The 57,671-nt window shown below is 41.7% G+C and carries 45 protein-coding genes (1 of these 45 running past the window's edge); 24 read left to right on the top strand and 21 right to left on the bottom strand.

Going from position 1 to position 57,671, the window contains the following annotated elements:
* The 3 genes from F8S12_RS38075 to ssuD all read left to right on the top strand — a co-directional run.
* On the top strand, nucleotides 1-234 hold the final stretch of the coding sequence (locus tag F8S12_RS38075) for a glycosyltransferase family 4 protein (RefSeq protein WP_196521510.1). The gene continues 1,056 nt to the left of window position 1, outside the view; the window shows 234 of its 1,290 coding nt (coding positions 1,057-1,290); the start codon falls outside the window, past its left edge; the stop codon is at nucleotides 232-234.
* A gap of 527 nt (nucleotides 235-761) precedes the next feature.
* Entirely contained in the window at nucleotides 762-2,339 is a 1,578-nt protein-coding gene (locus F8S12_RS38070; RefSeq protein ID WP_196521509.1) for an efflux RND transporter periplasmic adaptor subunit, read from the top strand.
* Nucleotides 2,340-2,504: 165 nt separating this feature from the next.
* The gene (ssuD, locus tag F8S12_RS38065; RefSeq protein ID WP_196521508.1) at nucleotides 2,505-3,680 is read left to right on the top strand and encodes an FMNH2-dependent alkanesulfonate monooxygenase; all 1,176 of its coding nucleotides are present in this window, start codon (nucleotides 2,505-2,507) and stop codon (nucleotides 3,678-3,680) included.
* Between the two features lie 533 nt (nucleotides 3,681-4,213).
* Here the strand turns inward: ssuD and F8S12_RS38060 are convergent.
* Complete coding sequence (locus tag F8S12_RS38060; RefSeq protein ID WP_196521507.1) at nucleotides 4,214-4,417, bottom strand: hypothetical protein; 204 nt, start codon at nucleotides 4,415-4,417, stop codon at nucleotides 4,214-4,216.
* Nucleotides 4,418-4,819: 402 nt separating this feature from the next.
* Here F8S12_RS38060 and F8S12_RS38055 point away from each other — a divergent pair, with 402 nt between their 5' ends.
* The 4 genes from F8S12_RS38055 (at nucleotide 4,820) to F8S12_RS38040 (ending at nucleotide 8,285) form a co-directional block, all read left to right on the top strand.
* Nucleotides 4,820-5,965, top strand: a complete 1,146-nt coding sequence (locus tag F8S12_RS38055) for a sulfate ABC transporter substrate-binding protein (RefSeq protein WP_196521506.1) — start codon at nucleotides 4,820-4,822, stop codon at nucleotides 5,963-5,965.
* A gap of 174 nt (nucleotides 5,966-6,139) precedes the next feature.
* Nucleotides 6,140-7,000 (top strand): sulfate ABC transporter permease subunit CysT, encoded by an 861-nt coding sequence (gene cysT, locus F8S12_RS38050; RefSeq protein WP_196521505.1) that lies wholly within the window; start codon nucleotides 6,140-6,142, stop codon nucleotides 6,998-7,000.
* Nucleotides 6,987-7,865, top strand: a complete 879-nt coding sequence (gene cysW, locus F8S12_RS38045) for a sulfate ABC transporter permease subunit CysW (RefSeq protein WP_196521504.1) — start codon at nucleotides 6,987-6,989, stop codon at nucleotides 7,863-7,865. Before cysT ends, cysW begins: the two co-directional genes overlap by 14 nt.
* Before the next feature lie 153 nt (nucleotides 7,866-8,018).
* Nucleotides 8,019-8,285: an NIL domain-containing protein gene (locus F8S12_RS38040; RefSeq protein WP_196521503.1), complete on the top strand. Its 267-nt coding sequence runs from the start codon at nucleotides 8,019-8,021 to the stop codon at nucleotides 8,283-8,285.
* A gap of 179 nt (nucleotides 8,286-8,464) precedes the next feature.
* On the opposite strand, the gene F8S12_RS38035 is transcribed toward F8S12_RS38040, so the two are convergent.
* Complete coding sequence (locus tag F8S12_RS38035) at nucleotides 8,465-9,976, bottom strand: glycosyltransferase family 39 protein (RefSeq protein WP_196521502.1); 1,512 nt, start codon at nucleotides 9,974-9,976, stop codon at nucleotides 8,465-8,467.
* 290 nt (nucleotides 9,977-10,266) lie between these two features.
* The gene (locus F8S12_RS38030) at nucleotides 10,267-11,778 is read right to left on the bottom strand and encodes a hypothetical protein (protein WP_196521501.1); all 1,512 of its coding nucleotides are present in this window, start codon (nucleotides 11,776-11,778) and stop codon (nucleotides 10,267-10,269) included.
* Nucleotides 11,779-12,292: 514 nt separating this feature from the next.
* On the opposite strand from F8S12_RS38030, the gene F8S12_RS38025 reads away from it, so the two are divergent.
* Entirely contained in the window at nucleotides 12,293-12,937 is a 645-nt protein-coding gene (locus F8S12_RS38025) for an NIL domain-containing protein (RefSeq protein ID WP_196521500.1), read from the top strand.
* Nucleotides 12,938-12,978: 41 nt separating this feature from the next.
* Here F8S12_RS38025 and F8S12_RS38020 read toward each other — a convergent pair whose 3' ends face one another.
* Together F8S12_RS38020 and cysE are read right to left on the bottom strand one after the other, a co-directional pair.
* Nucleotides 12,979-13,569 (bottom strand): Crp/Fnr family transcriptional regulator, encoded by a 591-nt coding sequence (locus F8S12_RS38020; RefSeq protein ID WP_196521499.1) that lies wholly within the window; start codon nucleotides 13,567-13,569, stop codon nucleotides 12,979-12,981.
* A gap of 135 nt (nucleotides 13,570-13,704) precedes the next feature.
* A complete protein-coding gene (gene cysE, locus F8S12_RS38015) occupies nucleotides 13,705-14,433 on the bottom strand; it encodes a serine O-acetyltransferase (RefSeq protein WP_196521498.1) in 729 nt (242 codons plus the stop codon).
* 223 nt (nucleotides 14,434-14,656) lie between these two features.
* Here cysE and F8S12_RS38010 point away from each other — a divergent pair, with 223 nt between their 5' ends.
* Both F8S12_RS38010 and cysK read left to right on the top strand, forming a co-directional pair.
* Complete coding sequence (locus F8S12_RS38010) at nucleotides 14,657-15,127, top strand: RrF2 family transcriptional regulator (protein WP_196521522.1); 471 nt, start codon at nucleotides 14,657-14,659, stop codon at nucleotides 15,125-15,127.
* 18 nt (nucleotides 15,128-15,145) lie between these two features.
* Nucleotides 15,146-16,108 carry a cysteine synthase A gene (gene cysK / locus F8S12_RS38005; protein ID WP_196521497.1) on the top strand — a complete coding sequence of 321 codons (963 nt, stop codon included), beginning with the start codon at nucleotides 15,146-15,148 and terminating at the stop codon, nucleotides 16,106-16,108.
* Between the two features lie 198 nt (nucleotides 16,109-16,306).
* On the opposite strand, the gene F8S12_RS38000 is transcribed toward cysK, so the two are convergent.
* A complete protein-coding gene (locus tag F8S12_RS38000; RefSeq protein WP_196521496.1) occupies nucleotides 16,307-16,735 on the bottom strand; it encodes a hypothetical protein in 429 nt (142 codons plus the stop codon).
* A gap of 533 nt (nucleotides 16,736-17,268) precedes the next feature.
* On the opposite strand from F8S12_RS38000, the gene F8S12_RS37995 reads away from it, so the two are divergent.
* The 4 genes from F8S12_RS37995 (at nucleotide 17,269) to F8S12_RS37980 (ending at nucleotide 20,427) form a co-directional block, all read left to right on the top strand.
* On the top strand, nucleotides 17,269-17,754 hold the full coding sequence (locus F8S12_RS37995) for a glutathione peroxidase (protein WP_196521495.1): 486 nt from the start codon (nucleotides 17,269-17,271) through the stop codon (nucleotides 17,752-17,754).
* Between the two features lie 62 nt (nucleotides 17,755-17,816).
* A complete protein-coding gene (locus F8S12_RS37990; RefSeq protein ID WP_196521494.1) occupies nucleotides 17,817-18,641 on the top strand; it encodes an SDR family oxidoreductase in 825 nt (274 codons plus the stop codon).
* A 22-nt stretch (nucleotides 18,642-18,663) separates the two neighbouring features.
* Complete coding sequence (locus F8S12_RS37985; protein ID WP_196521493.1) at nucleotides 18,664-19,623, top strand: alpha/beta fold hydrolase; 960 nt, start codon at nucleotides 18,664-18,666, stop codon at nucleotides 19,621-19,623.
* Between the two features lie 69 nt (nucleotides 19,624-19,692).
* The gene (locus F8S12_RS37980; protein WP_196521492.1) at nucleotides 19,693-20,427 is read left to right on the top strand and encodes a glutathione peroxidase; all 735 of its coding nucleotides are present in this window, start codon (nucleotides 19,693-19,695) and stop codon (nucleotides 20,425-20,427) included.
* 93 nt (nucleotides 20,428-20,520) lie between these two features.
* On the opposite strand, the gene F8S12_RS41395 is transcribed toward F8S12_RS37980, so the two are convergent.
* On the bottom strand, nucleotides 20,521-20,697 hold the full coding sequence (locus tag F8S12_RS41395) for a hypothetical protein (RefSeq protein WP_230968562.1): 177 nt from the start codon (nucleotides 20,695-20,697) through the stop codon (nucleotides 20,521-20,523).
* 336 nt (nucleotides 20,698-21,033) lie between these two features.
* On the opposite strand from F8S12_RS41395, the gene F8S12_RS37975 reads away from it, so the two are divergent.
* The gene (locus F8S12_RS37975) at nucleotides 21,034-22,275 is read left to right on the top strand and encodes a hypothetical protein (protein WP_196521491.1); all 1,242 of its coding nucleotides are present in this window, start codon (nucleotides 21,034-21,036) and stop codon (nucleotides 22,273-22,275) included.
* Nucleotides 22,276-22,328: 53 nt separating this feature from the next.
* Nucleotides 22,329-23,087: a phosphatase PAP2 family protein gene (locus tag F8S12_RS37970; RefSeq protein WP_196521490.1), complete on the top strand. Its 759-nt coding sequence runs from the start codon at nucleotides 22,329-22,331 to the stop codon at nucleotides 23,085-23,087.
* Between the two features lie 327 nt (nucleotides 23,088-23,414).
* On the opposite strand, the gene F8S12_RS37965 is transcribed toward F8S12_RS37970, so the two are convergent.
* The 4 genes from F8S12_RS37965 to F8S12_RS37950 form a co-directional block, all read right to left on the bottom strand.
* Nucleotides 23,415-24,110 carry a LabA-like NYN domain-containing protein gene (locus F8S12_RS37965; RefSeq protein WP_196521489.1) on the bottom strand — a complete coding sequence of 232 codons (696 nt, stop codon included), beginning with the start codon at nucleotides 24,108-24,110 and terminating at the stop codon, nucleotides 23,415-23,417.
* Between the two features lie 242 nt (nucleotides 24,111-24,352).
* A complete protein-coding gene (locus tag F8S12_RS37960) occupies nucleotides 24,353-25,432 on the bottom strand; it encodes a fatty acid desaturase (RefSeq protein ID WP_196521488.1) in 1,080 nt (359 codons plus the stop codon).
* 170 nt (nucleotides 25,433-25,602) lie between these two features.
* Nucleotides 25,603-26,655 carry a fatty acid desaturase gene (locus tag F8S12_RS37955; protein WP_196521521.1) on the bottom strand — a complete coding sequence of 351 codons (1,053 nt, stop codon included), beginning with the start codon at nucleotides 26,653-26,655 and terminating at the stop codon, nucleotides 25,603-25,605.
* Between the two features lie 346 nt (nucleotides 26,656-27,001).
* Nucleotides 27,002-27,823, bottom strand: a complete 822-nt coding sequence (locus F8S12_RS37950; protein ID WP_196521487.1) for an acyl-CoA desaturase — start codon at nucleotides 27,821-27,823, stop codon at nucleotides 27,002-27,004.
* An 88-nt stretch (nucleotides 27,824-27,911) separates the two neighbouring features.
* Here F8S12_RS37950 and F8S12_RS37945 point away from each other — a divergent pair, with 88 nt between their 5' ends.
* A complete protein-coding gene (locus F8S12_RS37945; RefSeq protein ID WP_196521486.1) occupies nucleotides 27,912-29,147 on the top strand; it encodes a methionine gamma-lyase family protein in 1,236 nt (411 codons plus the stop codon).
* 69 nt (nucleotides 29,148-29,216) lie between these two features.
* Nucleotides 29,217-29,594: a GxxExxY protein gene (locus F8S12_RS37940; RefSeq protein WP_196521485.1), complete on the top strand. Its 378-nt coding sequence runs from the start codon at nucleotides 29,217-29,219 to the stop codon at nucleotides 29,592-29,594.
* A 32-nt stretch (nucleotides 29,595-29,626) separates the two neighbouring features.
* Here the strand turns inward: F8S12_RS37940 and F8S12_RS37935 are convergent, their stop codons facing one another.
* The 3 genes from F8S12_RS37935 to F8S12_RS37925 form a co-directional block, all read right to left on the bottom strand.
* Nucleotides 29,627-30,826: a Coenzyme F420 hydrogenase/dehydrogenase, beta subunit C-terminal domain gene (locus F8S12_RS37935; RefSeq protein WP_196521484.1), complete on the bottom strand. Its 1,200-nt coding sequence runs from the start codon at nucleotides 30,824-30,826 to the stop codon at nucleotides 29,627-29,629.
* Between the two features lie 384 nt (nucleotides 30,827-31,210).
* A complete protein-coding gene (locus F8S12_RS37930; RefSeq protein WP_196521483.1) occupies nucleotides 31,211-31,546 on the bottom strand; it encodes a hypothetical protein in 336 nt (111 codons plus the stop codon).
* A 205-nt stretch (nucleotides 31,547-31,751) separates the two neighbouring features.
* Complete coding sequence (locus F8S12_RS37925; RefSeq protein WP_196521482.1) at nucleotides 31,752-32,153, bottom strand: fasciclin domain-containing protein; 402 nt, start codon at nucleotides 32,151-32,153, stop codon at nucleotides 31,752-31,754.
* Between the two features lie 216 nt (nucleotides 32,154-32,369).
* On the opposite strand from F8S12_RS37925, the gene F8S12_RS37920 reads away from it, so the two are divergent.
* Nucleotides 32,370-33,563: an NAD(P)/FAD-dependent oxidoreductase gene (locus F8S12_RS37920; RefSeq protein ID WP_196521520.1), complete on the top strand. Its 1,194-nt coding sequence runs from the start codon at nucleotides 32,370-32,372 to the stop codon at nucleotides 33,561-33,563.
* An 85-nt stretch (nucleotides 33,564-33,648) separates the two neighbouring features.
* Entirely contained in the window at nucleotides 33,649-34,296 is a 648-nt protein-coding gene (locus F8S12_RS37915) for an HAD-IA family hydrolase (RefSeq protein ID WP_196521481.1), read from the top strand.
* Nucleotides 34,297-34,484: 188 nt separating this feature from the next.
* Here the strand turns inward: F8S12_RS37915 and F8S12_RS37910 are convergent, their stop codons facing one another.
* Nucleotides 34,485-39,185 carry a non-ribosomal peptide synthetase gene (locus F8S12_RS37910; RefSeq protein ID WP_230968561.1) on the bottom strand — a complete coding sequence of 1,567 codons (4,701 nt, stop codon included), beginning with the start codon at nucleotides 39,183-39,185 and terminating at the stop codon, nucleotides 34,485-34,487.
* Between the two features lie 416 nt (nucleotides 39,186-39,601).
* Between F8S12_RS37910 and F8S12_RS37905 the strand changes: the two genes are divergently transcribed.
* The gene (locus tag F8S12_RS37905) at nucleotides 39,602-40,702 is read left to right on the top strand and encodes an alpha/beta fold hydrolase (protein ID WP_230968560.1); all 1,101 of its coding nucleotides are present in this window, start codon (nucleotides 39,602-39,604) and stop codon (nucleotides 40,700-40,702) included.
* Between the two features lie 281 nt (nucleotides 40,703-40,983).
* Here the strand turns inward: F8S12_RS37905 and F8S12_RS37900 are convergent, their stop codons facing one another.
* The 6 genes from F8S12_RS37900 to F8S12_RS37875 all read right to left on the bottom strand — a co-directional run bounded on the left by F8S12_RS37900 (nucleotide 40,984) and on the right by F8S12_RS37875 (nucleotide 51,681).
* The gene (locus F8S12_RS37900) at nucleotides 40,984-42,516 is read right to left on the bottom strand and encodes a glycosyltransferase (RefSeq protein WP_196521478.1); all 1,533 of its coding nucleotides are present in this window, start codon (nucleotides 42,514-42,516) and stop codon (nucleotides 40,984-40,986) included.
* Nucleotides 42,517-42,594: 78 nt separating this feature from the next.
* Complete coding sequence (locus F8S12_RS37895) at nucleotides 42,595-42,750, bottom strand: hypothetical protein (protein ID WP_196521477.1); 156 nt, start codon at nucleotides 42,748-42,750, stop codon at nucleotides 42,595-42,597.
* 583 nt (nucleotides 42,751-43,333) lie between these two features.
* The gene (locus F8S12_RS37890) at nucleotides 43,334-46,609 is read right to left on the bottom strand and encodes a non-ribosomal peptide synthetase (RefSeq protein ID WP_196521476.1); all 3,276 of its coding nucleotides are present in this window, start codon (nucleotides 46,607-46,609) and stop codon (nucleotides 43,334-43,336) included.
* A gap of 136 nt (nucleotides 46,610-46,745) precedes the next feature.
* Entirely contained in the window at nucleotides 46,746-50,918 is a 4,173-nt protein-coding gene (locus F8S12_RS37885; protein ID WP_196521475.1) for a non-ribosomal peptide synthetase, read from the bottom strand.
* A gap of 74 nt (nucleotides 50,919-50,992) precedes the next feature.
* Nucleotides 50,993-51,352: a DUF5615 family PIN-like protein gene (locus F8S12_RS37880; RefSeq protein ID WP_196521474.1), complete on the bottom strand. Its 360-nt coding sequence runs from the start codon at nucleotides 51,350-51,352 to the stop codon at nucleotides 50,993-50,995.
* Nucleotides 51,349-51,681 carry a DUF433 domain-containing protein gene (locus F8S12_RS37875; RefSeq protein ID WP_196521473.1) on the bottom strand — a complete coding sequence of 111 codons (333 nt, stop codon included), beginning with the start codon at nucleotides 51,679-51,681 and terminating at the stop codon, nucleotides 51,349-51,351. The genes F8S12_RS37880 and F8S12_RS37875 overlap by 4 nt, the downstream gene beginning before the upstream one ends.
* Nucleotides 51,682-52,007: 326 nt before the next feature.
* On the opposite strand from F8S12_RS37875, the gene F8S12_RS37870 reads away from it, so the two are divergent.
* The 3 genes from F8S12_RS37870 (at nucleotide 52,008) to F8S12_RS37860 (ending at nucleotide 57,357) form a co-directional block, all read left to right on the top strand.
* On the top strand, nucleotides 52,008-52,868 hold the full coding sequence (locus F8S12_RS37870) for a Tab2/Atab2 family RNA-binding protein (RefSeq protein ID WP_196521472.1): 861 nt from the start codon (nucleotides 52,008-52,010) through the stop codon (nucleotides 52,866-52,868).
* Between the two features lie 348 nt (nucleotides 52,869-53,216).
* Complete coding sequence (locus F8S12_RS37865; RefSeq protein ID WP_196521471.1) at nucleotides 53,217-54,530, top strand: TldD/PmbA family protein; 1,314 nt, start codon at nucleotides 53,217-53,219, stop codon at nucleotides 54,528-54,530.
* A 241-nt stretch (nucleotides 54,531-54,771) separates the two neighbouring features.
* Nucleotides 54,772-57,357: a chloride channel protein gene (locus F8S12_RS37860; RefSeq protein WP_196521470.1), complete on the top strand. Its 2,586-nt coding sequence runs from the start codon at nucleotides 54,772-54,774 to the stop codon at nucleotides 57,355-57,357.
* Nucleotides 57,358-57,671: the final 314 nt, after the last annotated feature.

The raw sequence follows: 57,671 nt of genomic DNA, 5'->3' as shown, positions 1-57,671 counted from the left end.
GTTGAGCCAGAATCACCCGATGCAATGGCTGCTGCGCTTTATGATTTATATGTTAATCCTACTTTAGGGGCAAAGCTAGGTAACACAGGAAGACAGTTTGCCGAAGAAAACTATTCCTTGGAGCAAGCACTTAATCGGTATGAAAGGCTATTTTCTCATGTTGTTGCCAACCCAGGCTCAACTGTGTGTATCTTACCAAAATTGGATTCCAAAAAATCAATTGTAGATGGGTGAACTACCCCACCCTGCCTACGGCTGAGGGTGGAGCTTCTGTAATCACGGGGGAGTGCCTAAACTTAGACTTTCGCCCAAGATTAGGACTTACATCCCCTCCTACAGCAGAGACGGCTGAACATAGGAGCCTTTATCATTAAATCGGGTATTGCTGGCTTGGCTGCACAGACGAAACCTTATATCAATCACTTCTGGTATATGGTTATAATGCAAGCAAGCGCTTACAAACACTTATGGAGAATTTAGTATCAAAGACGGTATAGTGTTGGCAGATAAATAGACGCACTTCCTCTCTGAGCCAAAACCAAGGTTTATAAATCATCCCTATAAATAACTTCTAGGAGTTAGACAATGTACAAATTAACCATAATGTGCTAAGTAGATTTGATAGTTTCAGATGCTAGACATCCTGAGCAATATTTATCTCTAACCTATAGAGAAAAAATAGTTAAAAAACTATTCAAACAATGCTTTTTTAGCCAAGAGTATATTACCCAAGTTTAAATCCACAAGACGAGAAAACGAAGATGTCCCATTCTGAGTTCCCAGAATTTCCCCTTCCTATTGAAATAGAACAACCTGCTGTTACTGATTCCACTCAAGAGCCGCTATCAAAGCCAGAGCGATCGCCTAAGCCACCTCAAAAGAAACCTTGGCTTATGCTATTGGGAATTGTCCTGTTAATTGCAGGTGGTGGTTTTGGTTGGCGCTGGTGGCAAACTAGCAATGTACCATCGGGTGCTGAGGCAGGTGCTGGTCAACCTGGGGCAATTCCCGTCAAGCTAGCAACTGTAGAAACTCGAACTGTGCAGGAAAGTTCGGAGTTTATTGGTTCTTTAGAGGCTCCACAAGCGGTAATCATCAGACCACAGGTTGAAGGACGAGTTACCCAGATTCTGATTCAAGAAGGCAACCGTGTTCAACAAGGGCAAGTTATTCTTAGCCTGGAAAGTGACAATGTTCAAGCTCAATTATTACAAGCTAAAGGCGGACTCGCACAAGCCCAGGCACGTCTTGCCGAACTCAACGCGGGTACTCGAAAAGAGGAAGTTGCCCAAGGTAGAGCGCAATTAATCCAAGCCCAAGCTCGCCTTACAGATGCTCAATCTGGATCGCAACCAGAAGAAATTGCTCAAGCTGAGGCTCAAATACAGTCAGCTAAATCTGATGTGGAACTAGCACAGTCACGAGCCAAGCGATACGCACAATTGAGAAAAGAGGGTGCAGTTTCCCAAGATGTCTTAGAAGGATATCTCAAAGAACAGCAAAGTGCTGAAGCTGCCCTTGTCGTAGCCCAGAAACGCCTAGATCAAGTCCGCAAAAGCAGAAATTCTAGTATCAATGAACTAGGTGGTGCCCTGGAACAACAGAAACAAAACTTAAGGCAACTGGAAAATGGTTCTCGCCCAGAAGAAATTGCCCAAGCGCGATCGCAAGTAACTCAAGCATCTGCCCAAGTCCAGGCTGCTCAAGTCCAACTGCAATACACAAAAGTCCTAGCTCCTTTCACTGGCATTGTTGGTGATATTCCAGCAAAGGTGGGAGATTATGTAGAAAAAGCAGATCAACTCACTACATTGACTAGAAATGACTCTTTAGAACTGAATATTTCCGTTCCGTTACAAGAAGCCCAAAAGCTGCGCTTGGGATTACCAGTGCAAATGCTGGACACCCAAGGCAAACCCACAGCAAGGGGTAAGGTAACTTTCATCTCCCCAGATGCCAGCTCAGATTCGCAGACAGTTTTGGCTAAAGCCAACTTTGGTAACTCTAGACGGCAACTGCTCAATCGCCAGTTGGTGCAAACCAAAGTTATCTGGAACCAACGTCCAGGAATCTTAATTCCAGTTACAGCAGTATCTCGCCTGGGTGGAGAGACTTTTGTGTTTGTCGCTCAAGCACCGCAGGAAAAGCCTAAACCTGGAGCGCCATCTTTGGTGGCTCAACAAAAATCCGTGAAATTGGGAGTTATTGAGGGGAATAATTATCAAGTTATCGAAGGACTAAAAGCTGGGGAAAAAATTGTTGTTTCTGGGATTCTCAACCTCAGAAATGGCGCTCCCATTACTCTTGCACCTCAAGAAGTGGGTAGTCGGAGTTTTTAACCATGACCGCGTAGGCGTAGCCCGTCGTAGACATCGCATAGCTTCAGCAACAGACTTTTTGTAAAAGTAGCTTGATTTAATCAATTGCCTGTGCAATACTCCTAAGTTAACAACTGTATAACAGTAACTCTATCGAAATACAGTACTTTAAATAGGAAAGGGATCATGCAGCTACTATGGTTTATCCCAACCCACGGTGACGGGCGCTACCTTGGAACTGCTACAGGCGGTCGGGCAGTTAGTTTTCCCTATTTACGACAAATTGCTCAAGCAGTAGATGACCTTGGTTATACAGGGGCATTACTACCTACAGGGCGTTCTTGCGAAGATGCCTGGATTGTGGCATCTTCTCTTGTGTCCCTGACTCGACAAATGCGTTTTCTAGTGGCGGTGCGTCCTGGATTGGTATCGCCTGGAGTGGCCGCACGGATGGCAGCGACGTTTGATCGCCTTTCTGGTGGGCGTTTACTGATTAACGTAGTAACAGGCGGCGATCCCATAGAGTTAGCGGGTGATGGCTTGCACTTGAGTCACGATCGCCGCTATGAATTGACGGATGAGTTTTTGACAGTGTGGCGGCAAATTGTCGCAGGTGAGGAAATCAATTTTACAGGTGAACACCTGCACATTGAGGGTGGTAAACTCTTGTTTGTGCCAATTCAGAAACCCTATCCGCCCTTATGGTTTGGGGGTTCCTCTGCGATCGCCCAGCGTGTTGCAGCTAAACATGTGGATGTGTACCTGACTTGGGGTGAGCCACCAGATCAGGTTGCTGAAAAAATTACCTCAGTTCGGAGACTTGCAGAAGCCGAGGGACGGACATTGCAGTTTGGCATTCGCATGCATGTAATTGTCCGGGAAACTGAGAGTGAAGCTTGGGATGCAGCAAATGAACTGATTCGGTATGTGGATGAGAAAGCGATCGCTAATGCCCAAAAAGCATACTCGCGGATGGATTCCGTTGGGCAAAGTCGCATGACTCAACTACATAAAGGTAGTCAAGAAGCCTTGGAAATTAGTCCAAATTTGTGGGCGGGGGTCGGTTTAGTGCGAGGTGGAGCCGGAACGGCTTTAGTAGGCGATGCTCATACTGTCGCTAAAAGAATGTTGGAATACGCAGACTTGGGTATTGATAGCTTTATTCTCTCTGGTTATCCTCACTTAGAAGAGGCTTATCGAGTGGCAGAATTGTTATTCCCACATCTGCCGTTGGAGAATGTTCCCACAATCGAACAGCAGCACGTATTAAGTCCATTTGGCGAAATTGTTGCCAATCAAGATTTTCCAGAGCAGCAACCGAGAGCTTTTCAAAAGAAAACTGCCTCATTCACTGTTGATTAATAATCCAAATTACAATATTCAGGAGCGATAAAATTGATACCTTAGTAGTCATTCTCAGCCACACAAATCCCTTTACATTTAATACCGTTTGTAGCGGTGCGCTGGCAATGAGAACATAGAACTTTTTCGTTTTCTACTTTTTGATTTATCTTTATACTACTGCTTGGCGTAAGAAAGTCGTTTTCGGTCTGGAGTTTGACAGTCATAAGAATGGATGAATTTCTTGCGGTTTAGATTTTACAATTGATACTTCCCAGCCCTAAAGGGACGGGGATTCTTGAAGAGTCCACAAACGGATCTCCCTTAATAAGGAATATTCTAAATTTGAGGGCATGGGTAAATAAAATGCATCTATTCCAAACCATGTTTTAACTTTAGTGCAATCATTAACGATGCGTAGGCGTAGCCCGTCGTAGACATCGCTAACCTTGACAATTCTATTGCTCTGAGTTTATCAAGCACCAGTTTTAGAGCCTAACAAACAGAAGTGATCGTATATTTAACTGAAATTTATATTTAATCAGCAAAAAGGCTTATAGCTTTCTCAAAACTTCATATTTAATAAGTAAAATGGCATTTGACTTAATCAAAAGCTTATTTGACTTAAGTAAAATGGCATTTGACTTACTCATTTTGGTGTTTTCCGCAAGCAAAAGCTTATTTGACTTAAGTAAAATGGCATTTGACTTACTCATTTTGGTGTTTTCCGCAAGCAAAAGCTCATTTGACTTACTCATTTTAGTGTTTTCTGCAAGCAAAAGCTCATTTGACTTACTAAAATGGCTTGTTTGTTTGTTTATGTAAGTAATTCACGCATTAATTGCCCTTGCATTCAAGACGTTACTTGATTTTGTTGCACTGCATTGAGCAAAGCCGATCGCTAAAATAGGTTATTGTCAAAAATTAGCTATTCCCTAGCAAGTTGCTTGATACACAAAGTAGCTAATTGTTATGGCAACTTGATAGTTGAAGATAAAAGTATATGTAATTCCTCACAGAACTGGTAAAATCACCATATTCTTGATAAAGAATATGAGGTTTTGGGTGTTTGCAACTAGATATATGTAATCATCTAGTATTATAAACAGTATATAACTGTATTCCCATCAATTATTTGTAGATTTAGTGGAGGAAATAGAATGAGTTTATGGCAACGCCCACTGAAAAGGTTACAAGCGATCGCTGAACATAGAACGTATCGGTTCAGACTGAATTCACTCAAAGGCTTTGTATCGCTCTTTCTAGTAGCTACTGTTTTGAGTGTGGCGCTTGCTGCCTGCTCTGGTGGAAATGAAAGTAATTCTTCCACACAAAACCCTACTGCTAGTCCTGTGGCTGCAAGCAAAGATAACGTTGAATTAACTCTTGTGTCGTTTGCAGTTACCAAAGCAGCTCACGAGGCGATTATTCCCAAATTTGTCGAACAGTGGAAGAAAGATCATAACCAAACTGTCGTCTTCAAGCAAAGCTATGGCGGATCTGGTTCTCAAACTCGCGCCGTTATTGATGGACTGGAAGCAGATGTAGTCCACTTGGCGCTAGCTGGAGACACCTCAAAGATTGAGAAAGCTGGATTGATTGAGCCTGGTTGGGAGAAAGAAGTTCCTAATAATGGAATTGTCTCCAAATCTGTGGCAGCGCTAATAACTCGCTCAGGTAATCCTAAAGGTATTAAAACCTGGGAAGATTTGGCGACAGGTGATGTAAAAATGATTACTGCTGATCCAAAAACGTCAGGCATTGCCCGCTGGAATTTCTTGGCACTTTGGAACTCTGTAATTAAAACAGGTGGCGACGATGCTAAAGCTATAGAATTTGTTACCAAGGTTTACAATAACGTACCAATTCTGACTAAAGATGCGCGAGAAGCCACTGATGCCTTTGCCAAGCAAGGGCAAGGGGATGTCTTGATAAACTACGAAAACGAAGTTATCCTAGCACAACAAAAAGGCGAGAAGGTTGATTATATCATTCCTGATGTGAACATATCCATTGACAACCCGATCGCCGTGGTAGATAAAAATGTCGATAAGCACGGCAACCGCGAAGTTGCTGAAGGTTTTGTCAAATACCTCTATACACCAGAAGCGCAGCAAGAGTTTGTCAAATTAGGATTCCGTCCCGGTAATGAAGAAGTGGCTCAAACTAAAGAAGCTACAGATAAATTTCCCAAGGTGAAAACTTTAGGTATAGTTGCAGACTTCGGCGGTTGGGAAGCAATTGATAAAAAGTTCTTCGCGGATGGGGCAATTTTTGACAAGATTCAAGCTCAAAAGAAACGGTAATTAAATAATTCGTAATGACGCTCGTTCCGACGCTCGATGACTCGCTACCGCTACGCTATCGCTACCGCTACGCTAACGTAATTCGTAATTCGTAATTGAAGGACAGAGCAATTAATTTAATTACTAATTACGAATACTGACAAACAAGTTATTTTGAATTTGGAGCAAAGCGACGTGACGACTATATCTTCTTCTGTAGAAGCTGAACCCAAAACACCATTCTGGAAGACATTGCAGCGAATTCCTTGGACTTGGCGAATCACCATAGGATACCTGACAGTGATGTTATTTATCCCGATGATTGCCATGTTCCTGAAAGCGAGTACGGAAACTCCGGCAAGATTTTGGGCGATCGCAACCAGTGATATAGCATTGGCAACATATAATGTCACGTTTGTCACGGCAATATTTGCTGCCTTACTCAATGGTGTTTTTGGTACTTTGATTGCTTGGGTTTTGGTTCGCTACGACTTTCCCTTAAAACGCTTGATTGACGCCACCGTAGATTTACCCTTTGCCCTGCCAACTTCGGTAGCAGGGTTAACCCTGGCAACAGTTTACAGCGATAATGGCTGGATAGGTTCGCTACTAGCACCACTGGGAATTAAGGTGTCTTTCACCCGCACGGGAGTAGCGGTAGCAATGATATTTATCTCACTACCTTTTATCGTGAGAACTGTGCAACCCGTGCTTCAGGAAATGGAACATGAAATTGAAGAAGCCTCCTGGTGTTTAGGTGCTTCTCAATGGCAGACTTTCTGGAAAGTGATTTTGCCGCCTTTATTTCCGACAATTTTAACTGGTGTTGCCTTGGGTTTCTCCCGTGCAGTTGGTGAGTATGGTTCCACTGTAATTATCTCTTCCAATACACCATTCCAAGATTTAATCGCACCTGTGCTGATTTTCCAGCGATTAGAACAATATGACTATTCTGGTGCAACAGTAATTGGCATAGTTTTACTATTAATTTCATTGGTAATGCTATTGGCAATTAATTTCTTACAAGCATGGGCAAGGCGATATGACAGTAGATAAGCCAAGTTTTCACTCATCTGCATCTGATACAGATACAGCCAAGCCTGTTAAAGAGCAAAAGAGTTGGGTGCCAATAGTTTTAATTGGTGTAGCGATCGCCTATTTAGCCTTAGTTCAATACATCCCGTCAATTAACGTTTTTGTCCAAGCCTTCAGCAAAGGATTTGGGCCATTTCTGTCCAACTTGACGCGACCAGCTTTTCTCCATGCAGCTTGGCTGACACTGTTGCTAGCTTTGATTTCTCTACCTGTAAATACTGTATTTGGGTTGTGTGCAGCTTGGGCGATCGCTCGGCACAAATTTCCTGGACGCGCCATAGTTTTGAGCATTATTGACCTCCCCTTTTCAATCTCGCCCGTAGTCGCAGGATTGATGATTGTGCTACTTTACGGACGCAATGGATGGTTTGGCCCTTGGCTCCAGGCTCATGATATCAAGATTATCTTTGCCTTTCCAGGTATGGTGCTAGCTACAGCCTTCGTGAGTATGCCCTTTGTGGCGCGGGAAGTGATTCCTGTTTTAGAAGAATTTGGTAAGGATCAAGAAGAAGCTGCTAGAACTTTAGGTGCGAAAGATTGGCAAATATTTTGGCGCGTTACCTTACCTAGTATTCGTTGGGGCTTACTCTACGGTTTAATTTTGACCAATGCCAGAGCAATGGGTGAATTCGGGGCGGTTTCGGTGGTATCTGGCAACATTGCTGACGAAACTCAGAGCCTACCACTGTTTGTAGAAGAGGCTTACAAACAATATGAAACCGAAGCTGCCTTCTCTGCGGCTGTACTGTTGGCGCTGCTAGCAGTGGTAACCTTAGTGCTGAAGGAGATTTTAGAACGCAAAACCCGCATTAGAGATGTTGAATAAAAAAACTCAAGCGCTTAGAAAAGTTATCTTTTAAATAGGATACAAGCAAATCATGGGACATGGTACGATCTACCTAGTACCTATTAGGAAATTACCATTAGGGTTAAGGGTAGTTCTGTACCAATCCCTACCAGGGATTGAAATAATTTAGATATGGCTAGTGACAATACACTTACCAATAAACGGATTCGACTCAGAATTCCTAAGAATTATCACCAGGAACCTGTCATCTCTCGCCTGGTGTCTGACTATGGACTGACTGTAAATATTACAGCAGCAATTTTGGGAGCGAATGCGATCGGTGATGGTTGGTTTGACCTTGAACTACAAGGAACAGATGTACAAATTCAGAGCGGGTTAACCTATCTCCGCGACTTGGAGTTGGAAGTCTGGGATGACACTAAAGCAAATGATTGGTAAGGGTTATGGCAACACATAGCTAGCTGTACGCCCCTATTGAGGATTGTAGTTCAAATAGATGAAAAACGCTATAAGTCGTTGCATGAAAAGTGCCGAGTTAAAAGTGATAAATAAGGTAAACTAGGGCTTTTAAAAAGCCCCCACTACTATATTCCTCTTAGCAATTGGTGATGCTTTGTTTACAAAAGGATATACCAAATCCCTTTATTATTTTGTTGTAAAATCCGGTATCTTTGGCTAAGAAATTCCAGCATCTTTGGAAAAGTTTTTTTGATAATAGCCTGGTAAGTAGAATTAATATAAATATAAGGAGGCTTTGATGAATCTAACTGTTCTAGAAGTTCTGGCCATTGCTCAGGCAGAAAATATTCAAGTGACCAACCATTTAGAGATATTGCTTGAGTCCGATCAGATAAGTAGTAAATAGATGGATCTCCAGCTACATAAATCTCACCAGGAAGACTTGTTGGTTGAGAGATAATATCAACCTCTGAGCGAAGGGATGAATAAATTGGTCTTAATACAGTTTGATATTTTAAACGTGTATCTTTTGTCAAAGCAAAGTTGTTTTGAACTAGAACAGCAATTTTTCCAGTAAAACTATATATCAAAGGTGATAATAATAAAAGTAAAATCAGAATTATAGTAATTCGGTAACTCAATGCTTTTAAAGGTTGCCATAAGATATCTAAGCCTTTAGTTGCTAAAATACCTACAGGTACAAACAATAGTAAATAGTGGTACTCCCACAATGACCAACGTTGTAGAAAAATAACGCCTAAACCAGAAACACACCAAAGAAAAAGTAACAAAGTCAATAAATTTTTACCTTTCCGCATGGATACATTTATTGCAATAACACCCACTAAAAGTAAAGGTGAAAAACTTTGTAAGAACCATTTTATTCCCCAAATCAGCCTACCTTTATTAAATCCAAAATTAGCAGCAATCCGAGGTGGATATAAAAAGAATGTCTGATACAAAATTGATAAACTATTAAACCAGGCAAAGTAGCTAACAAAAAATAGAATCGGAAATGTAATCCCTATAAAAATTGAAAGACCGATTTCTACCAAGACTTTCTTAATTTTCTGCCGTTTTATTAGTACAGAATATATCAAGAGAGTTAGCCAAAACGAAAGTAATATTAGCAAAAATGCAAATTTAAATATGAGGACAATTCCACCAACAAAGCCTGACAGTAAAAGTAGGAAAAACCTTTGCTTCCCTTCATATTTAAAAGATTGATAAGTCAGCCACAGACAAATGAATAAAGGAAAACCAACCAATGCTTCTACTTGAGTAAGATGCCAAGACCCTGAAACAATATAGTAAACGCCAACCGTTAATAAAGGTACTAAACTTGCGATTATCTGATGCTGAAAATAGCTTTTGAGACTCAGCAACAATATTATAGAAAAGAACACCATGTAGATAAGTTCAAAGACATGGATGCCAATCTCATTAAAACCAAACAAAGTTCCCGCCAAAAAATAAAAGTAAAAAATCCCCGGTTGCTTCACATCCCAAAAATCACGATAGAGTAACTTTCCTTGTTGCATTTCCAAAGCACCTAGATTAAACAATGCTTGATCGCCGTTAAATGGAAAAGGTAAATGTATAAGACCAATCACCACAATCACGATCAAAACTAGAAAGTCAATTCTATTTAACTTGGTAATACTAATCATAAAATCTTATAATCCAAACTCCAGCGACTATCCTACACTGATTAATATCCTACCAGAGTATAGATCAACGCAATTTTATTAAGATGAGTGCGATAGTCTGGGACGACACTAAAGTAAATGATTGGTAAGGTTTATAGCGACACATAGGGGGGCGCACAGATAGCTGTGCGCCCCCCTATCGAGGATTGTGTTTCAAATGAAATGGACGAAAAACGCTGTAAGTCGTTGGATAAACTAGGGCTTTTAAAAAGTCCTCACCATATTCCTCTTAGCAATTGGTGGTAGGTTATTTACAAAAAGACATACCAGATACCGTTATTATTTTGACGTAAAATACGGTATCTTTGCTCAATAAATTCCAACATTTTTGGGAAATTTTCTTTGATGGTAGCCTGCTGAACATAATCAATAAAGATATAAGGAGGCTTTGATGAATCTAACTGCTCTAGAAGTTTTGTCCATTGTTCAGGCAGAAAATATTCAAGCGCCCAACCCCGTAGTGATGTTGCCTGAGTACGATTAGAGAAGTAGTAAATAGATGGATCACCAGCTACATAAATCTCACCTGGCAGACTTCCTGGTTGGGAGATAAAGTCAGCCTCTGAACGAAAAAAGGGATATTTTTCCCTAAAAATAGTCTGATATTTCAATCGTGTATCTTCAGCCAAAGCAAAGTTATTATTAACCAAAAAAACACTCTTTTTTACAAGAGTATACGGTAAAGGTAAGAAAAATAAAAGTACAAGCAGAATTGTAGTAAGTGGGGAAGTCAATTTTTTTGAAGACTGCCATATTACATCTAATCCTTTAGTTGCTAAAATACCTACAGGTACAAACAATAGTAAATAATGGTACTCCCACAATGCCCCACTTTGGAGAAAAATAACACCCAAACCAACAATACACCAAATAACAAGTAGCAAAGTCAATATATTTTTAGACTTACGCAATGATATATCTACCCCAACAATAGCCGCTAAAATTAGAGGGTAAAAACCATATAAGAACCATTTGATTCCCGAAAAAAAATTCCTTGGATCAAATTGGAAATTAGCAACAATCCGAGGTGGATATAAAAAGAATGTCTGATACAAAATTGATAAACTATTAAACCAGGCAAAGTAGCTAACAACATATAGAATCGGAAATATAATCCCTATAAAAATTGAAAGACCGATTTCTACCAAGGCTTTCTCAATTTTCTGCCGTTTTATTAGTACAGAATATATTAAGAGAGTTAGCCAAAACGAAAGTAATATTAGCAAAAATATTAATTTAAATATGAGGACAATTCCACCAACAAAGCCTGACAGTAAAAGTAGGAAAAATCTTTGCTTCCCTTCATATTTAAAAGATTGATAAGTCAGCCAAAGACAAATGAATAAAGGAAAACCAACCAGTGCTTCTACTTGAGTAAGATGCCAAGACCCTGAAACAATATAGTAAACGCCAACCGTTAATAAAGGTACTAAACTTGCGATTATCTGATGCTGAAAATAGCTTTTGAGACTCAGCAACAATATTATAGAAAAGAACACCATGTAGATAAGTTCAAAGACATGGATACCAATCTCATTAAAACCAAACAAAGTTCCCGCCAAAAAATAAAAGTAAAAAATCCCCGGTTGCTTCACATCCCAAAAATCACGATAAAGTATCTTCCCTTGTTGTATCTCGAAAGCACCTAGCCTAAAAAATGCTTGATCTCCATTAAATGGAAAAGGTAAATGTATAAGACCAATTATTACAATCACAATCAAAACTAGAAAGTCAATTCTATTTAATTTAGTAATACTAATCATAAAATCTTATAATCAATACTTAAGTTGCTATTCTATACTGATTAATATTTTACCAGAGTAAGAGCAACGCGATTGTGTAATTGAGTGTGATTCGTTCGCTAAAAATCTAACAAAATTTTTACATTAATTGGGCATATTTTACGTAAATTTACTCATTATTTTTTATAGTCTTTATGAAATTCTCCTTTATATAACAATAAAGTACATTAAATTGATAGATTTGTCGTAGTATAAGAAGAGCCAAAAAGATGAAAATCTCTGTAAGGTTGACATCCAAACAGGCACGGTTGAGTTTTAGAGGTACGGCATCAGTAAGATTTAGGACTTACGCATACGAGATCGAGATCCCCCAACCCCCTTAAAAAGGGGGCTTTTAAGATTCCCCCTTTTTGAAAGCTTGCTTGAGGGGATCAAGCTTTCAAGTTTTCAGTGCGTAAGTCCTGAGATTGTTTGCCGAACCTAAAAATTGCGTAGGCGCAGCCCGTCGTAGGCATCGCTATGGAGAATTAATCTGATGTCTCCCACTAAATCTGTAGAACCTGCTTCAGTCCACAGCCGAATTCTTGTGCCTCAGCGCTATCACAGGCAACCTGTAATTTCCCGACTGGTGTCTCGTTATGGTTTAACCGTCAATATAAAAGCTGCATCCCTGACATCCGACAGTGACAGCGACGGCTGGTTTGATTTGGAACTTTCAGGAAATCCTCAAAAACTGACAAATAGCTTATCTTACTTGCAAGGATTGGGAGTAAATTTGCTGCAACTAGCGATCGCTAACCATATTCAACCCAACCAGCACTCTCTACCTTTCCCAAATCCAGCTAACAAACTGAGTCCCAAAGACGCTGGATGGCTGACAGATCAATGGCAAGAACAATTCCAACAATGGATTTCTACAGGTCAAACCAATCGATTGCGGTTGCAACTGTGCGTCTTAAAAACCTATTACGAGGAACCAGTGATTTGTGAGTTAGTTTCTCGTTATGGATTAACAGTCAATATCACCAGTGCTATACTTAAACCTAATACGGAAGATGACGGTTGGTTTGACTTAGATTTGTGGGGCAGAACAAAGCAACTCTACTCTAGTCTGAATTATTTAGAAAAACTGGGGCTACCAATTTGGCTAGATTTGTCTAGCATCTATGGCGATCGCTAAGGAAAGAATTTAGGAATCAGCATTCAAAATGCTGAAATAATCTAAATTTCATAATACCAAATCTCTTCTTCTCGCAGCACAATTCGATGTAGAGAAAGGCGATCAATCAAGCCCTCTTGCTCAAATTGCCCAAGAACGCGAGTGATGGTCACACGAGTTGAACCGAGCATTTGGGCCAGGTCTTCATGAGTCAGACGCATATCTATTAAACGTCCTTTTTCAACTTCCGAACCAAATTTTTTGGATAACCATGCCAACAGCTTGATGAGCATGGTATCAACTTTTTTATGGCTACGAATAACCATCAATTCTTGAGCCTGTTGAATATGAGCAAGTAGAGTTTCTGTTAATTGAGTCCACTCTTCTAAAGGTAAGACTGTCGCCTCTACTTTAGTTAGGCATTCCATCTGATAAGGTTCTAATTTTGACAAAGCTTTCCCAACGACATCTCCAGGTCCCCACAATCCCAGAGCGACGGTTGTACCATCTTCCAGATAGGTAAAAGTCCTGACAAAACCCCTTTCAATTTCCCAAAGGCCGCTTTGATGCCCTGGCAGAAATGACCGACGGGCAAAAATTTGCTTCGTCTTATTACTACTTGAGCTAGATAAGCTTGTGTACAAAGACACCATATATAATACTAATTTCCGATTCAATAACCGTAGTATTATATTTATATCAGGTTATCAGAGCTTATGGGTATTTTAAAGAAAAGAGTGGGGAAGCAGAGGAAAATAATTAATAACTAATGCCCAGTGCCCTATTTTCTAAATTCCCGCACCATCAAGAAAATCTTCAATCATCCCATCAGAATTATTGCACTTAGGGTTGTCGGTTTGTTCGTCGCCAAGCTCAGTTAGGGACAAACTTGATTTATCTTGCAACTGCTCAAACTGTTTTTCTAGAACCTTCACGCGTTCAAATAAAGCGCGGATTACTTCAGCTTCTACGTCGCGTACTTTATCATGATCCAGAACATTGGTAGGTAAGTTGTTTTGACGAGTCACGCGCCCTGGAATCCCGACTACAGTAGTATTGCTAGGCACATCTCGCAGCACCACAGAACCGGCTCCAATGCGGACGCGATCGCCAATTTGAATATTTCCTAATACTTTTGCACCCGCTCCCACAACTACATGAGCGCCTAAAGTTGGATGGCGCTTACCGGTTTCTTTGCCTGTACCACCCAAGGTGACACCTTGATAAATTAAGGCATAATCACCTACGATTGCTGTCTCACCAATCACTACTCCCATACCGTGATCAATAAAAACTCCCTGGCCAATTAATGCCCCTGGATGGATTTCAATTCCAGTTAAAAACCGACTAATATGAGAGATAAACCGAGGTATAAAGGGAATCCCTAATTTATGCAGCCAGTGCGCCAAGCGATGGAATATTAGGGCTTGGAGTCCAGGGTAACAGAACAATACTTCCAACCAGTTACGGGCTGCTGGATCACGCTCAAAAATGGTTCGCAAATCAGTTATTAGCATACTCAGTTGACATCATCTTTGGTAGGTGAGGCTGTGAAACTATCAATGCAAGGTAATTCCTGCAAAAAATGACTTATTTTTGGTCATTGTGTAAGATAATCTACGGTAAGTCGATAGACTTGTCGAATTTATGGTGTTAGTAAGTGGGATGCTATCACATCTAAATACCTTGAGAAAAATTAATTTCCTACAAGATGCGATAAATTCATCGATTCACCGTAGTATGTTGAGTACAGTCTTGAATAGCCAAAACTACGCTCTCCTAGATATTTCTTCTAAAGTGGAATATGCGCTGCTGGCACTTTTAGAACTGGCAAGCCACCACGGAAAAAAACTTCCCTTAACGATGAGCGAGATCACTGCTAAACAGCCCATACCCGAACGCTATCTGGAACAAATTTTGACCAACCTCCGGCGTGCTGGTGTGGTGCAGAGTCAACGCGGCTCTAAAGGAGGTTTCCTTTTGGTTCGTGAACCTTGGCAGATCACCTTGTTGGAAATTGTCACTTTGGTCGAAGGTGAGCGGAAAGAGAAAAATAGCTCTGACCCTCCCACTCTAGAAAGGACTTTGGTTTATGAAGTTTGGGAGCAAGCTAACGCTGCCGCGATTGAAGTTTTGGGACGCTATACGCTCCAAGACTTGTGCCAAGAAAGAGAAACTCGCGCCCAGCAAAGTCCGATGTATTATATTTAGACACGACGGAGTATTGATATGCGGATAGCAAAAGATATTACAGAGTTAATCGGACGAACTCCTTTAGTCCAATTAAATAATATTCCCCAAGCTTTGGGAGCAGTTGCTCAGATTGTAGTGAAGCTAGAAAGCATGAATCCAGCGTCTTCTGTCAAAGACAGGATTGGCGCGAGTATGGTGGAAGCGGCGGAAGAAGCAGGCTTGATTCACCCAGGAAAAACTGTTTTGGTAGAACCAACTTCTGGGAATACGGGAATTGCGCTAGCGATGGTGGCGGCCGCTAAGGGTTATCATCTTATTCTAACGATGCCTGACACAATGAGCCAGGAAAGACGATCAATGCTCCGAGCTTATGGCGCTCAACTAGAGTTAACGCCAGGGGTAGAAGGAATGCGAGGAGCCATCGGTCGTGCAGAGCAGATTTTAGCTCAAACGCCCAATGCTTATATGTTGCAGCAGTTCCGCAACCCCGCTAACCCGAAAGTTCACGCCGAAACCACAGCAGAAGAAATCTGGGATGATACCGATGGACAGGTGGATATTCTCGTGGCGGGAGTGGGTACTGGTGGGACGATTACGGGAGTATCTGAAGTTATTAAAAGACGGAAGCCGAGTTTTCAAGCGATCGCAGTTGAACCAAGCAACAGCCCAGTATTAGCGGGTGGTAAATCAGGGCCTCATAAAATCCAAGGTATCGGCCCGGGATTTATCCCAGCAATTTACCGCCCAGAATTAGTAGATGAAGTGATTCAAGTGGCGGATGAGCAAGCGATCGCTTACAGCCGTCGTCTAGCAAAAGAAGAAGGATTGCTATCCGGTATTTCTACTGGCGCAGCTTTATACGCGGCGATTCAAGTGGCACAGCGACCAGAAAATGCAGGCCGTCTAATCGTCATGATCCAGCCTAGCTTTGGCGAACGCTACCTCAGTACCTCACTGTTCAAAGATCCAGAGGAAAATGAGTGGTTGAGCAAAGTTTGATTCCTGATTTAGTAACACTCACTAAAAGCAAAACAATTTTTATTGCTAGATATAGCAATAAATTCTAATAAATTTACCATAGCAGTTGGTTTCGACTTCTCTGCGAGACGCTACGCGAACGCTCAACCAACTGAGTGGTCGAAAGTTGAGCGAACTTGAAACTCGTCAACATAGGTATTTTTTTAATTAGAAATCACCTTATTGATTGGTTTCTTCTGTTACTAGGTTTTGTAGTACCTCTTGCACCTTTTGTGGAGAATTCTGTTCCTGTAGCGCTGTCCAGCAATGCCCTTGATTATTGCTCGGCAAAATTTGACTACTGCTCAACAAAACTTGACTGGATAATTGGCTCCGCACTTGGCGTAATGCATTCATACAAGGTGGACAGTCACAACCAAACAGCGCAACCGCCGCATCGCTTTCCGCAGCGCTGAAATCCATTAAAGAGTCTTCGATCAAACTTTCAGTCGAAGATGCGGCGTTGGTTTCAGCATTCTGGAACGCTAGCCTTGTTTCTAAGAAACTCATGCCAGAATCTACAGGTACATTGCATGAGGTTTGAACGGAAGCAGACGTTCTTGTTCCAGCCGCAAGGGTTAAACCTGGCATCAGTATTATCGTTAGCATTGAGCTTGCAAGCTTAGGAAGCGTAGCCCAGTTTAGTAAAATTCGATGGTTCATTCGATAAACTCCTCTACGAGTCTAAGAGTCAAACTGCTCAATGATAGATTATTTTAATAATTTTGATGCAGTTCAGCAATATCCTCTTGCTTTGGGTCATATTCCCCCATAGTACCTACGGTGTATACACAAGTCGAAAAAAGCGCGATTCTCTCGTTCCCATGCTCTGCGGGGTTTTGCTTTGATGATTTGTTGCGATCGCCCAAAAGGTCATCATTCTCAATAGTGGAAAATTACTTGAGAATTATTTATAGTACTTTATGAGGGAATTTAAGAGACTAAATAAGTCTATTGTGAATATATAAACTTAGTTTCTCAAGCGATCGCGTAGTGTGTCGCAGACAAGTCAGCTAAAGATAGCTTATACATAATCGGATTGAGAACCAAGGCTAAAAAACCTAAATTCCTTGAAGAAATCAGCTTTAGAGTACCTGTAATATGGGAAACTTGGCAATATTCTCTATAAATCAGATTTTAAGATGAATAACACAATTTCGGACATCGCAGTGAAGACCATCAACGGTGAAGATAAGCAGTTAAACGACTACACCGGAAAAGTACTCTTAATTGTAAATGTGGCTTCCTACTGCGGTTATACTTCCCAATACGAAGGACTAGAAAAATTGAACCATAAATATGGGGAAACAGGTTTACGTATTTTGGGGTTCCCTTGTAACGATTTTGGAGCGCAGGAACCAGGAAGCAATGAAGAGATTATCCAATTCTGTACAAGTACTTATGGCGTTACCTTTGAACTATTCGATAAAGTTCATGCCAAAGGCTCGCAGCAGCACCCACTTTATGATCGACTTACCAAAAGCGTTGAGCCAACGGGACCTATTGCTTGGAACTTTGAAAAATTTTTAGTTAATAAGCAAGGTGAAGTTGTAGCTCGATTTAATAGCAGTGTTCAGCCAAATTCACCAGAGATAATTGCCATAATTGAAAAAGAATTAGCAAAATAATCCTTTTATTTCTGGGGATTGTTAATCTTGGATTTTGAATTATTATTTGTATCTAAGTTGTCATGAACGTTGCAATCATTGGTTGTGGTTATGTTGGCTATAAAGTTGCTCAATGTTGGCAGCAAAAGATGGATTTTGTTGTCAGTGCAACCACAACTTCTTCTGAGCGTCTCCCTGCCCTACAATCAGTAGCGCAAAAAGTTGTAGTTACCCGAAGTAATGACCTAGATAGTCTAAAATCAGTTTTACACAATCAAGATGTTGTACTTTTGAGTGTTGGGGCAAAAAGTGCAGAGGTTTATGAAGAAACTTATCTACAAACTGCCCAAACTTTAGTTTCAGTCTTACGGCAGATGAAGAGTGTGAAACAATTAATATACACAGGGAGTTATGCCGTATATGGTGACAGAAATGGTGTATGGGTAGATGAAGAAACACCCCTCGCCCCTGCCACTTTAAATGCACAAATTCTCCGAAAAACAGAGGATATTTTACTATCAGCATCTAGCGAAAATCTCCGTGTTTGTATCTTCCGCTTAGGAGGGATTTACGGGACTGGCAGGGAACTGATAAAAATATTTAATAGATATTCTGGTACAACCCGTCCCGGTAACGGCGAAGACATCACGAATTGGATTCATCTGGATGATATTGTTGGTGCAGTAGAATTTGCGCGTCACCATCGTTTGCAAGGAATTTATAATTTAGTGGATGATGCACATCTTACCAGTCGAGAGTTGCTAGACAGCTTATTTGAAAAACACAATTTACCCAAAGTTATATGGGATACTTCTATCAACAGTACTCGCCCCTATAATGCTTGGGTATCAAATGAAAAGCTCAAAGAGGCTGGATATCAGTTGATTCATCCACAGATGGTTTTTTAGCAAGTATTAAAAACTAGGAATTATGGAACCTTTTGCTGTAGCTAACACAATGGATTTGACAGCATCTCCTAGCCAGTTTTACAGTTGGCAGAATTATCGTTGTGCTTACGAAGTTCATCAGCCAAGTAATACAACACCTAAGAGCATTCCCTTACTGTTAATTCATCCCATTGGCGTGGGATTATCGCGGCAATTTTGGTGGCGATTTTGCCGCGAATCGGACAAAACAGGTCAGCATTATTCAATTTACAACCCTGATTTATTAGGATGTGGTGCAAGTGATATGCCCCATCTGGCTTACACTCCTAATGATTGGGCAGAACAGTTGCAGTACTTTTTACAAACAGTAATTCAAAAACCTGTCGTTGTAGTAGTACAAGGGGCATTATTACCAGTTGCGTTAGCTTTGCTCGCCGCAGGCATCGCATTAGTTCAAAAAGAATCAAATTTAATTGCTGGACTTGTACTTTCTGGCCCTCCAGCATGGCCTTTGATGACAAAGAAATCACCAGAATGGCAGCAAAGAGTTGTTTGGAATTTGTTAGATTCGCCTTTTGGCAGTGTTTTTTATCGCTATGCACGCACCCCAAATTTTTTAGGTTCTTTCTCGACTCGTCAACTCTTTGCTTCTGATCATGCTGTAGATGCAGAGTGGTTAAATACATTGGTTGCAGGTGCAGAAAATCCCGCTAGTCGCCATGCAGTGTTTTCTTTTTTAGCCGGATTTTGGCGACAGGATTATGGTAATGCGATCGCTTCTATCCAGCAACCAACATTAGTGGTTGTGGGGGAAACAGCATCGAGTATTAGCCAAGAAGGTAAAAAAGAAACGCCAGATGAACGTTTGGCTGACTACCTCGCTCGTTTACCTCAAGGTCGGGGGATAAAAATAACTGGGCGCAACGTTCTACCCTATGAATCAACTGCTGAATTTGTCGCTGCGATCGCCCCGTTTATCAATGAACTTTCTTTAGCTAATTGACACTTAGATTAAACCAATCCTCTTGTGATAGGTTATGACTGGGATTAATTACTAAAGGCAAGCAAAATTATGTTCCCCAATCGCCGAGGGCAAAGAGTTCCCAATGTCACTTTCCATACTCGTCAGAATGACCAGTGGGCGGATGTAACAACCGATAAGCTGTTTGCTGATAAGACAGTGGTAGTTTTCTCCTTACCTGGTGCCTACACTCCGACTTGTTCATCAACTCATCTGCCTGGTTACAACGAGTTAGCTAAGGTTTTCAAACAAAATGGTGTCGATGACATTATCTGCATTTCTGTAAATGATACCTTTGTGATGAACGAATGGGCAAAGGATCAAGAGGCAGAAAATATCACACTAATTCCCGATGGAAATGGTGAATTTACTGAAGGCATGGGAATGCTCGTAGATAAATCAGACTTGGGGTTTGGGAAGCGATCGTGGCGCTATTCTATGTTGGTAAAAGATGGTGTCATTAATCAGATGTTTATTGAGCCAGACGAGCCAGGAGATCCCTTTAAAGTGTCCGATGCTGAGACAATGCTCAGATATATAAATCCTCAAGCAGTGAAGTCTGAAGTAGTTTCTCTGTTTACGAAAGTGGGTTGTCCCTTCTGCGCTCGTGCTAAAGCGATGCTTCAGGAACATGGTATCAATTACGAAGAAATTACCTTGAGTAAGGATATCACCACACGCTCCTTACGAGCAGTTACAGGAGCAACAACAGTTCCCCAAGTATTTATTGATGGTAAATTAATTGGTGGTTCTGAGGCACTAGAAGCCTACTTCGCTGCTAAATAGGATTTTAGTAGGAGTGCATAGTTGTGTAGTGGTGTCAACTTATGCCAAAATCTCCTTAAAACCTCGTTTCCAGCCTCTGGCTGGAAATGCTGCTCATTGCGGCTCTGCCGCGAGTAAGGGAGGCGGAGCCTCAAAATAGGCATTCCCAGTCAGAGACTGGGAACGAGGTAAAAACTTATGCCAAAATCCTCTTAAAACCTCGTTTCCAGCCTCTGGCTGGAAATGCTGCTCATTGCGGCTCTGCCGCGAGTAAGGGAGGCGGAGCCTCAAAATAGGCATTCCCAGTCAGAGACTGGGAACGAGGTAAAAATCTTTTATCATGTCCGATAAATTACTTGTGATATGTCATTGCGTTTAACCGGACATGATATAACAGGTTTGCGAGTTCAAAAGTTAGTTTACGAATTCAAAAGTTAGTTTACGAATTCAAAAGCTAGTTTACGAGTTCAAAAGTTAGTTTACGAATTCAAAAGCTAGTTTACGAGTTGGAAAGTAGATTTTTGAGTTAAAAAAGGAGAAGCAAGTAGTATAGTTTCTGCCAGAAGTCACTAGCATTTAATCATGTAAAATCAATTCTAATTAAATTACTACTTATCTAAAAACAATATGTTTGCTAGAATCCGCCGACTTTTGAGCCAATTTTTTAGTAAGTCAAGGACAATTAACAACGAACCACTGAATAAAGTGAGTTTAATTGTTATTATTTTAATTGATATTTTTATCTTGATCAATGTTTTTACGGGACTGGATGACATTAGCAGATGGTATATCAGTCCAACCCAGGCTTATCCATGTTATTCAGAGTGGCAAAATTATCAGACAAAAACCACTAAAGATAAAGACTATGAAATTGTTAGACTTTCATTGCCATATAATACGAACAATCAACTTAGTTTTCAGCAAAACTATCAACAAGCTGAAGTAGGACATTTGGGTAAGGTTTCTCAAACGTGCTTGCAATATGCAGACTACAAAGATAGGATTAACAATCGTGAAAAGCAGCAAATTATAAAAACTATTGATCAAAAACAATCGCAAATCAGTACCCTTGAACAAGCCAATCGCACTATTAGAACTCAATATGACTCAACGCTTCTGGAAAAAATTGCAGGGCAGAATCGTGAGCAATCAATTAATCAAGTCGGTGCTGAAAAAGCTAAACAGGCATTAGAACAAAATAACCGCCAAATTTCTACACGGAAAGCGGAAATTTCTACTCTTAAAAATGAACTTCTTTCTAAACCGGAGAGTGTTAGTTTTATAGCCTTTCTTCAGGATCAAAATCAATTCAATTCGGTTGAGAAAGGCTATAAACAGGCATCATTTTGGTATCCAAGTATCCAGCTTGCTTTTCAGTCGCTCTTTCTTCTACCGCTAATTCTCGTTGCTTTATTAGTTTACAAATTTACTCAACGAAGAAGATACGGACTGATCTCGCTCATTAGCTGGCATTTGCTAGTTATCTTTTTTATACCACTGATTCTTAAAATATTTGAATTTCTTCAAGTCGGCGTAATATTTCAATTTCTCTTTGATATAATCAGCACCCTTTTTGGCGGTTTACTTTTCCTGATAAATTATGTTTATATTTTGCTGATTCCACTTATTGGTTTTGGCATTATCCAATTTTTTCAAAAATTTGTTTTTAATGCTAAAGTCCAAGCAGCTAGCAGATTTCAAAAATCCGGCTGTGTCAATTGTGCTAAAACAATTCGGCATCATGATACTTACTGTCCACACTGCGGCTATTATCAGCAGGTTGAATGCCAAAACTGTCATAATCTTACTTATAAACATTTGTCATACTGTAAACATTGTGGAACTTCTCAAGATTCCAGTAATTTGTAATCGGTGAAGTGGTTTATTAGTCTTTTTAACTTAAATATGGAAAGAATGGAAGAATGGAAAAAGCCAATAAAGAGAGTCAGTCGCCTCTTAATTTTCTCAAAAACTTGTTGATTACCCGTTGGCGATCGCTCTTACTCCTCTTAATAGGAGTATATTTACCTTTGCAGGTCTTTGAAATCCTGACACTGAAGATATGGCAAAATGAAGCTGGCTTTTCGTGGGATGTGCCTATTCTGTTAGCTGTTCACTCTACAGCCAACCCACAATTAGATGTTTTAGCAGTGACGCTAGCTAAAGTTGGGTTGCCTTTGACAGCGATACCGATTTTGGGTGCGATCGCATTAATATTATTACTTCAAAAACGCTGGCGATCGCTAGCGTTTTTAGTCACCACCTCAGTGGGAAGTGTCATCATCAACCGCACAGCAAAAGCATTAATGCATCGTGTCCGTCCGCAATTGTGGCAGTCCATTGCACCTGAGTTGAGTTTTGCATTTCCCAGCGCTCATGCCATGACGAGTATGACTCTGGTAGCAATTTTGCTAATCTTAAGTTGGGCTAACCCGTGGCGTTGGTTTGTTTTCATGTTCGGCAGCTTATATGTAATCGCTATTGGGTGGTGTCGTCTTTATCTGGGGGTTCACTTTCCCAGTGACATTCTCGCAGGTTGGATGGTTGCATTAGCTTGGACAATTGGTGTCAGTCTAATTATTAAACCGCATATAACTACAGCCAAATTCGTAGATGGCGAACCAGATGAAGATGAAACTACCTTACTCCCCGAAGAAACAAAGTTGATAGCTGAAGATTAAACTAGCAAAATTCCGCGCAGTCTAACTTAATTTGTATATAGGACTAGTATTTGATTTTTGAAATGCACGTAGTCTGTCTACGCAAAATAGTGCGTTAGACGTAGGTTGGGTGGAGCAAAGCGCAACCCAACATATATCAGGATGTTGGGTTACGCAAAGCCTCCACCCAACCTACAATTTTTTTGCAATCATTTTAGCCATGACAGTCCATTACAAGACTACCGATATTTTTTCAGAAATCAAATATGATTTGTATAGTTCTCAACTCTGTTGGAGATTTAACCAAAACTCTGAACGTCTTTGTTTTTTAATAAGACATACTTACTTTTATAGGTTTGAATTTGATGACGTGCGGTAATTATAACCAAGATTAGAATCTTTTTGAATGTGGGTTTTAATACTATCGAGATCGATAAAGCAGTCGGCAACATCAATCAAACTTTCGCTAGTTGTCGTTTGTAGACTGACTACTTCTACTCGAACTCCCATTCTGCTGACAGCGTTCACAGCATAGGCTAAATCTCCATCCCCACTGACTAAGACCGCAGTATCATAGTAAGGAGCTAAAGTTATCATGTCTACAGAAATTTCTACGTTCAGATTTGATTTCTTGAAATTATCTGCTGGCAGAATGAAATCTTTTGCTACGACACGATAGCCATTACGACGCATCCACAATAGAAAACCCTGTTGCTTTTCATTGCTGATATCAACTCCAGTATAGAAAAAAGCACGCAACAGTCTCGAACCGTTGGTTAAATGACAAAGCAATTTAACGTAGTCAATTTCTATGCCAAGTTGTAAAGCTGTATGAAATAAGCTTAAGCCATCAATAAAAATAGCAACTCGACCCCGATTCAAGCGAGTGAAAATAGAACTATCAGTTGTAGTATCTCGCATCTTGGTATCTTTACCTTTAGCGGCAGGATCGCTCGAATTTTGCCCTTGCCAATGTGGTTTAGCTTTGAGTATTTTAGATTCATTTAATTCATTTCTTTGTTTGCTAAAGTTAGTTATAATCATAAATACCTCTGGATTTTAAAGTTAAAAAGGGTTTTGAGTAAATTGTCTTTAGTATAGTCTGTGCTGATTATATGCGATCGCACCTCAAAAGTCTGCCAAGGAATGTGGGTAATCTTTAAATCCAATTTTTACAAAACTTTATCTTAATTAGCGCGCGATCAACACTTAAGAGTAAAAAATAAATCATTGACAACTCAAAATACAAGATTCCCGACCTTTTTAAGAAGTCGGGAATCTGAACCTTAACCTTTAGCTAACTTATTCTTAGATGTGTAGTAAACCTTACTGCCAGTATCCGGTACAAAATGGCAACTTACACATGAGTGCCATAATGACTTCCAAATTGGTTCTTCAGATTTGTAGAAATGCTCACCCATCACAGGTTTTATTGCCTCAGTTGCCTTGAGCAAATTGTAGTGAGGAATATTAAGAAATATGTGGTGAGCAACATGAGTACCGATATCGTGATGAATATGATTGATTAAACCATAATCACGATCAATACTAGAAATCGCGCCTTTTAGAAAAGTCCAATCTTCTCCACGATACCAGGGAATATCTGGCTCAGTATGGTGCAAGAATGTCACCAAATCTAGCCAAATTATGAACACAATATAGGGCGCAGCGTAATATTTCAGCAACCACATCCAACCCCATTGATAGGTAAGGAAGCCCAGTAAACCTACCATACCAATCAAAAGCACAGTGCTAGTGATCACATCCCATTTTTCCGATGGTTTGAAAAGCGAACTGCTAGGCAAAAAGTGGGAGCCTTCCTTATTAGGAGAACGCTGAAATAAATACACAGGATAAGCCAATAGAAAAGCATAATATCGGCCTATCTTTTGTGCTAAAGGCATTTCCTTGTATTGTGATTCAGTCACAGGATACCAGCTTTCATCGTTATCAATATTGCCAGTATTCTTGTGATGAGTTCTGTGACTAATCCGCCAGCCATGATAAGGAACAAGTATTGGTGTGTGAGAAAGATGTCCAATCAAATCATTGAGCCATTTATGCTTAGAAAAAGATTGGTGTCCGCAGTCATGTCCGACTACAAACAAAGCCCAAAACATCGTTCCTTGCATTAGCCAGAAAATCGGAAAGAAAAGCCAAGAATCCAGGTAATGAGCAGCTGCATAAAGCAGACTGATAATCAGGATGTCACGAAAGAAGTAAAAAAGTGATTTTGTCACACTGGGCTGAAAGCATTCAGCAGGGATTGCAGCTTTTAAATCCCCAAGTGTGAAAGGCAATTTAGTTGCATCCTCAGACGTTTCACAGCCAGGAGGATTGTTGAACGTGATGATATTTGATTGCACTGGATTCTTTTGATGGGATATAAATCGGAACTACGACACTGAGGATAATATCTGGCAATTTATTTAGCAATTTAAAAAATTGCCAGAATTTATTAAACACAGTTATGATAAACGCTCTCTTGAGTTCGAGAGCGTGGATTGGCTTACAGCGAAGCTAATTTGGGCGCTGTTTATCGTTCTGTGTAATGTTCGTTGAAAGTCTTATAGCCTACATCAGTTGTGTACAGTTGACATTCGTCTGTAATCTGCTTCATTAAAGACCAAGAAAACTGACATTCATTGTGCAGATAAGGCTCCCAATTTTGTTTGATGCTGCTGTAAGCTAGCCGCAAATTATAAGAAGGAATAGCAGTGGAAATATGATGAGGGACGTGAACATTGATATCGTGGCACAGGATTTCTACCCAACGCGGATAATCGCAATGAATAGTACCAAATAGCTGTGCTAGAGCTTCATTCCATTTGTTCGCTGCCTTAAAAGGAACATCTGCGGCAGTATGGTGAACAATAGTAAAAGTACTCATCCAAAAGTGGTAAACCATCCAGGGTATTAGCCAAAATTTGACAAATCCCCAGATACCAGTAGTGGCGATTAAGAGAGGAAAAGCGATCGCTGCAAATACCACTACTACAGCCACAGAAAGCTTAATACTTGATTGGTCTTTAGTTTTGAAGTTCCGCCAATCAAAATGCACCACAGCCCAATGTCCAATGGAACCTACCCACCAGAGGCGTTGACGGATGAATCCCTCAAAAGCCAACTGCAAGGTTTTGTCCCAACTTTCAAACACTTCCTGTCTAATTGGATGCCAAGCGTTGTCCTCATCCAGCTTGTTGGTATGAGTATGGTGATAATTATGCTTAATCCGCCAACTATGAAAAGGATAAATTAACGGTGCCATAAAAAAGTGTCCCACCAAATCATTTACCCAACGACGTTTGGCAAATGATCTGTGACCACAATCATGGCCAATTACAAAAAAACCTGTTAAAGCAGTGCCAGTAAAAATCCAAGCTAGGGGCAAGAGAAACCAAGGAGCGATCGTCAGGCTGTAGTAGCCTAAGGCAACTGTCAAGACACTAATTAGTACTTGTGTCCAAGCTTTGCGACGGTTTTGCTGAAAACATTCCCGTGGCAGAGTTTTGACAATATCTTTAAGCCTCAGGTCGGAATTACCAGGCTCGTCACTTAGTTTCTGGCTATTAATTATTGATGTAGTCATGAACACCTGAAAAACAACAAATTCCTCCACCAACTCACCAAAAAAGTGGCTCGCCGCAAAATTTCCTAACATTAGCGTTTCGGATTATAGCAATCTAACCTACACAAACGCACCTGTAAGTAGACTTTTGAAAAGTGAGGAGTTAGAAGTGATGAGTTCTGAGTTAAAAAAGGTAGACAGCCTATAGCGTTTCCTAATAAGAGTGAAGTGCGGCTTAACCTCACCCCGATAAAGCTGTGCTTTATCTCCCCTCTCCTTACTAAGGAGAGGGGTTGGGGGTGAGGTTTTGATATGTACTTCATGCACCTGCGAAGCGCCATAACTCCAAACTCCAAACTCCTAACTCCTAACTAATTTTTGTTGGGGCTAACTTCACATTAGTAGCTAGACCTACAGCTTGCAACAATTGAACTGTCATCCAGGTTAAATCGATTTCCCACCATTCCAGCCCATGACGAGCTGAGTATTGAAAGGCATGATGGTTATTATGCCAGCCTTCACCGAAAACTAGGACGGCTACCCACCAGCAATTAGTCGATTTATCACCAGAATCATAGCTCTGATAGCCAAATTTATGAGTGGCGCTATTTACCAACCAAGTGCAGTGGTAAACCCAAACAATGCGAACAAAAATTCCCCAAACAACGAATGACCAGCCACCCAGAAGCAAAAGTAATACACCTAGAGCAACTTGGATCAAAATGAAATATTTTTCTAAAAACTGATAAACTGGGTCTTCGGCAATGTCTTTGGTGAAACGAGGAGCATCAGCGTGAGCGGGACAATAATGAGTCAGCCAACCCATGTGGCTCCACCAAAAGCCCTTATTAGAATCATGGGGATCAGAGTCAGTATCAGAGTTTAAATGATGGATACGATGTGTCCCTATCCACTCAATTGGGCCTCCTTGACAGGAGAGTGTCCCGAAGAAAACCAAGAGATACTCTAGCCATTTGGGAGTTTGAAAACTGCGGTGGGTGACAAGGCGGTGAAATCCCAGAGTAACGCCCAAACCACCAGTTACCCAGTACAGCAAGAAACCCACACCAACTGCCGTCCAGCTAAAATTACCAGGAACAAAGGCAAATAAAGCGCCGATATGCAGTCCAATGAAAAACAGGGTATTGACCCAGTTAATTTGAGGTTTAGTTGAAGTAGCAATTGTCATGAAGTAACCTGAAGAAAGAATTTTCCAGCCTAAGTTTGCGCGATCTAAAAAATCCGCATATCTATAATTTTTTGTGAACGAGGAACTGATGAACAGCTTAGAACAGCTGCGGCAAGCAGAACAGGCACTGTTAGAAATTTTTTCTGTAATTGATGCTCAGGTTAAGCATAATCTAAAACGAGTGCTGGATGCCTTTCGTAATCACCGTGTGGGCGCACACCACTTTGCTGGTGTAAGTGGCTATGGTCATGATGATTTAGGAAGAGAAACATTAGATAAAGTTTTTGCCGAAGTTATGAATGCCGAGGCTGCGGCGGTGCGAGTGCAGTTTGTTTCGGGAACTCATGCGATCGCTTGTGCTTTGTTTGGTGTACTCCGTCCTGGAGATGAAATGTTATCAGTGGTCGGTTCTCCCTACGATACGCTTGAAGAAGTCATTGGTTTACGGGGTGAAGGTCAAGGCTCCCTTATCGAGTTTGGCATAAATTACCGCCAATTGGAGCTAACCCCCGAAGGAAAGGTGCATTGGGAAGATTTAAGCCATGCAGTAGTTGACAAGACTCGTTTAGTGTTAATTCAGCGTTCTTGTGGCTATTCTTGGCGTCCGAGTTTATCAATTGCCGATATTGAAAAAATTATCCATTTGGTTAAACAGCAAAACCCTAATACAGTTTGCTTCGTGGATAACTGCTATGGCGAATTTATTGAAACCAGGGAACCCACAGCCGTAGGTGCTGATTTAATAGCAGGGTCATTAATTAAAAATCCTGGTGGCACCATTGTCAGCGCTGGCGGTTATGTTGCCGGCCGCGCCGATTTGGTGGAAGCAGCCGCTTGTCGCCTGACTGCTCCCGGTATTGGTAGTTATGGCGGTGCCACTTTTGACCAAAATCGTCTTTTGTTCCAAGGATTATTTCTAGCGCCGCAGATGGTAGGGGAGGCGATGAAAGGGACATACTTAACTGGTTATGTATTTGACAAACTCGGTTATCCAGTGAATCCTGCACCTTTAGCGCCTCGTGGGGATGTGATTCAGGCAATTAAACTCGGTTCTGCCGAAAAGCTAATTGCCTTCTGTAAAGCTATACAACAGCATTCTCCTATAGGTTCCTACTTGAACCCTGTTCCAGATGAAATGCCGGGGTATGAAAGCTTGGTAGTCATGGCTGGGGGGACATTTATTGAGGGGAGTACTTTGGAGTTGTCGGCAGATGGGCCTTTGCGATCGCCTTATGTGGTTTATTGCCAGGGGGGGACTCATTGGACTCATGTGGCGATCGCACTGGAGGCTGCGATCGATGCAGTGGGAGGGATTGATGGTTAAATAAAGAACATGAGTTAGGATTGTCTCACGCAGAGGCGCAGAGGCGCAGAGAGTGAGGTATGGAGAGTTATGATTGAGAATGAAGTTTCGGGTGCAATTGTGGATGCTGCTTACAAGGTTCACACGACTTTGGGGCCTGGTTTGCTGGAATCAGTTTATGAGACGGTGATGGATTTTGAGTTACGGAGGCGGAAGTTACGGGTTAGAAGACAGGTGTTGGTTTCGATAGTCTATGAGGGTGTACTTTTGGAGGAAGGTTTTCGTGCTGATTTAATAGTCGAAGATAAAGTAATTGTTGAACTCAAATCAGTGGAATCTGTTCATCCAGTACACAAAAAGCAGCTATTAACCTACCTCCGCCTCACTGATAAACGAGTTGGATTACTAATCAACTTCAACGTCTCATTAATCAAAGACGGCATCTCCCGCGTAGTCAATAACCTCTAAAACTCTCTGCGCCTCTGCGCCTCTGCGTGACATCACTCCGGTAACTTATACTGCCCAACAATACGCTTGGCAAACTCCGGCACATGCGCCTCTAACTTCTCCGAATAATTCCGCTTCACATACAAATAATTCCGAGTAAAGTGAGAATCAATCGAAAACCGCGCATACTCTAAACCCTTAGGCCCGATTTTCTCAATCACCACACCCATCAGTTTTGCTGCCCACATCGGCAGAGTCACCCCTTTATCGTAAGCGGGAATACTTTGCTGTACAGCTTCCTTCCGGTTCCCCTTAGACATCACTGGCTGTGTATCTAACTGGTCTTTTACCAAATCCAGCATTTCCCTACCTGTGTCATTTCTAACTACAATCCACTGCCAACCGAAGGGTGCACCCATGTAGCCAACAACTAAATCGGCTAAGGAGTTGACATAATCAAAGCAACTCATACAAGATGGGGCAAAAACATCTTTAAGTTGGTTAGTTTTTAAGCCAAAGAAAGGCACAGTTTCCGATGAGCCATCTTCATGTTTGAAGTGAACCCGGAAGTCTTGCATGAATTCGTAATGCACAACTGTATCAGGCGATCGGCTAGTAGTTTCTAAGAATTTTTGCAGTCCGGCGCGGTTAACGTTATCTACACAGGGCGTACCCAAAACATACAACTTTTCTAAACCAAGTTGTTTTTCTACAGCTCGTAATGCCTGAATTTGGCAACCAACACCAATTACCAACAGCCGCTTCATTCCTGATTTTTCTACCTGTTCCAATACGGAAAGGTTCGGGGAAAGTGTTGGTTTATTTACCCGCGCTGCTAGTATTTCTTCTGGAGTACGCGCAATGATGGGCATGGGTTGAAAGCGGTCTTCTTTGGTGTTTTGCACGCAGACGACACCTTCAACTATGCCGCGATTGAGCATTTCAATGGCAATGCTGCTAACAATCCCCGTCCATTGTGCACCTTCGATGGGCTGTTGTTTTCGCGCCGCTATCATGTCTTGATGAACACCAAAGTAGAGTTCATCGGGGTTATCGAGATGACGCGATCGCCTGTGGGTTTCTTCTTCAAGTTCGCCTATTTGCTGATTAATAAAAGCGCAGGCTTCCTTGACATAGTGAATATAGTATGTATCGCATAGTCCGCACTCGCTACACAGTTCTTTAGCAGGGCGACGGCTGGTAGGTTTAAGGGCTTTAGCTTTTTTGTGCTTGCTAGAATCAACTGAGGTCATATAAATTTTTTGTTTTATTCAGGAATCGCTGTTATTATAATTTGAAAAATCAATAGAACTGACAGCATCACAAAACGCGAGTAGCAAGATATTAACTCGTTTTTAATCTAAAATATGGTGGGCTATGTCTAACGACTAGCCGCTACCATATTAGTGTTGCCGTTATTGGCACACACACCCGAAAAGCGTAAAATTGTTGTGTTAGTGCAATAGACCTCTTGCATAAATAATTTTTTGTCTCACGCAAAGGCGCAAAGGCGCAAAGAAGAACTTTTGCAAGAGGTCTAATGAAATAATTATAAAGAGCGATGTCTAACGACAAGCCTTTACGCACCAGTTGCACCGATAAATTTGAGAAATATTGATGGAGAGTACGTGTAGATTTCAGGCGTTGTTGGAAAGACTAGGGTTGTTAGCGTAACGTCTTTGAAAAACAATAGCTGCCAAATTAACCGCTAGACACGTGATTGCTAGCCACAGCAAAATATAAGTAGGAGCCATCACCACGCCAATCTGGAACCAAGTATATACGTGCAGTATCATTACCGAAGCGAAAAAGCTGGCAATTCCAGCAGATTGCCACACTTGGTGCGATGGGCGACGTAACGCTACCAGGCTGATAGTTAAAATTGTGACAAGCAAGTTTGCTGGTACGAGAAACGTACAAATACTTATGCAGTTGCCACGAGAAAATTCAGATAAGGTGTTAAGATCGAGCATTAATTTGTTGGGATAGCTGTTAGATTTTTAAGAATTTAGTTTATTTTATTTTAAAATAACGAAATCTACATCAATATATGAGTGAGTACTCACATCAAAAACATAACATAAATTAAATTATTTAGCTGCGTTTTGATACTACCAATAGTCAGTTAATTATAAGAGTTTTGGATAACTAGGGTGGAAAATACCCACCCTAGTTGAATTAACCCGGTAAAATCACTGTATCTATAACGTGTATCACACCATTATCGGCTTCAATATCTGCTGCTAAAACTGTGGCATTTTTAACTTCAAAACCGTCAGAAGAATCAATTTTAATGGGTGAACCTTCCACAGAATTAACCGTACCGAGTTGTGCTAAATCAGCTTGTAGCAGCTTTCCTGCAACGACATGATACTTTAAAATCCGCGTTAGCTGGGGAATATTTTGTAACAGAGTTTGAATAGTTCCAGCTGGTAACTTGGCAAAGGCATCGTCATTTGGTGCAAAAACAGTGAACGGCCCAGGACTTTTTAATGTTTCTACTAAACCAGCAGCTTGGACAGCCGCTACCAGTGTTTTGAAAGACTCAGAGGTAACTGCAATATCAACAATATCAGCCATATATTTTACCTAAATATCTACAAAAAATTTTAAAGGATAATAAACCTATTTTAAGTTTTATTAAACAAGCAAAAAATTATGGGGGGCTGATAAGCGATCGCTTCATTCAAACAATGCTTAGATTATACTGTCAACATGAAGCCTTACCCTATTAGCATAAAAATTGACTACGACGAATTTAGTAGTCCTGCTAGTATTTACATTTCTATAGAACCAATGACTCAACAAACTTCTAGAATTTGTATCCTTGGCGGAGGCTTTGGTGGTCTCTACACAGCTTTGCGCTTAAGTCAGTTACCTTGGGAATCTACGCAAAAACCCGAAATTGTTCTAGTAGATCAAAGCGATCGCTTTTTATTCTCTCCCTTACTTTACGAATTACTCACTGGCGAACTGCAAACCTGGGAAATTGCCCCACCCTTTGAAGAACTTTTACAAGGCACAGGGGTACGTTTTTATCAAGGAGTTGTATCTGGAATTGACATCGACCAGCAACGGATAAACTTACACCAAGGGCCAGAAATCCCTTATGACCGATTAGTGTTGGCGCTAGGAGGTGAAACACCGCTAGATTTAGTACCAGGTGCAGCATCCTACGGCTATGCCTTCCGCACAATCTCTGATGCTTATCGTTTAGAAGAACGCCTGCGATTTTTGGAAGAATCCGATGCTGATAAAATTCGGGTGGCGATCGTTGGGGCTGGCTACAGTGGTGTAGAGTTAGCCTGTAAGTTAGCCGACAGATTGGGTGAAAGAGGACGCTTTCGGATCGTTGAAATCGCTGATCAAATTTTGCGAACTTCACCAGAGTTTAACCGTGAAGCAGCAAAGAAAGCTTTAGAAGCGCGTGGGGTGTTTCTGGATTTAGAAACCAAAGTAGAATCAATAGAGCAAAATACCATCTCCCTAGAGTACAAAAACCAGTTAGACACGATTCCTGTAGATTTGGTAATTTGGACTGTAGGCACCAGGGTTGCACCCGTAGTAAAATCTCTTTCTCTCAAGCAAAATCAGCGTGGTCAAATCAGCACTACATCCACTCTGCAAGTCCTTGATCATCCAGAAATCTTTGCCTTGGGAGACTTAGCAGATACTCACGATGCTGAAGGACAGCAAGTTCCCGCCACCGCACAAGCAGCTTTCCAACAAGCTGATTATGCTGCTTGGAACATTTGGGCAACTCTGACTAATCGCCCCCTACTTCCTTTCCACTACCAACAGTTAGGAGAAATGATGGCACTGGGGAAAGACAACGCCACTCTCACAGGTTTGGGAATTAAACTAGATGGGCCTTTGGCATATATCGCCCGTCGTATAGCCTATTTATATAGGTTGCCAACTTTAGACCATCAACTCAAAGTTGGTTTTAATTGGGTAGTTCGTCCTCTCATAGAAACACTTTCTCGCTAACTTAAGGGTGGGCATTGGGCATTGGGCATTGATGCCATATTGCCTGTTCAATTTTGAGTTAAACGTTCAAAATCTTCAAACTTTGATGGAACAACCGAAAGTTATTTTTTTAGATGCTGTGGGTACACTTTTCGATGTTAAAGGCAGTGTGGGCGAAGTTTATAGTCAGATAGCCCAGGAATTTGGCGTTACAGTTTCAGCCGAAACATTAAATACAACTTTCATCCAAAGCTTTAAAGCAGCACCGCCGCCGATATTTCCAGATACAGAACTGCAAGATATTCCGCAGCGCGAGTTTGATTGGTGGCGGATAATTGCCTTGAATACTTTTGAAGGTGCAGGTATTCTCAAGCAATTTTCTGACTTTTCGGCTTTTTTTAGCGAACTTTACATCCACTTTGGTACTGGTGAACCGTGGTTTATCTATCCCGATGTTTTACCAGCTTTAATTAACTGGCGGCGGTTGGGAGTTACCTTGGGGGTACTGTCCAATTTTGATTCTCGGATTTACTCAGTATTGCAAAGTTTGGGATTGAGAGAGTTTTTTACCTCTGTTACTATTTCTACCCAGGTACGTGCAGCTAAACCTGATCCTCAAATTTTTGCTATTGCTTTAGACAAACACAAGTGTTCTCCAGATGCGGCATGGCATATTGGCGATAGCATCATAGAAGATTATCACGGAGCTAAAGCAGCTGGCTTGAGAGGTGTTTGGATCAACCGGGGGAAATAGACCTCTTGCATAAATAATTTTTTGTCTCACGCAAAGGCGCAAAGGCGCAAAGAAAAAAGCGAAAAGAAGGACTTTTGCAAGAGGTCTAATGAGTGATATGTCATTGCGATCGCTTGCAATGACATATCTTGAGATGTATTGTATTGTAGTTTGCGATCGCTCCGTGGTCGTTATCTTTCTACTATTTATTAACAACCCTTGCTCTCTTCGGTTAAGGAAGATAACTTAATCCGCCGACTTTCACGGGATAGTGGTACTAAAACTGGGGCTTGACTTTGAGCATTTTTTTCTTTAAGGCTTTCTACTACTTTAGATAGTTGTGCAATTGTTGATGCTTCAAATACGCTACGCAAAGGTAATTCTACACATAAAATATCGCGCACTCTAGAGACAAGCTGAGTTGCCAGTAATGAATGACCGCCTAATTCAAAGAAATTATCATAAATTCCTACGCGCTTAAGTCCCAAAACCTCAGCAAAGATTTTCACTAGCAGTTGTTCAACAGAAGTTCGAGGTGCGATGTAATTTTCAGGCAATTGGGGCTTGATTACATCATGGAATGCTTTTAAGGCACGGCGATTGACTTTACCGTTAGCTGTTAGAGGTAAAGACTCCAATACTACAAAAGCTGATGGCATCATGTACTCAGGCAGTTTTTGTGTTATGTAAGTCTGCAACTGTGGCACTAATTTACGCGCTGCTTTGGCTTGTAGGGGATTATTGGCATAAAATTGCCAGGGGCGAGAGTAAGTTGTGCTATGTGGAAAAATAGTTTTTTTATTTACTGCATCTTGGCGGACAAATACCACATCATAGCGTCCTTCAATACTTGAATGTGACCAGGTAATATCAACCTTATAAGGTACATTCAGCACATAAAAATCTTCTGGTTCTACTCCGAAATTTTCAAGTTCTTGCAAAGCTTTACGTATTTGACCTACAGTTTTAAAACCTTCTACGTCTGATAGGCATTCTGCTGTTTTAACTGCTGATATCACGCGCGCATTAGCTATATTAATAATGCTTAAGATTTCTGGTTGATTCTCAATTAATAACTGACGCACTGCTGAGACTGTTAGATTATCTTCAGACCAATTCAGCATTGAATAATTTCCAGGATTATTAACAGTTTCGCCATTAATCTGAAGAATCACATTGTAACGAAACTCAGTTAACTCATTGTGATGTTTACCGCGCATCAATTGAATTTGTACATGATTAATCTGCGGAAAGCGTTGCTTTATTGCGGTAAAAAAAGCCGGGTCAATGACTAACTCTGTCTCTTGAAACATTTGCATTTGTACCCGTTGCTGCAACTCAAAGCGGGTAAGGGAAGGTTCAGCTTGATACAGTTGCACTGACGCATGGAAAGCTTCCAAGAGTGGCAAATTACGCACATCTCCTATGAAGATAAAGCCACCCGGAGCAGTTGCCTTTACAGCACCTTCTAATACACTAATCAGATAATCAATAGTAGGAAAATATTGTACAACCGAGTTCAGAATTACTACATCAAAAGCTGCTGTTTCTACTTTCTCGAAGTCAGTAGCCATTTGCTGATACAGCGTTACCTGCGGCATTTCTTGCTTTTGTAAATGCTGCTGAATGTAGTTAAGTGAAACTTGGGAAAAGTCTGTTCCCCAATATTTAGTGCAGTGAGGTGCAATCCTAAACAGAATCAAACCTGTTCCACAACCAATTTCTAATACTCGTTTGGGTTGCAAAGTCAAAATCTGCTCGACTTGGTTATTCACCCACTCACGCATTTGTTCTGTTGGAATAGGCTGATTTGTGTAACTACTATTCCAGCCGGCAATATTCAATTTTGGCTCGGAATCAACAGGTTGATTATAAGTTTCGTTATAGAGCATCTGCCATTGCAAAACTTGCTCATTCTGCAATTGTATATTATCCTGCTCGTTCCTGTATTCGGTTTTTGGTACTACATAAGCTACTAGGCGCTTTTCATTATTATCCTCATGAATTATTACTACAGTTTGCTGCACTACTGGATGTTGACTAAGTACGGCTTCAATTTCTCCTAACTCAATGCGGTAGCCGCGAATTTTTACCTGCTCGTCGAGGCGACTCAAAAATTCAATGTTGCCATCTACTCGATAGCGAACTAAATCACCCGTTTTATAAAGTCGTGTTTTTAGCTGATTAGTAAAAGAATGTTCAATGAAGCATTCAGCAGTTAAGTCAGGACGGTTTAAATAACCCCGCGCCAATCCATCACCACTTATGTACAACTCTCCCGGAACGCCAATAGGTACTGGTTGTAAATGTTTATCTAGAATGTAAACTTGGGTGTTAGCGATCGCACCACCAATTACAGGTGCTAAACTCTCTTTATTCTTAACAGAAATATGACCCGAAGTTGTCACAACTGTATTCTCAGTTGGACCATAATTGTTAACTAAATGGAAAGGATGATCAGCTAAAGGATATTGATTTAGTCTGTCGCCACCTGTAAGTAATATTCGTAAAGCTGCGTCTTGAGGAAAATCTAATAACAGAATTTTCTCTGCTAAAGGAGTTGGTAACAAGGTAATTGTTATCGCTTTTGATATTAACCAATCTCGTAGATGCTCAGGTATTTGTCTGGTTCCATCATCTACAAAATAAATGCTTGCCCCAGCACTAAGATAAGGCCAAATTTCCCAACCGCAAGCGTCAAAGCCAACTCCGCAAATCTGCGTTGCTCTGTCAAGGGGTGAAATTGCAAAGGCTTTTTGATGCCAAAAAACTAGATTTAACAATCCTCTATGTTCAATTTTAACCCCTTTAGGTTTTCCAGTTGAGCCGGAGGTATAAATAACATAAGCAAGGTTATCTACTGTAACTTGGCTGGTAAGATTATCTTCAACTTCTTGATTAATAATTTCCCAATCTTTATCTAAACAGATTATCTGTGAACTATAGTTTATCAGACGTTCAAGCCATCGCTTGTGAGTTAATAAAACTGAGACTTGAGCATCTTCAAGCATAAAGTTTAAACGTTCAGATGGATAGCTTGGATCTAAAGGTACATAAGCTCCACCTGCTTTCAGAATACCCAACATCCCGATTACCATATCAAAAGATCGTTCTACACAAAGTCCTACTAAAACCTCGGTTGTAACTCCTAATTTTTTTAGATGATGTGCAAGTTTATTGCTGCGGATATTTAACTCTTTGTAGCTGATTTGTTTATCGCCAAATACTAAGGCGATCGCATCAGGATTATACTCTGCAATGCTCTCAAATAACTGATGGATACACTTATCTTGAGGATAATCTAACTGAGTATTGTTCCATTCAACTAATAAATTATGTAACTCAGATTCGCTTAAAAGCGGTAATTGTGCAATTCGCTGTTCTGGATTGGTAACTATACCTTCTAGTAATATTTGGAAGTGTCCTAGCATTCTAGCGATCGTAGCATCATCAAATAAATCAGTGCTGTAAATTACAAAACCACTAATTCCTTCTGAGCTATCTGCCCATAACCCATTTTGAACCTTTGGCTCCCACAAATGCAACTCCAAATCAAAGCGTGTTGTTTCCGTATCAAATGGTAGCGGACTTAAAGTTAAATTAGGTAACTCTAACGCTGACATAGGCGCATTTTGGAGCGCAAAAACAACTTGAAAGAGCGGATTTTGATTCAAATTCCGCTCTGGATGCAGTTCTTCTACCAGCTTTTCAAAAGGCAAATCTTGATGAGCATAAGCCCCGAAAGCTACCTCTTTAACTCGACTCAATAATTCCCGAAAAGTTGGGTTTCCACTTAGTTGGGTACGCAATACTAAGCTATTGACAAAGAAACCAATTAATCCCTCAATTTCGCTCCGGTTGCGATTGGCAATAGGTGAACCAATAACAATATCTTCTTGTTGTGTGTAGCGGTAAAGTAAAACTTGGAATGCTGCTAGTAGGATTATAAATAAAGTTACCCCTTCTTGTTGTCCGAGAGCTAAAAGTGCTTCGCTCAAACTTTTTGATAATTGCAAAGGTTGCCTTGCACCCTGGTAAGTTTGAACAGCTAGTCTTGGTCTGTCGGTTGGCAGATTTAGCATAGAAATGCCGTCTAATTGCTTCTGCCAGTAACTCAGTTGCTTTTCTAATACTTCGCCTTGCAACCATTGCCGTTGCCAGTATGCAAAGTCTGCATATTGGATTGTAAGTTTCGGTAGAGGAGAAGGCTGATTGCTGGCAAAGGCTGTGTAGAGTGCTGCTATCTCTTGAATCAGCACCCCAATAGACCAACCATCACAGACAATGTGGTGCATAGTTAGCAGGATGATGTGTTGTGTCTCATCCAAGTGCAGCAGTTTTACTCGCAGCAACGAATCAGTTGATAAATTGAAAGGACGTTGAGCTTCTTGGGTAGTCAGTTGTCGTGCTTGTATTTCTCGTTCGACTTGTGGCAGTTGCCGTAAATCTATTACTGGTAAAGTAATAGTTAGCGTTGGATTAATTACCTGCACTGGTTGCCCTTCTTGCATGACAACAGTGGTGCGTAAAGCTTCATGCCGTCGCACAATTTCGTTAAAAGTTTGCTCTAGCGCGGCTTTATTAAGTGAGCCTGTTAAATGTAATGCTAGTGGAATGTTATAGAAAGGATTATTAGGAATTAATTGGTCAAGAAACCACAGCCGTTGTTGAGCAAAGGAGAGAGAAAGATTTCCTGACCGCGAAATAGGTACGAGAGGTCTAAAGCTGTGGTTATTAGTACGATTAGTTGCTTCTAAAAATTCAATAATTTCTGCTTTACGCTCTTGAATTTCTGCACGCAGTTCTGCTGTAAGAGTTCCTTCGGGTGCATTACAGCGAAACTTTTCACCATCAAGAAAAACTTGAATATCTAAGCTGCGAAGATAAGATAAAAACTCAACCGTATTCAAAATTATACCTCTTCGCAACTGTTGTTAACGCGATGTGCAACTTATTTTTAGAACCCCTCTCCAAACCTCTCCCCGAAGCGGAGAGAGGCTTTGATATTTGCTCCCCTTCCCTTGTAGGGAAGGGGTTGGGGGTTAGGTTTGAGAGAAAGTTGTACACGGCGTATTGTTACTTAATATAAGGCAGAAGCACTCAATGTAAGGATTTCAAATTGTTTAATAAGCTTTTTAAGGTTTTGTAACTGGATAGTTATTTCTGTTAAGCTGCACTGCTTATTACCTAACCCAGCATTTTTATCACACTTATATGACTGTATAAATCATTCCTGAGAATGAAACTTGGATGATTCTAACTATGGTATGAAGCTAAAAGACAAGGCAGTTAACAAGGTATCGCAAGGTTTAGGCTCATGATATTCATGCCTCATAATTTTCTGTTTACATGGCTGGTTCAACTGCTATCCATTGGGGTAATTGGCGGGGGAGGCTACATTCTCTATAAGTGGTACGAAGGAGAACTTATAGGAACATTTTACTTGGTGGCTGGGTTAGTAATGGTTCTGTGGTCTTTCGGTGGTCATTTTATCAGTTTGCCATTGCTGCGCCGTCCTGGAGCCGATGAACCTAAGTTTATGCGTAGCGAAACCGTGCAGCGTTTGCCACGTCCAGATGGGAGCGTTTTGCAAGTAGAGTTTTTTGGCCCTGAAGATGGTCAACCGATTATCTTTTCACACGGTTGGGGGCCGAACAGTACTGTATGGTATTATGCCAAACGACAACTGAGCGATCGCTTCCGAGTAATTGTTTGGGATCTACCAGGGTTAGGAAAATCCACCAAACCGGAAAACAATGATCACTCTGTAGAAAAATATGCCCGTGACTTGGAAGCTGTTGTTGCCATAGCCGGAAATAAACCTGTTATTCTGGTAGGACATAGCATGGGTGGAATGATTAACCTCACATTCTGCCGCCTGTTTCCAAAGCAATTAGGGAGTCGGGTGGCTGGCTTGATTCTTGTCGATACCACCTACACCAATCCGGTCAAAACTTGTATCTTTAGCAGTCTGGTACGTAAATTGCAGAAACCGCTACTCGAACCTGTGTTGTACCTGACTACCGTGCTGTGGCCGATTTTTTGGTTGATGACTTGGCTTTCGTATTTGAATGGTTCACTGTACATCACCGTCGAACTATCTGGATTTACCGGTACTGAAACACGCGGTCAACTAAGTTTTGCAGGATTATTATCAGCATTGGGTTCACCTGGGGTTTTGGCTCGTGGCACACTGGGAATGTTAAAGTTCGACGAAACAGAAACACTTGCAAAAATTAACGTACCTGTGTTGGTTGTTTGCGGCAATTCAGATATAGCAACTAAACCTGTTGCAAGCGATCGCATGAAAGCAGAATTGCCTTACTCTCAACGAGTCACTCTAAAACCAGGTGGACACATGGCATTGATGGAACGAAACCAGCAGTTTGCCGAAGCAGTCAGCACGTTTTGCGCTGGCTGCTCATAGCTACCTGAATCCCACATTTAACATTCATCAAAAAATATTGCTCTAGGGTTGACGTTTTTAGATTTTGTGCAGTCTGTAGAAGCTTCCGCCTTCCCTGTAAGAGCTTCCGCCTTCCCTGTAGGAGCTTCCGCTTTCCCTGTAAGAGCTTCCGTCAAGACGTTTCGGTGTTTCGCGCAGTTTGTAGGAGCTTCCGTCTTCCCTGTAAGAGCTTCCGCCTTGACGTTTCGGTGTTTCGCGCAGTCTGTAAGAGCTTCTGGTTTAACCCCAGTTTTGCACTTTAGTTAATCCGCATTCGTTAGTACCTTTTCATGAGTTCCAAAGTAGACATTGCTTAATTCTTCCAAAGAAACATCGGTCTGCAATTCTGGATTACAAAAGTAGGGATGAATGGGAAGGAGTTCAGCGCGATCGCGGGTTTCCGATGAAGATAGAATTTGCTCAAGCAAAGTCAAGTAATTTTCAGCAGTAGATTCCCAAGTGTACATCTTCAGCACCCGTTGCTGACCAGCTTTGGCAAAATACTCCCACTCATCAGCATCGCATAGCACCCGCTCTAAGCCCCGGACAATATCAGCAGGGTCTTCTGGATCAACGAGTACAGCATATTCCTGATTTCCTTGTCGCAAGCTCTCGCTAGGGCCACCGTTCTGGGTTGCTACCACTGGTAAACCTGCAACTGCCGCTTCTAAGGGAGCAAGTCCAAAGGGTTCGTAGAGTGCAGTCAGTGCAAATACCGAGCGGCGTTTAGCCATAAACCGATAGGTTGCAGCTAATGTTTCTTGTTCCTGATCCGGCAAGCCAAAGGCACTGATTTTGCCCCACAAGTCCTTTTCTTTTACTACCTCGCGGATGGGGGCTAAAACCGTATCTTCAATAAATTCATTGTCAGCTGGCTCATGCAACGGATTGTCCAAGCCACCTGTAAGCAGTACCAAATTAGCCCGTTCTTGAAGGGTTTGACTCATTGCAAAAGCTTCCACTAGCCCCAATAAGTTCTTTTTAGGAGCTAATCGACTGGCTGCGAGGATAGCAGGTAAATCCCGACGCGACTCTGCGATGTCCCGTGTCAATTGCTCCTGTACAAATTCTTCGGTAGCTTCCTCATTTTGCGATCGTACCTGGACACCGAAGATGGAAGAGTCTGCTCCCGGTGGAACCAAGGCAAAGCATTTGTCATTGTCTACATCTACTGCACCACCGTAGGCTGTATGAGAGTATTGTTCAAAGCGTTCTTGTCGCGTGCTGGTAATATTAACAGCCGAGCGATTCATGCTCAGGCGTTCGGCTACGATGCGATATTTAAAATGGAATTGCTCATCTATTTCTGACAAATTCTCTGGGGTAACTTCAAATTTGTCCATCTTTTGAGCGCCAAGAGAATGAGCAGTAAAGGTGAAAGGTATGCCTGTCTCCTCTTCAATTAGAGCGCCACACAGTCCCCCATCGCCGTAGTGAGCAGTCATCGCATCGGGTAAGCCACCTTCCTGTTGATAAAATTTTAGGATGTTGGGCACCCAATCAGTAACCAGATGAGGCCATAACAACTCTTTAGGAAGAAATTCTTTTGGCCCGGCTGGTAAGCGGATAATGCGGACATTATCGACGCCTGGATAAGTGTCAAAGGCTTGGGCAAACTCTGGCCACTCCGGATCAATGATTTGACGGGTGAGAATATCAACTTTATGACCCATTTGAGCGATCGCTATGGCGACTTGCTTAACATAGATCAACTGACCCCCAAAATCTGGGTGTTGCGTTATGTGACTATTGGCTGAATCAAAATTGCCTTGAGGGTTAAGAAATCCAATATGCATCGCCCACTTCCTTATACAGGTTAATTTCTACTAGAGATTTTTGCCTGAAGACAGCAGTATAACAGCTTAGTGAGCTTGTCAAATAACTCCCAAGACTGAAAAACGCAGGCAGCAAGGCTGTACATAAATGTCATCTAAAAGTAAGTCAATTAGCTTAAACCCAGCCAATTCACGCATTTTCCTAATGCTTAAGTTAATCGTTACTGCGGCGATCGCACATATACCGGATGGCATAAATAACATGGCGACTTTTAACAAACAAGGTGGTACGCCGCGAGTTGCGTTGCTTTTAAAAAATACAAAGTAAAATTATTTAATCTACTTGGTGATACTATAGCGGTTCTCGGTTGAGTTAGGTACAAAAACTCCACCCCCAACCCCTCTTGAAAAGCAAAGCTGTTTCATTCCCTCAAAAACTCAAAAAAGACTTGTGTTCTGAACGAATGAACTTGTGTTCTGAACGAATGAACTTGTGTTCTGAACGAAAGTACTTGTGTTCTGAACGAATGAACTTGTGTTCTGAACGAATGAACTTGTGTTCTGAACGAAAGTACTTGTGTTCTGAACGAAAGTACTTGTGTTCTGAACGAATGAACTTGTGTTCTGAACGAATGGACTTGTGTTCTGAACGAATGGACTTGTGTTCTGAACGAATGGACTTGTGTGTACACCGTAGGCTCTTCGAGAGGGGACTATCATGTACCTTATGTGATTAGGAAAGGCTACAAGTAAGTTGGCACAGTCAAACCAAGTTATGCGAAGAAAGATAAACTATACCCAAACCCTCTTTCCTCATGCCTGATAACTTAGGGGTTTCTCAAAATTCCACTTCTTCGCGCTGAATTCCCATAGTTTCAGTCTTATTTATACCTTTTGCTGCCCAACAGGTTGTGTCTATGTACTTAGCAAGTTGTTCAACAGTTGGTGTTTCAAACAAATTGCGTACAGGCAAATCTATTTGAAAAGTGTCCCGGATGCGGGAAGTTAGCTGAGTCGCCAGTAGAGAATGACCGCCCAATTCAAAGAAATTGTCGTGGACACCTACTTGCTCTATTCCCAAGACTTTAGCCCAAATTTGGGTAAGTAACTCTTCGACTTGCGATCGCGGTGCCACGTAATCTTGATTACTGAAAGTAATTGTATCAGATGCGGGTAAAGCACGGTGATCCACTTTGCCATTAGGTGTTAGAGGTAAAGATTCCAGTAACATATAGGCTCTTGGCACCATGTATTCTGGTAACTTTTCTTTGAGAAATTGACGAAGTAAGGATGCAAAGCTTTGCACGTTTTGCGTCGGCATCTCTTCCAGGTTGGGAACAATATAAGCCACCAAGTACTTATCATCAGGTACATCCTCAGCAGTAATAACCACTGTTTCTTTGACTGCTGAATGTTGAATCAACACCGCTTCAATCTCTGACAACTCAATGCGGAAGCCGCGAATCTTTACTTGATTATCAATGCGACCTAAAAATTCAATATTGCCATCTGGTAAATAGCGAGCTAAATCACCTGTTTTATAAAGACGTGTTTTTGGTTTATGACTAAAGGCATGAGAAATAAAATGTTTAGCATTTAATTCAGTACGATTGATATATTCTCGCGCCAGTCCCTCACCACCAATATATAATTCGCCAGTAACGCCAATAGCCACGGGTTGTAAATTGGTATCTAATATATAGATTTGTGTATTTGTAATGGGACGACCAATAGGAAAAGATGTAGTTGATTCTGGTAACTCTTGTACGCAGTAATAAGAGGAAAAGGTTGTATTTTCTGTAGGCCCGTAAACATGGATTAAATGCTTTGGCGTACCATCTCTAAGAATCTTTTTAATCCATCTTGTATTAACAGTCTCGCCACCAAATAGTAAATATTTTAAGCTAGCAAAAGCTTGCGGAACATCTCTAGCAATCTGTTGAAATAAGGCGGTAGTCAAAAACAGAACGTTGATACCTTCTTTTTGTAGTTCTAATGCAAACTCGTGAGGCGAAAGGGTTACATCTTTACTAATTCCCACAAGTTGAGCGCCGTTAAGTAGCGCTCCCCAAATCTCGAATGTAGCGGCATCAAAAGAAACGTTTGAGGCTTGGGCAATTTTATCGGATGGTTCTAAGTTTATATAGTTAGTATTGCACACTAACCGATTTACAGCTTTGTGAGGTACAGCAACTCCCTTGGGTTTTCCTGTAGAACCAGAGGTATAAATAACATAAGCTAAATTATCACTATTTAAATCACTTTTAGGATTGTCTTCTTGTTCTTGAGCAATAACTTCCCAGTCTTTATCTATAGAAACAATTGGATTTGAGAAACCTTCAAAATGCTTAAGTAAGTTTTCTTGTGTCAGCAATACTGAAACTTGTGCATCTTCAAGCATAAAATTTAGGCGCTCTTGAGGATAACTAGAGTCTAATGGAACATACGCTCCCCCAGCTTTCAGAATCCCCAACAATCCGATGATCATTTCTATAGACTGTGAAATACAAATGCCCACTAAAACTTCTGAACCTACTCCGATTTTTTGTAAGTGTTGTGCTAGTTTATTGCTGCGAGTATTCAACTCTTGATAAGTGAGTTGCTCGTTAGCAAAGTTTACTGCTATAAAATCAGGATACTGCTGTACCTTTTCTTCAAACAATTGATGAATACATTTATCTTGAGGATAATCTGCTTGGGTATTATTACATTCCACCAATACTTGATGTCGCTCCACTTCACTTAATAACGGTAAATTTGCAATTCCTTGTTCTGGATTTGCAATAATGCCTGACAACAGAGTTTTAAAATGTTCCAGTATCCGGCTAATGGTGACTTTATCAAACAAATCTGTGTTGTAAACCATTATGCCTCGCAGACCTTCAGAATACTCCCAGTTTCCACCCAGTAAGCTCCTAAAATCCTCAGAACACTTCCATAGATGCAGTTCCAAATCAAAACGCGTCTTTTTCAAATCAATATTCATAAAGCTAGGTACTAATCCAGGCAGTTCTAGCGATGACATTGGCGCATTCTGGAAACCAAACACCACTTGAAATAGCGGATGGTAGCTTAAGTTCCGCTCTGGATGCAGTTCTTCAACTAACTTTTCAAATGGTAAATCTTGGTGGCTGTATGCTCCTAATGTTACCTCCCGAACTCTGCCTAGTAGTTCCCGAAAAGTCGGGTTCCCAGATAAGTTACTGCGTAGTACTAAACTATTGACAAAAAAACCAATTATTCCTTCAATTTCACTGCGGTTACGGTTAGCAATTGGCGAACCTAGCGCGATATCTTCTTGGTGTGTGTAGCGGTAAAGTAACGTTTTAAATGCTGCCAGCAGCGTCATAAATAAGGTTACACCTTCTTGCTGTGACAGCTTTTCTAGTGCATCAATTAGCTTTTTTGGCAACTCCAGAAATTGTGTTGCTCCTTGATAGCTTTGTATAGCTGGTCTTGGTTTGTCAGTAGGGAGATGCAATATAGAAATACTGTTTAATTGCTCCCGCCAGTAAGCTAACTGGGTTTGGAGTACTTCACCTTGTAGCCACTCACGCTGCCAGTGAGCAAAATCGGCGTACTGAAGAGGCAGTTCTAATAGAGGCGAAGGCTGGTTTTGTGCAAAAGCTGCGTACAGCGTTCCCAGTTCCCGAATCAGTACCCCCATAGACCAATCATCACAGATAATGTGGTGCATATTCAGTAATAGAATATGTTCTGTCTCAGAAAGAACAAGTAGTATTATTCGCAGCAATGGCCCGGAGGATAAATCAAAGGGATGTTCTATCTCTGCGGTAACAATGCACTTTGCTTTAACCTCCCTTTCATCAGCTGGCGATCGCTGGAGGTTTAATACAGAAAGAGGTATTGTTAAGTTAGGTGCAATCGCCTGTAAGGGTTGCCCATCCGACACAATAAAAGTGGTGCGTAAGGTTTCGTGGCGACGCACAATTTCATTAAAAGTCTGTTCTAGTGCTGTTAACTTCAGCGAACCTATTAAGCGAATTACTGTCGGCACATTGTAAATAGCATTGCCAGGGATCAACTGGTCAAGAAACCATAATCGCTGTTGAGCAAAAGATGCTGGAAACACAAAGACTTCTTCAGAAGACATATTGCTCCTTATTTTAAATTTAGCGTTCCTAAATTGGCTGTTGCTGAATTTGAATATGAAAATCAAAAATCAAATATTCTCAACTCTTACTCTCTGCGCCTCTGCTCCTCTGCGTGATATAAATTCATATTTCCACTCAGCAACGCCATAAACCTTGTGCTTTCTCAATACAGCCTCTTAGCTGTACAGCGAGAACTTGAATATAAGGTTTTCTCAGCATAGTTAAATGATTGCCAGGAATATGATGAATTTCCGTTCCTCCCACAGCTAGCTGATCCCAACCCATACTCGGATCTTCCTTGGCAATGCTTGACTGAAGCTTTGTTCTAAAAAGATTAATTCCTTTAGGGTAGGCTTGCGGAACGTAGTTAAGAACTGCTTGGCTATTGGCATAGAAAACACGAAGCATAGGACGAATCGCTAACTCGCTTAAAAGTCTTAACTTGGATTCTTCAGGTATAACGTTGACTGTGGCATCCTCTTTTAGGATGAAGTTGGAGAATAGATTTATTTGGAGCCGCCCAATGTTAATTCGATTCTTAGCGATCGCAATAATTAGATAAAAATAATCAAGGAAAAATGGCCATATATATCGCGCCACTGTAGTTAGCATAAACTTGAAACCACTACTCAAAGAAGGTACATTCCCCGGAATTGGGGCTAAAGTGTCAAGCACAGCGAGTAGAGCCACTTCTTCCCCAGACCTTTGGAGTTGTTGAGCCATTTCAAAAGCAACCCAACCCCCAAAAGACCAACCTCCCAAAAAATAAGGCCCTTTGGGCTGCACTCTCCGCAATGCTTCAATGTAGTGTGTAGCCATATCCTCAATGCAAGTTAGTGGAGAACTTTTTCCATCAAGTCCAATAGGTTGTAGCCCATAAAATGGTTGATTTTTTCCCAAATGATGAGCTAATTCGTAATAAGGAAAGACAACACCAAAAACTGGATGGACACAGAAGAAAGGTGGATTTGAACCAGCAGGTTGAATCGGAACTAAGGGCGACCACGGCAGAGAATCTGTTTCTGAAGATAGAGAAGTTGCTAAACTTTCAATTGTTGGATTTAAAAATAAAATAGATAGCGGCAATTCGCGCTCAAACTGCTTGTGTATCTGCTTCAGGAGCCTTACAGTTAACAGCGAATCTCCGCCCAAGTCAAAGAAGTTATCATGAATACCCACACGCTCAACATTAAGGACTTCAGCCCAAATTTTTGCCAAGCTTAACTCGGTTGGAGTCCGAGGAGCGATAAATGCTTTATCTATTGAGCGGCTAGCCGGACTGTCGAGTTCTGTTAGCGCTAAACGATCTACCTTGCCACTAGCTGTTAGCGGTAGAGAATCCAGCACTACAAAAGCTTTTGGCATCATGTATTCTGGTAATTTTTCTTTTAAGAATTTACGCATTAGAGACGCGAAATTTGGCGTTTCTACATTGGGAACAATATAAGCCAGCAAGTGCTTATCACCAGATACGTTCTCTTTAGCAATTACTATTGCTTTTTGCACACTTTGATGCTGATTCAGCACTGTTTCAATTTCTGACAACTCAATGCGGAATCCTCGAATTTTTACTTGATTATCGATGCGTCCTAAAAATTCAATATTACCGTCTGACCGATACTGAGCTAAATCACCCGTCTTGTAAAGTCGCGCTCCATTTTTATCATTAAAAGGATTTGGAATAAACTTTTCAGTAGTTAATTCTGGACGGTTGAGATAACCTCGTGCCAATCCTTCACCACCAATGTATAATTCGCCAGCAACTCCAATTGGTAAAGGTTGTAAATACTTATCTAATATATAAATTTGAGTGTTAGCGATAGAGCGACCAATGGGTGGTTTTTCACTCAAAGATTTAATCTCTGCAATGGTTGACCAAACCGTTGCTTCAGTAGGCCCGTAAGCATTAAAAAACCGACGCTGAGAGTTCCACCAACGTTTTACAATATCATCGGTGCAGGATTCGCCTGCACAAATAATAGTTTGCAGTGCGGGTAGTGATTCTATAGGTAGGACTGCTAACACTGCTGGCGGAAGGGTAACATGAGTAATAGCGTTTTCGCGCAATAATTGCAGCAAAGGTTGTCCGGGTAGAAGCGATTCTTTATTTGCTAAATAAAGAGTTGCTCCTGTTTGCAATGCCATAACAATCTCAAAAATTGAGGCATCAAAACTTAATGATGCGAATTGCAGAATGCGGTTATTCGGTTGCAAGTTGAAAACCTCAATCTGAGCTTTTGCTAAGTTTGACAATCCTCGATGTTGGAGCAAAACGCCTTTAGGCTTTCCTGTTGAGCCAGAGGTGTAGATAACATAAGCTAGGTTGTCAGATGTTACGCGATTGGTTGGGTTTTCTTGGCTGTATTGTGTAATAGTTGCCCAATCTTCATCTATGCAAACTACAGACAAGAGATCCCCCCAACCCCCCTTAAAAAGGGGGGCTAAAGAGAAATGAGTGAGCAAGACTGATATTTTGGCATCTTCTAGCATGAAGCTAAGACGCTCTTGAGGTAGGCTCGGATCTAAAGGTAGGTATGCTCCACCTGCTTTGAAAATGCCTAATATTGCGATGATCATCTCTAGCGATGCCTCCGGCAAAGTCTTCTCTTCGAGACGCTGCGCGAACGACGATCGCTCTACACAAACGCCAACTAAAGATTCGGTTTTTATACCTATTTTTTTAAGATAATGTGCAAGTTGGTTGCTGTGTCTATTTAACTCTTTGTAGCTGAGTTTTTCATCGCCAAATACTAGCGCGATCGCATCGGGAGTTTCTTCAACTTGTGCTTCAAATAACTGATGAAAACACTTGTTCTCTGGATAGTCTATTTTAGTGTCATTCCAATCAATTAATAATTCTTGTCGTTCTTCTTCAGTCAGCAAAGACAAATCTGAAAGACGCTGTTCTGGATTGGCAACAATGCTTTCTAGCAGCCTTTGAAAATGTCCCAGCATCCGGGTAATTGTAGAGTCATCAAATAAATCGGTGCTATACACCATTTGTCCTTTCAAACTTTCCAAATCCTGCCATAGATGGAACTCTAAATCAAGCTTTGCAGTTTTGCTGTCGAACTCTAATAGCGAAAGCGTTAATCCAGGTAACTCTAGCGTTTCGATGGGAGTGTTTTGCAGGCTAAATACAACCTGAAAAAAAGGATGATAGCTTAAATCTCGCTCTGGGTGAAGTTCCTCCACCAGCTTTTCAAAGGGCAAGTCCTGATGACTGTATGCTCCTAAAGTTACCTCTCGCACTCGATTTAATAATTCTCGAAACGTCGGGTTTCCAGATATATCTGTACGTAACACCAAACTATTGACAAAAAAACCAATTAATCCTTCGAGTTCGCTACGGTTGCGATTAGCGATCGGTGAACCTATTGTAATATCCTCTTGCTGCGTGTAGCGATAGAGCAAAGTCTGAAACGCTGCCAGCGTTGTCATGAACAAGGTAACGCCTTCTTGGTAGCTAAGTGCTTCTAGCGCTTGAGTTAAGGAGTGTGATAACTCTAGAAATTGTTTTGCACCCCTGTAGGTAGGAACTGCTGATCTGAGTCGATCGCTGGGGAGATTCAGCACCGAAATTCCGTCTAATTGCTTTTGCCAATAAGCTAACTGGGTTTGTAAGGGCGAATAGCCGTTTGCCCCCACTCCTTGCAGCCACTCCCGTTGCCATTGGGCGAAATCTGCATATTGAATAGGTAGTTCTGGCAGGAGCGTAGAAATCAGATATTGCTTATCCTCTACAAAGGCTTTGTATAATACTCCCAGTTCTCTAACTAGCACTCCAATTGACCAGCCATCGGCAACTATGTGATGTAAATTTAGCAACAGCACATATTCTGATTCGTCTAGTTGCAGTAGCTTTACTCGCAGTAATGGCCCGGTGGTGAGATTGAAAGGACGTTGAGCTTCTGCGGTTGCAATTTGCAGCACTTGTGTCTCACGTTCTTGGCTCTCGAAATTGCGTATATCTATTAGGGGAAGAGGTATGATTAAGCTGGGTGAGTTAGCGCAGCTTTCCGCAGCGATCGCCTGCATTAGTTGCTGCTCTACCATAACAAACCTAGTGCGTAAGGTTTCGTGGCGACGAACAATTTCGTTGAATGTCTGCTTTAAGGCGGTAAAGTTGAGGGAACCTTTCAGGCGAAGTGCTGTTGAAACGTTGTAAAATGGATTGCCCGGTGCTAACTGATCGAGAAACCACAATCGCTGCTGGGCGAAAGAAGTGGGAAAAACGAAAACCTCTGCTTCTTCAGAAAAATTAAGTTCTTCATCATCTGTGAGACTACTGAGAATATACTGGCTCATAAGGAATGACAAATAGTTGTAGTGGAATTTGCAGAAATTTTTTCTCAGCCCATCTTGTCAGCAACGCCAAATTTTTAAAGTGGAATCCAATCCAATCTATCAATCCACTCTTCTGCCTCAGTTGCTTCCCAAATCAAATAAATTGTTTGTGTCCAAATACTAAGGTTCCCACTGGAACGCAACCAAAGTAGTCCCCAAATATGTCCTCCATCCCTCCAGTGTTCTTCTAGATGTTCTGGCATACTTTTGCGGTTGTCTGTAACCAATATTCGTTGCGATAATTCCAGGTAGCGCAGGATATCTGGGTCAAGCGTACCTAATGGCGGTGCTTCGGCATCGCCTACGCGCAGAATATCTATTGCTGGATTAAAGTGTAAAACAGCTATCTTTAGCTTGGGTGACAAATTTTCATCAAGGAGAAAACGTACCTTCATTGAGAGTTTAGCAACTCCTGCTCACGTTGTGCCTTTAATGTTCTTAAACGTTGCATCAAAGGTGAAGGATTTGCTGATGATTCTTGATAGCGCTGTTCTCGCCATTTTGCTAGCCGCAATATATAAGCATCTATTTCAACACGATTATGCAGGTAGTAGGCAAGGGTCGCGTAAATTTTCTCCAAATTCAAGGAAGGTAATTCTTCTAGAATTTGCTCTGCTGAATATCCTTGCAGGTAATATTGAATTACATTATCAATACCAATGCGATGGCCTTTAATACGGATGTCATCTGGGTCTAAAAACTCGAAATAATCTTCTAGTTGCATTCATCTACCTCTGTGGGGTCTTTTAGCATTATCCTAATTGCTCTTGACTATTGCTGCATTTTTTCCAATTCTTCAAGCGTCAGGGACAGCGATCGCCTCATGAATTCCCCAGCGATCGCTAAACCTATTACTCCAAAACTTTCTATGTTCTACTCAAACAATGAGGGATAAGAGCAATGGGGAAAAGTTAGAACTCCTTTCATCCACCTCAGAACTGGATTCATCCTGCACTTCCCACTCTCTCACATCCTTATTCCCCTGCTGCCCTAACACCCGTATGATCAAAATATCAGGAAAACATAACAGCCAGATTTTTACCGTAAAACATGGGCAGTATTTGGGAAATCGATTTTTACTCTCGTCCGATTTTGGACGATAATCAGAAAAAAATTTGGGAAGTCTTAGTCTGCGAAAGTCCCTTAGATATCAGCACGAAAGCAGATTCTTTGTTTCGCTATGCTCAATATTGCCCCAGTAACCAAGTAAATTCGGGCTGGTTGCGGACAGCATTGCAGGAGGCTATTAACGAAGCTGGAAAAGCACCAATTAAAATCCGCTTTTTCCGTCGCCAAATGAACAACATGATTACTAAAGCTTGCCAAGACTTGGGCATTCCCGCCCAGCCTAGCCGCCGCACTTTGGTTCTTAACCAATGGTTAGAAAAGCGGATGGAGGAAGTGTATTCTCAAGAACCAGGGTATCAAGGGGTGACTAATCCCTCAGTTCGCTTGGAGAAACCTTTGCCGCAACGTTTACCAGATGCTTTGGAAGGACAGCAGTGGGTATTTGTTACCTTAGATGCTGCGGATTTGGCTCAAATGTCAGAGTGGGAAATTGGCTTTGGTGAAGCTTTCCCCTTAGAGTTGGTGCAAGTTTCACCCGAAGCCCGGATTCCTGGTGTTTTGATTTTCTCACCGAGAGCGTTGCCTTTGGCAGGCTGGATGTCTGGTTTGGAGTTGGCTTTCTTAAGATTTGACGCTAAAGAAGAGGCGAGATTGATTTTAGAAACTGGTGTTACTGAAAGCTGGATTGTGGCAAATATCAAAAAACCTCAAATCTTAGCAGAAGCCAAAGGTTTTGAAGAAGCCAAGCAAAAAGCCAACGGAGTGCATTTTATCGGTGTACAGTCTGATCCCCAAGCACAATCTTTTGCTGGTTTTTGGCTGTTGCAAGAGGTTGATCTCTGAAGATGGGGCATGGGGCATTGGGCATTGAGCATGGGGCATGGGGCATTGGGCATTGGGCATTGGGCATTGAGCATGGGGCATTGGGCATTGGGCATGGGAAACTGACCAATGACTAATGACCAATGACCAATGACTAATGACTAGATCCGTTGAGACATGACAATGATTTGGGATAATTAACTGCGTCCATCAGCGTTGATCTGCGGTTTCAAATCGCAACTGCAAAGACATGCTGATAATTTTTGGATAGTTATCTGCGTCCATCATCGGCAAGTCTGAACGCTAGCGATCAGGCTTTCAAGAGACAGCGTTGATATGCGGTTCAAAATCCACAATTCACTAAGGGTCATGGGTTCTGAAAATTTATCACAAGATACACTAGCAGAACAACTGCTGGAACTAGCTATAAAATCTGGAGCAGAAGCGGCTGAGGTGTATGAGTCGCGATCGCTTTCTCGTCCAGTGTTTTTTGAGGCAAACCGACTCAAGCAGCTAGAAACCAGCCAATCTGAAGGCACAGCACTACGGCTTTGGCGAAACGGGCAACCAGGACTCACGGTAGCTTACGGTTCTGTCCCAGCCCAAGTGATGGTGGAAAAAGCTCTAGCCCTGAGTCAACTTAATCAGCCAGAAATAGTAGAATTAGGCTCTAACTTTCGGCCATCCTACCCAGACTTGGGGGAAAGTGTGCCGATAGAGGTTTTGGTAGAGTGGGGCAAAGAAGCGATCGCGCTGATCCGCGATGTCTATCCAGATGTTGTCTGCACTAGTGACTGGGAATGTGATGTTGAAACTACCAGACTAGTCAACACCAAAGGGTTAGATTGTTACTACACCGACACTACTCTCAGCTGCTACATATCAGCAGAATGGGTGCGCGGCGATGATTTTTTGAGTGTTTCCGATGGTCAAACCAAACGAGGCCAACTCCACCCGGAGAAATTAGCTAACCAAATTTTACAGAGGTTGATTTGGGCAAAAGAAAATGTCTCATCTCCTACTGGGCGCGTTCCAATTTTGTTCACTTCTAAAGCTGCCGATATGCTTTGGAGTACTGTGCAAGCAGCTTTGAATGGCAAGCAAGTCTTAGAAGTAGCTTCCCCTTGGACAGAACGCCTGGGTTCCTCAGTCATGGCATCCAGCATTACCCTCTATCAAGATCCCGAAGCCGGCCCTTACAGTTGCGCCTTTGATGATGAAGGCACTCCTACTCAATCTTTAGTATTTATCCAAAATGGGATTTTACAGCATTTCTATAGCGATCGCACTACCGGCCGCCAACTAGGTACTAATACCACCGGAAATGGTTTTCGCCCTGGTTTGGGCAGCTATCCCACCCCGGGTTTATTTAATTTTCTGATCCAGCCAGGTTCGGCATCGCTACTAGACTTAATTCAACAACTGGATGATGGCTTGATTGTAGATCAAATGCTGGGTGGTGGCGGTAGTATTTCTGGAGATTTTTCGATCAACGTTGATTTAGGCTACCGCGTCCAAAATGGTCACGTAATTGGGCGCGTTAAGGATACGATGGTTGCAGGTAATGTTTACACAGCCCTCAAACAATTGGTTACACTGGGCGGAGATGCTGATTGGAATGGTTCTTGTTATACTCCGTCTTTGATAGTAGAAGGACTATCTACCACCGGGAGAAATAATTAAATAATTCGTAATGACGCTCATTCCGACGCTCGTTCGCCCTTGGCGTATCCCCTTGGGAGAAGACTCGCTACCGCTACGCTAACGTAATTCGTAATTGAAGAAAGTGCTTGTGTAGTAGCGAATTATATTTGCCAATGACTTTTAAAACATCCTCCGAGATTCCGGCAACAGCAATCCAAAATCGTTCGCGTAGCGTTCCGCAGGAAAGTCCAAAATCTAAAATCTAAAATCTAAAATTGGTATGAATCAGCGCTTTCGTACCTGGTGGCAGCCTAGAAAAGGTTTAGCGATCGCCGAAGCTTGTATCATCGGTCTGGTTGCTGCTTTATCTGCGGTGGTTTTGAAGGTGGGATCGGGATGGCTGGGGACATGGCGAGTTCATAGTGCCGATCTTTTGCCTGCATGGCTGGCACTACCAGCAATTGGTCTTAGCTTGGGGTTTGTAGCTGGATGCTTGGTGCAAAGGTTGGCACCAGAGGCTTCTGGTAGCGGTATTCCCCAAGTAAAAGCCTCTCTTGCCAATGTGCCGATAACATTATCTTGGCGCGTGGCAGGTGTGAAGTTACTCAGTGCGATCGTCGTCATCGGTTCAGGCATGACTCTAGGACGACAAGGCCCTACCGTCCACGTGGGGGCAGGTTTAGCAGCAGGGATGAGTCGCTTGGTTCCCACTTCTCCAGATCATCGGCGGCAAATGATTGCAGCCGGTGCGGGTGCGGGTTTGGCAGCTGCTTTCAATGCCCCGATCGCAGGTGTATTATTTATCGTGGAGGAGTTACTCCAGGATTTATCAGGATTGACTCTGGGAACTGCGATTATCGCCTCCTTTATTGGTGGGGTGATATCCCGGCTTTTAGGTGGCGGCAGTTTGGATCTTAACCTGGAATTGACACAATCCTCTAGCCAATTTTCTATCCCAGAAATTCCCTTTTTCTTACTATTGGGAATCTTGGCAGGGTTGCTAGGTGCATTATTTAATCGCGGGTTGATATTTAGTATTAAGTTTTATCGGAAATTACATATTAGCTTACCTCTGCGGGTAGCTTTGGCTGGATTTATCTCTGGTGTTGTAGTAGCAATGCTCCCCGCATCCTTTCGTGATAATACGGGATTACGGGAGTATGTAATTACTGGAGAAGCCCATATTTCCGTAGCAGCGATCGCCTTTGCAGCCCAGTTTATCTTAACATTGGTTGCATTTGGCTCAGGAGCGCCGGGAGGATTATTCGCTCCCAGTCTGATTTTGGGTTCTTGTTTAGGACACATCATCGGTGTGTGCGAGTTATACATCACGGGAGTGGGTTCTCCTACTACTTACGCGCTAGCGGGTATGGGGGGATTTTTTAGCGCCGTTTCCAAAGTGCCAATCACAGCAATTGTGATTGTGTTCGAGATGACTACAGATTTCAATCTGGTGCTACCTTTAATGATTGTTTCTGTAGCGGCTTACCTGGTTGCGGATAAGGTAGTGCCTGGTTCGCTTTATGAGAAGCTTCTGGAGTTAAACGGCATCATTCTTGGCAAAGAAGTTCCTATTGAGGAGGGATTAGCAAAGTTAACCGCAAAAGATGTCATGCAAGAACGGGTAGAAACGCTGGATGCAGAGATCAGCTTGGAAGAAGCAATGCAAGCCTTTGCCCGTTCCCATCATCGCGGTTTCCCCGTGGTAGAAGATAACAGGTTAGTAGGGATTGTAACGCAATCAGATTTGCTAAAAATACGCGATCGCAATTTAGCCAATGATATTTTCTTAAAAGAAATTATGACACCTGTCCCGATGACAGTAACACCGATCCACACCCTAAGTAATGTCCTGTATTTACTTGATCGTTATCAAGTCAGTCGCTTACCAGTGGTAGACGGACGGAAACTGATCGGAATTATTACTCGTGCAGATATTATTCGGGCGGAAGCAGATCATCTCAATTGTGACAATGGAACTCTTAAGCTGCGACCAGAACCTTCTTATGTAGTTTACCAAACGCGATCGCCTAGTATTGGCAATGGTAAATTATTAGTGCCGGTGGCCAATCCAGAAACAGCAGGTATTTTATTACAAATGGCAGCAGCTATTGCCCGCGATCGCCACTATGAAATAGAGTGTGTGCAAGTAATGCTGGTGTCACGCCACAGTTCCCCATCGGAAACAGAAGTAAGCACAGCAAAAAGTCGCCGCTTGCTACGACAGGCAGAAGTCTTAGCAAAAAAGTGGCGAATTTCCTTGCATACGCAGATTCGAGTTACTCACGATGTCGCGCAGGCAATTTTGGAGACAATCAACGAACAACACATTGACTTAATTTTGATGGGATGGAAAGGTAGCACATCTACCCCTGGTCGGATTTTTGGCAACGTTGTAGATACCGTAATTCGCCAAGCCCCCTGCGAAGTCGTGCTAGTAAAATTAGGCACTACTGTGCACTCCTTTAACCGTTGGCTAGTCCCAATGGCTGGTGGCCCCAATTCCCCCCTGGCAATTAAATTACTCCCAGCTTTAATAACATTAGGAAATAATCCACAAATTCGCCTAACACAGGTATTTAATCCATCTGAATTAAAGCCAGACATGACAATTTCAGAACAAGCCATCCGTCAGTTGATGCGGCGTCGCAAATTGTCCAGTACTGTAATTGCTCTCCCAGTCCAAGCTGATTCAGTTGCAGAAGGTGTGATTAACCTAGTGAAAACCGAAGGTTACGATGTTGTAGTTTTGGGAGCTTCGCGCGAGGGATTGTTACAGCACGCGATTCAAGGTAATATTCCAGAAGCGATCGCATCTGGTGTAGAAAGTACAGTGATTTTGGTCAGGGGTGCCATTAATAATTAAAAATTCTGGCGTTGCTGAATTAAGGGATTAAATGTTATGTATTGAAATCTAAAACTCCTTACTCCTTATCCTATCTGCGTCTCTGCGCCTCTGCGTGAGAAAAATCATCCCGCAGCTATGCAACGCCAAAATTCTCAATTCATCCTAAATTCTGACCAAGAGGCAGGGGAGCAGTTCTTGCAGGCGTTGCACTGAGCTTATCGAAGTGGAGACGGGGGGAAAGATACGCTCATTTCCCCTGCACTCATGGTTTCAGAGCCAATAAATTTATTTATGCCCAAAAGCAAAAATATTTATTTTGAGATGCGTAGCAC

The sequence above is a fragment of the Nostoc sp. WHI genome (genome assembly GCF_015714725.1).
GTDB lineage: Bacteria > Cyanobacteriota > Cyanobacteriia > Cyanobacteriales > Nostocaceae > Nostoc.
The sequence above is the reverse complement of the archived record's forward strand: the minus strand, read 5'-3'. Positions and strand labels throughout refer to the sequence as shown.

Coding starts and splice junctions, on each gene's coding strand:
- F8S12_RS38060 (WP_196521507.1), bottom strand. CDS start 4,417: ATGAGTAAGTCAAATGAGCTTTTGCTTGCGGAAAACACCAAAATGAGT.
- F8S12_RS37995 (WP_196521495.1), top strand. CDS start 17,269: ATGAATAACACAATTTCGGACATCGCAGTGAAGACCATCAACGGTGAA.
- F8S12_RS37975 (WP_196521491.1), top strand. CDS start 21,034: ATGTTTGCTAGAATCCGCCGACTTTTGAGCCAATTTTTTAGTAAGTCA.
- F8S12_RS38030 (WP_196521501.1), bottom strand. CDS start 11,778: ATGATTAGTATTACTAAATTAAATAGAATTGACTTTCTAGTTTTGATT.
- F8S12_RS37865 (WP_196521471.1), top strand. CDS start 53,217: ATGGGTTCTGAAAATTTATCACAAGATACACTAGCAGAACAACTGCTG.
- F8S12_RS37895 (WP_196521477.1), bottom strand. CDS start 42,750: ATGCCATCCGGTATATGTGCGATCGCCGCAGTAACGATTAACTTAAGC.
- F8S12_RS37860 (WP_196521470.1), top strand. CDS start 54,772: ATGAATCAGCGCTTTCGTACCTGGTGGCAGCCTAGAAAAGGTTTAGCG.
- F8S12_RS37980 (WP_196521492.1), top strand. CDS start 19,693: ATGTTCCCCAATCGCCGAGGGCAAAGAGTTCCCAATGTCACTTTCCAT.
- F8S12_RS37885 (WP_196521475.1), bottom strand. CDS start 50,918: ATGAGCCAGTATATTCTCAGTAGTCTCACAGATGATGAAGAACTTAAT.
- F8S12_RS37925 (WP_196521482.1), bottom strand. CDS start 32,153: ATGGCTGATATTGTTGATATTGCAGTTACCTCTGAGTCTTTCAAAACA.
- cysW (WP_196521504.1), top strand. CDS start 6,987: ATGACAGTAGATAAGCCAAGTTTTCACTCATCTGCATCTGATACAGAT.
- F8S12_RS38040 (WP_196521503.1), top strand. CDS start 8,019: ATGGCTAGTGACAATACACTTACCAATAAACGGATTCGACTCAGAATT.
- F8S12_RS37915 (WP_196521481.1), top strand. CDS start 33,649: ATGGAACAACCGAAAGTTATTTTTTTAGATGCTGTGGGTACACTTTTC.
- cysE (WP_196521498.1), bottom strand. CDS start 14,433: ATGCTAATAACTGATTTGCGAACCATTTTTGAGCGTGATCCAGCAGCC.
- F8S12_RS37955 (WP_196521521.1), bottom strand. CDS start 26,655: ATGACTACATCAATAATTAATAGCCAGAAACTAAGTGACGAGCCTGGT.
- F8S12_RS37875 (WP_196521473.1), bottom strand. CDS start 51,681: ATGCAACTAGAAGATTATTTCGAGTTTTTAGACCCAGATGACATCCGT.
- F8S12_RS38010 (WP_196521522.1), top strand. CDS start 14,657: ATGTTGAGTACAGTCTTGAATAGCCAAAACTACGCTCTCCTAGATATT.
- F8S12_RS37985 (WP_196521493.1), top strand. CDS start 18,664: ATGGAACCTTTTGCTGTAGCTAACACAATGGATTTGACAGCATCTCCT.
- F8S12_RS38000 (WP_196521496.1), bottom strand. CDS start 16,735: ATGCTAACGATAATACTGATGCCAGGTTTAACCCTTGCGGCTGGAACA.
- F8S12_RS37880 (WP_196521474.1), bottom strand. CDS start 51,352: ATGAAGGTACGTTTTCTCCTTGATGAAAATTTGTCACCCAAGCTAAAG.
- F8S12_RS38070 (WP_196521509.1), top strand. CDS start 762: ATGTCCCATTCTGAGTTCCCAGAATTTCCCCTTCCTATTGAAATAGAA.
- F8S12_RS37920 (WP_196521520.1), top strand. CDS start 32,370: ATGACTCAACAAACTTCTAGAATTTGTATCCTTGGCGGAGGCTTTGGT.
- F8S12_RS38055 (WP_196521506.1), top strand. CDS start 4,820: ATGAGTTTATGGCAACGCCCACTGAAAAGGTTACAAGCGATCGCTGAA.
- F8S12_RS37870 (WP_196521472.1), top strand. CDS start 52,008: ATGGGCAGTATTTGGGAAATCGATTTTTACTCTCGTCCGATTTTGGAC.
- F8S12_RS37890 (WP_196521476.1), bottom strand. CDS start 46,609: ATGTCTTCTGAAGAAGTCTTTGTGTTTCCAGCATCTTTTGCTCAACAG.
- ssuD (WP_196521508.1), top strand. CDS start 2,505: ATGCAGCTACTATGGTTTATCCCAACCCACGGTGACGGGCGCTACCTT.
- F8S12_RS37900 (WP_196521478.1), bottom strand. CDS start 42,516: ATGCATATTGGATTTCTTAACCCTCAAGGCAATTTTGATTCAGCCAAT.
- F8S12_RS37905 (WP_230968560.1), top strand. CDS start 39,602: ATGCCTCATAATTTTCTGTTTACATGGCTGGTTCAACTGCTATCCATT.
- F8S12_RS38025 (WP_196521500.1), top strand. CDS start 12,293: ATGTCTCCCACTAAATCTGTAGAACCTGCTTCAGTCCACAGCCGAATT.
- F8S12_RS37930 (WP_196521483.1), bottom strand. CDS start 31,546: ATGCTCGATCTTAACACCTTATCTGAATTTTCTCGTGGCAACTGCATA.
- F8S12_RS37935 (WP_196521484.1), bottom strand. CDS start 30,826: ATGACCTCAGTTGATTCTAGCAAGCACAAAAAAGCTAAAGCCCTTAAA.
- F8S12_RS37950 (WP_196521487.1), bottom strand. CDS start 27,823: ATGACAATTGCTACTTCAACTAAACCTCAAATTAACTGGGTCAATACC.
- F8S12_RS37965 (WP_196521489.1), bottom strand. CDS start 24,110: ATGATTATAACTAACTTTAGCAAACAAAGAAATGAATTAAATGAATCT.
- F8S12_RS38035 (WP_196521502.1), bottom strand. CDS start 9,976: ATGATTAGTATTACCAAGTTAAATAGAATTGACTTTCTAGTTTTGATC.
- F8S12_RS38020 (WP_196521499.1), bottom strand. CDS start 13,569: ATGGTGTCTTTGTACACAAGCTTATCTAGCTCAAGTAGTAATAAGACG.
- F8S12_RS37940 (WP_196521485.1), top strand. CDS start 29,217: ATGATTGAGAATGAAGTTTCGGGTGCAATTGTGGATGCTGCTTACAAG.
- F8S12_RS37945 (WP_196521486.1), top strand. CDS start 27,912: ATGAACAGCTTAGAACAGCTGCGGCAAGCAGAACAGGCACTGTTAGAA.
- F8S12_RS37990 (WP_196521494.1), top strand. CDS start 17,817: ATGAACGTTGCAATCATTGGTTGTGGTTATGTTGGCTATAAAGTTGCT.
- F8S12_RS37970 (WP_196521490.1), top strand. CDS start 22,329: ATGGAAAAAGCCAATAAAGAGAGTCAGTCGCCTCTTAATTTTCTCAAA.
- cysK (WP_196521497.1), top strand. CDS start 15,146: ATGCGGATAGCAAAAGATATTACAGAGTTAATCGGACGAACTCCTTTA.